Annotated in this window: 32 protein-coding genes and 1 tRNA gene (1 of these 33 running past the window's edge); 24 read left to right on the top strand and 9 right to left on the bottom strand. The window is 73.8% G+C overall.

Annotation, left to right across the window (positions count from 1 at the left end; genetic code table 11):
- Positions 1 to 78: 78 nt before the first annotated feature.
- Positions 79 to 2397 (bottom strand): DEAD/DEAH box helicase, encoded by a 2319-nt coding sequence (locus Q0795_RS15150; RefSeq protein ID WP_298891024.1) that lies wholly within the window; start codon positions 2395 to 2397, stop codon positions 79 to 81.
- Between the two features lie 165 nt (positions 2398 to 2562).
- On the opposite strand from Q0795_RS15150, the gene Q0795_RS15145 reads away from it, so the two are divergent.
- Both Q0795_RS15145 and Q0795_RS15140 read left to right on the top strand, forming a co-directional pair.
- Positions 2563 to 4878, top strand: coding sequence for a sodium-translocating pyrophosphatase (locus Q0795_RS15145; protein WP_298891022.1), 2316 nt, complete (start codon positions 2563 to 2565; stop codon positions 4876 to 4878).
- Between the two features lie 65 nt (positions 4879 to 4943).
- Positions 4944 to 6380 carry a methyltransferase gene (locus tag Q0795_RS15140; protein ID WP_298891020.1) on the top strand — a complete coding sequence of 479 codons (1437 nt, stop codon included), beginning with the start codon at positions 4944 to 4946 and terminating at the stop codon, positions 6378 to 6380.
- Between the two features lie 63 nt (positions 6381 to 6443).
- Here the strand turns inward: Q0795_RS15140 and Q0795_RS15135 are convergent, their stop codons facing one another.
- Positions 6444 to 7244, bottom strand: a complete 801-nt coding sequence (locus Q0795_RS15135) for a hypothetical protein (protein ID WP_298891017.1) — start codon at positions 7242 to 7244, stop codon at positions 6444 to 6446.
- Positions 7245 to 7348: 104 nt separating this feature from the next.
- Between Q0795_RS15135 and topA the strand changes: the two genes are divergently transcribed.
- Entirely contained in the window at positions 7349 to 10075 is a 2727-nt protein-coding gene (topA, locus tag Q0795_RS15130) for a type I DNA topoisomerase (RefSeq protein ID WP_298891015.1), read from the top strand.
- A 13-nt stretch (positions 10076 to 10088) separates the two neighbouring features.
- Here the strand turns inward: topA and Q0795_RS15125 are convergent, their stop codons facing one another.
- On the bottom strand, positions 10089 to 11291 hold the full coding sequence (locus Q0795_RS15125; RefSeq protein ID WP_298891013.1) for a PLP-dependent aspartate aminotransferase family protein: 1203 nt from the start codon (positions 11289 to 11291) through the stop codon (positions 10089 to 10091).
- Between the two features lie 146 nt (positions 11292 to 11437).
- On the opposite strand from Q0795_RS15125, the gene Q0795_RS15120 reads away from it, so the two are divergent.
- The 8 genes from Q0795_RS15120 (at position 11438) to Q0795_RS15085 (ending at position 23078) form a co-directional block, all read left to right on the top strand.
- Positions 11438 to 11983, top strand: a complete 546-nt coding sequence (locus Q0795_RS15120; RefSeq protein WP_298891010.1) for a winged helix-turn-helix domain-containing protein — start codon at positions 11438 to 11440, stop codon at positions 11981 to 11983.
- Between the two features lie 99 nt (positions 11984 to 12082).
- Complete coding sequence (locus tag Q0795_RS15115) at positions 12083 to 17368, top strand: cell wall-binding repeat-containing protein (protein WP_298891009.1); 5286 nt, start codon at positions 12083 to 12085, stop codon at positions 17366 to 17368.
- Between the two features lie 82 nt (positions 17369 to 17450).
- Positions 17451 to 17960 carry an Lrp/AsnC family transcriptional regulator gene (locus tag Q0795_RS15110; RefSeq protein ID WP_298891007.1) on the top strand — a complete coding sequence of 170 codons (510 nt, stop codon included), beginning with the start codon at positions 17451 to 17453 and terminating at the stop codon, positions 17958 to 17960.
- A 43-nt stretch (positions 17961 to 18003) separates the two neighbouring features.
- Complete coding sequence (locus Q0795_RS15105; protein ID WP_298891025.1) at positions 18004 to 18768, top strand: MerR family transcriptional regulator; 765 nt, start codon at positions 18004 to 18006, stop codon at positions 18766 to 18768.
- Between the two features lie 115 nt (positions 18769 to 18883).
- Complete coding sequence (locus Q0795_RS15100) at positions 18884 to 19528, top strand: hypothetical protein (protein WP_298891005.1); 645 nt, start codon at positions 18884 to 18886, stop codon at positions 19526 to 19528.
- A gap of 117 nt (positions 19529 to 19645) precedes the next feature.
- The gene (gene tmk, locus Q0795_RS15095) at positions 19646 to 20311 is read left to right on the top strand and encodes a dTMP kinase (protein ID WP_298891002.1); all 666 of its coding nucleotides are present in this window, start codon (positions 19646 to 19648) and stop codon (positions 20309 to 20311) included.
- Complete coding sequence (locus Q0795_RS15090) at positions 20308 to 21471, top strand: DNA polymerase III subunit delta' (RefSeq protein ID WP_298891000.1); 1164 nt, start codon at positions 20308 to 20310, stop codon at positions 21469 to 21471. The genes tmk and Q0795_RS15090 overlap by 4 nt, the downstream gene beginning before the upstream one ends.
- A gap of 38 nt (positions 21472 to 21509) precedes the next feature.
- Entirely contained in the window at positions 21510 to 23078 is a 1569-nt protein-coding gene (locus tag Q0795_RS15085; RefSeq protein ID WP_298890998.1) for an alpha/beta hydrolase, read from the top strand.
- An 89-nt stretch (positions 23079 to 23167) separates the two neighbouring features.
- On the opposite strand, the gene Q0795_RS15080 is transcribed toward Q0795_RS15085, so the two are convergent.
- The 3 genes from Q0795_RS15080 to Q0795_RS15070 form a co-directional block, all read right to left on the bottom strand.
- Positions 23168 to 23241 (bottom strand) — tRNA-Thr (locus Q0795_RS15080).
- Positions 23242 to 23386: 145 nt separating this feature from the next.
- Entirely contained in the window at positions 23387 to 24910 is a 1524-nt protein-coding gene (locus Q0795_RS15075) for a hypothetical protein (RefSeq protein WP_298890996.1), read from the bottom strand.
- A gap of 223 nt (positions 24911 to 25133) precedes the next feature.
- Positions 25134 to 25652: an inorganic diphosphatase gene (locus Q0795_RS15070; RefSeq protein WP_298890994.1), complete on the bottom strand. Its 519-nt coding sequence runs from the start codon at positions 25650 to 25652 to the stop codon at positions 25134 to 25136.
- Between the two features lie 91 nt (positions 25653 to 25743).
- On the opposite strand from Q0795_RS15070, the gene Q0795_RS15065 reads away from it, so the two are divergent.
- From Q0795_RS15065 to hpt, 4 genes are all read left to right on the top strand, one after another.
- Positions 25744 to 27261 carry a D-alanyl-D-alanine carboxypeptidase gene (locus tag Q0795_RS15065; RefSeq protein ID WP_298890992.1) on the top strand — a complete coding sequence of 506 codons (1518 nt, stop codon included), beginning with the start codon at positions 25744 to 25746 and terminating at the stop codon, positions 27259 to 27261.
- Between the two features lie 46 nt (positions 27262 to 27307).
- Positions 27308 to 28441 carry a zinc-dependent metalloprotease gene (locus tag Q0795_RS15060; protein ID WP_298890990.1) on the top strand — a complete coding sequence of 378 codons (1134 nt, stop codon included), beginning with the start codon at positions 27308 to 27310 and terminating at the stop codon, positions 28439 to 28441.
- Positions 28442 to 28445: 4 nt separating this feature from the next.
- Entirely contained in the window at positions 28446 to 29444 is a 999-nt protein-coding gene (gene tilS / locus Q0795_RS15055) for a tRNA lysidine(34) synthetase TilS (RefSeq protein WP_298890988.1), read from the top strand.
- 70 nt (positions 29445 to 29514) lie between these two features.
- A complete protein-coding gene (gene hpt / locus Q0795_RS15050; RefSeq protein ID WP_298890983.1) occupies positions 29515 to 30066 on the top strand; it encodes a hypoxanthine phosphoribosyltransferase in 552 nt (183 codons plus the stop codon).
- Positions 30067 to 30117: 51 nt separating this feature from the next.
- Here the strand turns inward: hpt and Q0795_RS15045 are convergent, their stop codons facing one another.
- Positions 30118 to 30939 carry an LLM class flavin-dependent oxidoreductase gene (locus Q0795_RS15045; protein WP_298890982.1) on the bottom strand — a complete coding sequence of 274 codons (822 nt, stop codon included), beginning with the start codon at positions 30937 to 30939 and terminating at the stop codon, positions 30118 to 30120.
- A 278-nt stretch (positions 30940 to 31217) separates the two neighbouring features.
- On the opposite strand from Q0795_RS15045, the gene ftsH reads away from it, so the two are divergent.
- The 5 genes from ftsH to Q0795_RS15020 are packed head-to-tail and all read left to right on the top strand — an operon-like array spanning position 31218 to position 36097.
- Complete coding sequence (ftsH, locus tag Q0795_RS15040) at positions 31218 to 33263, top strand: ATP-dependent zinc metalloprotease FtsH (protein WP_298890980.1); 2046 nt, start codon at positions 31218 to 31220, stop codon at positions 33261 to 33263.
- Positions 33241 to 33858, top strand: coding sequence for a GTP cyclohydrolase I FolE (gene folE / locus Q0795_RS15035; protein ID WP_298890978.1), 618 nt, complete (start codon positions 33241 to 33243; stop codon positions 33856 to 33858). Before ftsH ends, folE begins: the two co-directional genes overlap by 23 nt.
- Before the next feature lie 7 nt (positions 33859 to 33865).
- On the top strand, positions 33866 to 34708 hold the full coding sequence (folP, locus tag Q0795_RS15030; protein WP_298890976.1) for a dihydropteroate synthase: 843 nt from the start codon (positions 33866 to 33868) through the stop codon (positions 34706 to 34708).
- The gene (gene folB, locus Q0795_RS15025) at positions 34698 to 35597 is read left to right on the top strand and encodes a dihydroneopterin aldolase (RefSeq protein WP_298890974.1); all 900 of its coding nucleotides are present in this window, start codon (positions 34698 to 34700) and stop codon (positions 35595 to 35597) included. Before folP ends, folB begins: the two co-directional genes overlap by 11 nt.
- Positions 35594 to 36097: a DUF3180 domain-containing protein gene (locus Q0795_RS15020; RefSeq protein WP_298890973.1), complete on the top strand. Its 504-nt coding sequence runs from the start codon at positions 35594 to 35596 to the stop codon at positions 36095 to 36097. Before folB ends, Q0795_RS15020 begins: the two co-directional genes overlap by 4 nt.
- Before the next feature lie 85 nt (positions 36098 to 36182).
- Here the strand turns inward: Q0795_RS15020 and Q0795_RS15015 are convergent, their stop codons facing one another.
- Together Q0795_RS15015 and Q0795_RS15010 are read right to left on the bottom strand one after the other, a co-directional pair.
- Positions 36183 to 37352: an NADH-quinone oxidoreductase subunit D gene (locus Q0795_RS15015; RefSeq protein ID WP_298890972.1), complete on the bottom strand. Its 1170-nt coding sequence runs from the start codon at positions 37350 to 37352 to the stop codon at positions 36183 to 36185.
- A gap of 4 nt (positions 37353 to 37356) precedes the next feature.
- The gene (locus Q0795_RS15010; RefSeq protein ID WP_298890971.1) at positions 37357 to 38415 is read right to left on the bottom strand and encodes an SAM-dependent methyltransferase; all 1059 of its coding nucleotides are present in this window, start codon (positions 38413 to 38415) and stop codon (positions 37357 to 37359) included.
- Positions 38416 to 38434: 19 nt separating this feature from the next.
- Here Q0795_RS15010 and Q0795_RS15005 point away from each other — a divergent pair, with 19 nt between their 5' ends.
- The 4 genes from Q0795_RS15005 to lysS form a co-directional block, all read left to right on the top strand.
- Positions 38435 to 39559, top strand: coding sequence for a calcium/sodium antiporter (locus Q0795_RS15005; protein ID WP_298890969.1), 1125 nt, complete (start codon positions 38435 to 38437; stop codon positions 39557 to 39559).
- A 49-nt stretch (positions 39560 to 39608) separates the two neighbouring features.
- On the top strand, positions 39609 to 41198 hold the full coding sequence (locus Q0795_RS15000; RefSeq protein ID WP_298890967.1) for a DNA-3-methyladenine glycosylase 2 family protein: 1590 nt from the start codon (positions 39609 to 39611) through the stop codon (positions 41196 to 41198).
- Positions 41195 to 41698 (top strand): methylated-DNA--[protein]-cysteine S-methyltransferase, encoded by a 504-nt coding sequence (locus Q0795_RS14995; protein ID WP_298890965.1) that lies wholly within the window; start codon positions 41195 to 41197, stop codon positions 41696 to 41698. The genes Q0795_RS15000 and Q0795_RS14995 overlap by 4 nt, the downstream gene beginning before the upstream one ends.
- A 72-nt stretch (positions 41699 to 41770) precedes the next feature.
- Positions 41771 to 42795 carry the 5' portion of a lysine--tRNA ligase gene (lysS, locus tag Q0795_RS14990; protein ID WP_298890963.1) on the top strand. It continues 478 nt past the right edge of the window, so the window shows 1025 of its 1503 coding nt (coding positions 1–1025); the start codon lies at positions 41771 to 41773; its stop codon lies off the right edge, out of view.

Here is a 42795-nt window from a genome sequence, read left to right as displayed (position 1 = left end):
AGCCCGGCAGTGACCCGGTGGACCCGGGGTGCAGACAAGAGACCTACTCCTGTCTGCCCCCAAAGTCCACCAGTGAGCTCAGCCGGTGGGGAGGACGACGTCCCGCTCGCTGAGCAGGTGGTCCAGCACGGCGACCGCGCCGGCCTTGTCCAGCGGCTCGTTGCCGTTGCCGCACTTGGGCGACTGGACGCAGGCCGGGCAGCCGTCGGCGCACCGGCAGCTCTCCACGAGGTCCCGGGTCGCGGACAGCCACCGGGCGGCCTCCCGGAAGGCCCGGTGGCTGAACCCGGCCCCTCCCGGGTAGCCGTCGTAGACCATGACGGTCGGCAGACCAGTGTCCGGGTGCAGCGCCGTGGACACCCCACCGATGTCCCAACGGTCGCAGGTGGCGAGCAGGGGGAGCATGCCGATCGAGGCGTGCTCGGCGGCGTGCAGCGCCCCTGGCACGTCCTGCTCGGCCAGCCCGGCGAGAGCGAGCTCCTCCGCGGGCAGGGTCCACCACACGGCCTGGGTGACGAGCGTCCGGGCGGGCAGGTCGAGGGGGTGCGTGCCGATGACGCTGCCGTCGGGGAGCACCCGCTGGAAGGCGGTCACCTGCGTGGTCACCTCGACCCGTCCCGAGGCGAGCGCCGCCGCGCCCCACTGCTGCTCGGTGTGCCGGGCGCGGATGCGGAAGCTGCTCTCGCTGCGCGCCCGGGTCGTCCAGCCGGGGTCGCCGTGGACCACCAGCGCCACCGAGGCGTCGAGGTCGAGGGCGGTGACGACGTAGGGCTCGCCCTGGTGGACGTAGACCGCGCCCTCGTGCACCGTCGTCAGGGCACGGGCCTCGTCGACCGTGCCGAGGACGCGTCCGCTGCGGCTGTCGACGATCTGCACGGTCTGCCCGGCACCGCGCAGGGCGACGTGGTCGCTGGGGCGGTCCGGGCGCGCCCAGTACCAGCCCGTCGGGCGGGCGCGCAGCACGCCACCCACGACGAGCTGCTCGGCCAGCGCGCGCAGCCCGGTCCCGAACCACCGCTCGTCCTGCTCGGTGAGCGGGAGCTCGGCGGCGGCCGCGGCGAGGTGCGGCCCGAGGACGTAGGGGTTCTCCGGGTCCAGGACGCAGGACTCGACCGGTGCCTCGAAGATCAGCTCGGGGTGGTCCAGGAGGTAGGCGTCGAGCGGGTCGTCGGCCGCCACCAGCAGGGCCAGGGAGGGCGAGCCGCTGCGCCCGGCGCGCCCCGCCTGCTGCCAGAAGGAGGCGCGCGTGCCCGGCCAGCCCGCCATGACCACGGCGTCCAGCCCGGCGATGTCGATGCCGAGCTCCAGGGCGCTGGTGGCGGCCAGCCCCATCAGCGTGCGCTCGCGCAACGCCGACTCCAGGGCTCGCCGCTCCTCCGGCAGGTAGCCGCCACGGTAGGCCGCCACGGCCTCCGCGGTCCCGGGTCGTGCGGCGCACCCGTCCCGGGCGCGGCTGGCGACCTGCTCGACCCCGGCCCGGGACCGGGCGAAGGCGACGGTCTGCACACCGGCACCGACGAGCTCGGTGAGCAGGTCGGCGGCCTCGCCGACGGTGCTGCGCCGCCGCCCGTCCTCGAGCTCGTCCGGCTGCCAGAGGGCGACCACGGTCTCCCGGCGGGGGGAGGCGTCGCTGGTCACCGCCACGACGTCCTGGCCCAGCAGGGCCCGCCCCAGCGGTTCTGGCTCGGCCACGGTGGCCGAGGCCAGGACCACGGTGGGGGTCGCGCCATACCTCGCCGCGACGCGCAGGAGGCGCCGGAGCACCGCTGAGACATGGGCCCCGAACACCCCGCGGTAGATGTGGCACTCGTCGACGACGACGTAGCGCAGCGACCGCAGGAAGGGTGCCCACCGCTCGTGACCGGGCAGCAGGGTGTGGTGCAGCAGGTCGGGGTTGGTGAGGACGTAGTGCGCGTGCTCGCGGATCCACCGGCGCTCCTCGACCGGCGTGTCCCCGTCGAGGCGGGCCACCCGGACCCCCGGTACGGCGAGGCCCTGCACCCTGGCCTCCTGGTCGGCGCCGAGCGCCTTGGTGGGGGCGAGGTAGAGCGCGGTGGCCCCGCGACCGGTCACGGCGCCGGTGCCCTCGCTCAGCGCGGTGAGCACCGGGACGAGGTAGCCGAGCGACTTGCCCGAGGCCGTCCCCGTCGACACGATGACGTGCTGCCCCGAGCGGGCCAGCTCGGCCACCTGCGCCTGGTGCTCCCACGGCGCCTGGATCCCCTGGCCCAGCAGCGCCGCCTTGACCGGTGCGGCGCACCACGCCGGCCAGGGCGCGCTCCTGCCCTGGCGGGCCGGCACCGTCCGCACGTGCCGCAGCCGCCCGGACCGCGCACCGGCGGCGAGGCGGTCGAGGGTGGTCTGCGGGTCGAAGGCCGGCGGGGTCGGGTCGTCCATCTCGCCACCACGCTACGCCGGTGCACCGACAAGGTGTGCGCACCGCACGGCACGAGGTGTTAGGTGCGCGCACCCCGGATCACTACAGTGGCCACGTCCGATGGATGTCCTGCGGTTCCACCGCGTCGTCGCCCGCAACGGTGCGGGCCCTCTGAGGAGGCACACATGTCCCCAGTCGCTGCCGCGAGCGAGGTCTCGCTCTCGGGTGCCGACACCTCGATCGTCATCGTGGTGCTGTGCATCGCCCTCGTCGCCCTCGTCATGGGCTTCATGTTCCGCCGCGAGGTGCTGGCCGCCTCACCCGGCACCGAGTCCATGCAGGAGATCGGCGGGGCGGTCCAGGAGGGTGCCTCGGCCTACCTCGGTCGGCAGTTCCGGACCCTCGCGGTCTTCGCGGCGGTCGCCTTCGTGCTGCTCCTGGCGCTGCCTGCCGACGACATGATGATCCGGGTCGGGCGCTCGGTGGCCTTCCTCTTCGGCGCCGGCTTCTCGGCCGCCATCGGCTGGCTGGGCATGAACCTCGCCACCGCCGCCAACATGCGGGTCGCGGAGGCCGCGCGGACCACCGGTCGGGACGACGGCATGCGCATCGCCTTCCGCACCGGCGGCACGGTCGGCATGGCCACGGTCGGGCTGGGTCTGCTCGGCGCGGCGGTCGTCGTGCTCATCTACCAGGGTGACGCGGCCAAGGTGCTCGAGGGCTTCGGCTTCGGGGCCGCGCTGCTCGCGATGTTCATGCGGGTGGGCGGCGGCATCTTCACCAAGGCCGCCGACGTGGGCGCCGACCTCGTCGGCAAGGTCGAGGCCGGCATCCCCGAGGACGACCCCCGCAACGCCGCGACGATCGCCGACAACGTGGGCGACAACGTCGGTGACTGCGCCGGCATGGCGGCCGACCTCTTCGAGTCGTATGCCGTGACCCTGGTCGCGGCGCTCATCCTCGGCACCGCGGCGCTCGGCTCGGACGGCGGTCTGGTCTTCCCGCTCGTCATCCCGGCCATCGGCGTGCTCACCGCCATCGTGGGGGTCTTCATCACCAAGGCCCGGGCAGGGGAGAGCGGCCTGGCGTCGATCAACCGCAGCTTCTACATCTCCGCGGGCATCGCGGCGGTCGCCTCGGTCATCGCGGCCTTCGTCTTCCTGCCCCGCGAGCTCTCGGTCACCGGGGGCTTCGACCTCGGTGCCGGCGACGGCGGCGGCCAGCAGGTCGACGCGGCCATGGGTGGCGCCGCCTCGGTGGTGATCGGCATCGTGCTCGCCGCCTTCATCCTCTGGCTCACCGGCTACTTCACCGGCACCGAGACCAAGCCCACCAACGACGTGGCGCGCACCTCGCTCACCGGGCCGGCCACGGTCATCCTCTCCGGCATCGGCGTCGGCCTGGAGTCCGCGGTCTACACCGCGGTGACCATCGCCGCGGCGATCTTCGCCATCTTCACCCTCGGCGGCGGGTCGCTCATCCTGTCGCTGTTCTACGTCGCCCTCGCGGGCTGCGGGCTGCTCACCACGGTCGGCGTCATCGTCGCGATGGACACCTTCGGTCCGGTGAGCGACAACGCCCAGGGCATCGCCGAGATGTCCGGGGACGTGGACGGGGAGGCCGCTCAGATCCTCACCGAGCTGGACGCCGTGGGTAACACCACCAAGGCCATCACCAAGGGCATCGCCATCGCGACGGCCGTGCTCGCCGCCACCGCCCTCTTCGGGTCCTACCTCGACGCGATCCTGCAGGCGCTGGAGACGGCCGGAGACGCCAGCGGCGACGTGCTGCAGTCGTTCCTGGTCTTCGACCCGCGCGCCCTCGTCGGCATCCTCATCGGTGGGTCGGTCGTCTTCCTCTTCTCCGGCCTGGCGATCAACGCGGTGACCCGCGCGGCCGGTGCCATCGTCTTCGAGGTGCGTCGGCAGTTCCGCGAGAAGCCCGGGATCATGGACTACTCCGAGAAGCCGGAGTACGCCCGGGTCGTCGACATCTGCACCCGCGACTCGCTGCGCGAGCTCGCCACCCCCGGCCTGCTGGCTGTCTTCGCCCCGATCGCGGTCGGTTTCGGCCTCGGCGTGGGCTCGCTCGCCGGCTACCTCGCCGGCGCCATCGGCACCGGCGTGCTCATGGCGGTCTTCCTGGCCAACTCCGGCGGTGCGTGGGACAACGCCAAGAAGATCGTGGAGGACGGCAACTTCGGCGGCAAGGGCAGCGCGGCACACGAGGCGACCATCATCGGCGACACCGTCGGGGACCCGTTCAAGGACACGGCCGGCCCGGCGATCAACCCGCTCATCAAGGTGATGAACCTCGTGGCGCTGCTCATCGCCCCGGCGATCATCGGCCTCACCTACGGCGAGGGCGCCAACGGCCTCGCCCGCTACGGCATCGCCCTGGTGGCCCTGGCCGTCATCGTCGTCGCGGTCGTCGTGTCCAAGCGGCGCGACATCGCTATCGGCGAGAGCGACGACGTGCCGGCGACGGCGGTCGAACGCTGAGCCTGCCCCCGCCCTCCGCCGAGGACCCGAGGCTCCTGGACGACCTGCGGGTCGACCTGGGTGAGGTGGGCTACACCGTCGACGCCCTGGCGCAGGTGCTCGGGCCGGTGGCGGTGGCGGCGCTGCACCGCGAGCAGCCGCTCCCGGCGCTGCGTGCCACCGAGGGGTCCTCCGACCCCGTCGCCGTGCTGTGCCGGCTCTTCGCGCTGGGCAGCGCGGTCCGGCGTGAGCTCCTCGACGGAGCCCTGCCCCGGCTCGGCGCCGCCGGCCTGCTGCGGCTGGGCCTGGTCGCCGAACGTGCCGACGGCGCGCTCGTGGCGGCCTGCGACCTGCGGCCCTACGCCACCGAGCAGGAGTCGTGGTGGGTCGTCTCCGACCGCTCGGAGATGGCGACCGGTGGTCCGTTGCCGACCGACCACGTGCTCGGGATCGGTGGGGCCTCGTCGACCCTCGCCAGCTGGGCGCCGCGGCCCCGGGTGCAGCGCGCCCTGGACATCGGCACGGGCAGCGGGGTCCAGGTCCTCCACCTGGCCGGGCACGCGGCACACCTCGTCGCGACCGACCTCTCCGAGCGGGCCCTGGCGTTCGCCCGGTTCACCCTCGCGCTCAACGGGGTGGAGGCCGAGCTGCGGGCCGGCAGCCTGCTGGAGCCGGTGGCCGGGGAGGAGTTCGACCTCGTCGTCAGCAACCCGCCCTTCGTCATCACGCCGCGGCGCACCGGCGTCCCGCTGTACGAGTACCGCGACGGGGGCCGGGCGGGCGACACCCTCGTCGCCGGTCTGGTGCGGGGGCTGCGCGAGCACCTGCGCCCCGGGGGGATCGCCCAGCTGCTCGCCAACTGGGAGCTGCGCGCGGGGGAGGACTGGACCGAGCACGTGGGCGCCTGGTTCGCGGGCACCGGCCTGGACGCCTGGGTCGTGCAGCGCGAGGAGCAGGACGTCGCGGACTACGCCGAGACGTGGACGCGCGACGGCGGGCACCAGCCGGGCAGCGCCGGCTTCGAGGAGCTGTATGCCGCGTGGCTGGACGACTTCGCCGAGCGCGGGATCGAGCGGCTCGGCTTCGGCGTCGTCACGGTGTGCCGACCGCGCACCGGGCGCGAGCCGTGGCTGGACCTCATGGACGTCCGGGGACCGGTGGCCTCGCCCCTGGGACCGGCGGTCCTCGCCGGGCTGGAGGCCCGCACCTGGCTGGCCGAGCACGGCGACGCCGGGCTGCTGGACACGCCGTGGCAGGTCGCCGACGACGTCACGGAGGACCGCATCGGCCGGCCCGGGGACCCCGACCCGCAGGTGATCCAGGTCCGGCAGGGCGGGGGGCTGCGCCGCACGGTGCGCCTCGACACGCTCGCCGCCGGCCTCGTCGGCGCCTGCGACGGCGAGCTCACGGCACGTCAGCTGTGCGCCGGGCTGGCCGTCCTCACCGAGCAGCCTGCGGCTGACGTCGAGCGGGCCGTGCTGCCGACCCTGCACGAGCTGGTCAAGGACGGGCTCCTGCGCTGAGGCGAGAACTCGCGCACGGGCGGCGTATCAACTCGCGCACGGGCGGCGTCCAGCGGGCGTCGGTCAGCTGGCGCCGAAGCGGTAGGCGTTGCGGGAGATGAAGAACTGCCGGCCCAGGTCGCCGCTGCGGCAGGTGACGCCGTCCTCGCTGGACAGGCAGGTCGTGTCCCCGACGCGCAGGGTGAGGCCGTACTCCAGGACGGCCGCGTCGGTGTCCTCGACGCCGGTCGTCGGGGCGCCCGCCGCCTCGGCCCACCAGCCGCCCTCGGTGGCCGCGGCGGTGCTCGTGAGCGTCTCCGGCGGGCACGTCCAGACGCCCCCGGCATCGGTGAGCACCATGGTGTCGGCCGCGTCGACGGCGCACCCGCCGACCCCGTTGTCGACCAGGTGGTCGGGGTTGGGCGAGTAGGCCATGTCGAGCAGCTGGCAGGAGGCGCTCGGGCCGTTGAGCACGCACGCGAGGTTGCCGGTCGGGGTCACGAAGGCCGCCCGGTCCCCCTGGACGGTGATGGTCGAGCCGTCCTCGGACACGCTGCGCTCGCCCCGCTCGGGCTCGATGTCGGCCGGCGCGGTGGGCGGGGGAGCCGCCTCCCCCGCGGGCGCGTCCTCGGTGCCGCCGGCCTCACCGTCGTCACCACCCCCGTCGTCGCCACCCCCGGCGTCACCGCCACCCTCCGTCGGGGTGGCCGTCTGCCCACCGCCGGAGGCGGGGTCGTCCTCGCCCCCGCCGGGGTCGTCGTCGCAGCCCGCGAGCAGCACCGCCCCCAGGGCCAGGAGGACGACGGCCGACCTCGCGCTCCGGGCCGGGGCGGGGCCGGACCGCCGCTGCCTGCCGCTGGTCGAGGTCGCACGCTTCGCCGCCATAGGGAGCCAGCGTAGCCCGCCCCTCATGATGGGCTACGGTGACGCCCGAGGTCCCGTGTCGGAGGTCGCGACGAATCCGCGGCACGCGGGGCGAAGGAGATCCTGTGGCACCTGGCACCAAGCTGGTCATCGTCGAGTCCCCGGCGAAGGCGCAGAAGATCGGCGAGTACCTCGGCAAGGACTTCCGGGTCGACGCGAGCGTCGGGCACATCCGGGACCTGCCGAACCCCTCCGAGCTGCCCGCCGACATGAAGAAGGGGCCCTACGGCAAGTTCGCGATCGCCGTCGACGACGGCTTCGAGCCCTACTACGTGGTCGACGCGGACAAGAAGAAGAAGGTCACCGAGCTCAAGCGGGCGCTCAAGGACGCCGACGAGCTCTACCTCGCGACCGACGAGGACCGCGAGGGGGAGGCGATCGCCTGGCACCTGCTCGAGGTCCTCAAGCCCAAGGTGCCGGTGCGTCGCATGGTCTTCCACGAGATCACCAAGGAGGCCATCCAGCGCGCCGTCAACGACACCCGCGAGCTGGACACCCACCTCGTCGACGCCCAGGAGAGCCGCCGCATCCTCGACCGGCTGTTCGGCTACGAGGTGTCGCCCGTGCTGTGGCGCAAGGTCAAGCAGGGGCTGTCGGCCGGACGCGTGCAGTCGGTCGCGACCCGGCTGGTGGTGGAGCGCGAGCGGGAGCGGATGGCCTTCAGGGTCGCGTCCTACTGGGACGTCGAGGGGGAGTTCGCCCCCGGCGGCAACAGCGGCCAGGGCTTCGAGGCCAAGCTCACCGGGATCGACGGGTCCAAGGTCGCCAGCGGTCGAGACTTCGCCGACGACGGCACGTTGAAGACCACGAACGCCGTGCAGCTGGACGCCGCTGCGGCGGAGGCGATAGCCGCCGGCACCCGCGAGGCCGATGTCGTCGTGCGGGAGGTCTCGGAGAAGCCCTACACCCGCCGTCCCTCGGCCCCCTTCACCACCTCCACCCTGCAGCAGGAGGCCTCGCGCAAGCTGCGGATGAACAGCCAGAGCACCATGCGCACCGCGCAGCGGCTCTACGAGAACGGCTACATCACCTACATGCGCACCGACTCGACCAACCTGTCGAGCGGGGCCGTGAGCGCCGCCCGCAGCCAGGCGCGCGACATGTACGGGGCCGACTTCGTGCCCGAGAGCCCGCGCGTCTACGGCAAGAAGAGCAAGAACGCCCAGGAGGCGCACGAGGCCATCCGCCCCGCCGGCGACACCTTCCGCACCCCGGCGCAGGTGGCCGGCGAGATCCGCGGCGGGGAGTACGCTCTCTACGAGCTCATCTGGAAGCGGACCATCGCCTCCCAGATGGCCGATGCGAAGGGGTCGACCGCCAGCGTCAAGCTCACCGCGACCCTGCCCGAGGGCACCCGGGCCGGGGGCACCGCATACTCCAGCGCGCAGTTCTCCGCCTCCGGCACCGTCATCACCTTCCGCGGCTTCCTCGCCGCCTACGAGGAGGGCCGCGACGAGAGCCGCTACGGCGACGACAGCGCCATGGGTATGCGGTTGCCCAAGCTGAGCGAGGGCGTCGCGCTGGAGACGCTGCGGGCGGACGCGCAGGGCCACCAGACCAGCCCGCCGGCCCGCTACACCGAGGCGACGCTGGTCAAGGCGCTGGAGGAGCGTGGCATCGGCCGGCCCTCGACCTACGCGGCGACCGTCGGCACCATCCAGGACCGCGGCTACGTCCACAGCCGCGGCTCGGCCCTGGTGCCGACCTGGCTGGCCTTCGCGGTGACCCAGCTGCTCGAGCAGCACTTCCCGCGGCTGGTCGACTACGACTTCACGGCGTCGATGGAGAGCGACCTCGACAAGATCGCGAACGGCGAGGAGCAGCGGGTCGCCTGGTTGCAGCGCTTCTACTTCGGCGACCAGGCGACCTCGACCCAGGGGCTGCGCGACCTCGTCGCCGACCTCGGCGACATCGACGCCCGCGCCGTGTCCGCGGTGACGACCGGCGACGGCACGGTGGTGCGGGTCGGTCGCTACGGGCCCTACGTCGAGCTGCCCGGCGAGGAGGGCGAGACCCCGCGTCGCGCGACCGTGCCCGACGAGATCGCCCCGGACGAGATGACCGCGGCCAAGGCCGAGGAGCTGCTCGCGGCCGCCGCCGACGACGGGCGGGTGCTCGGCACCGACCCCGAGACCGGCCGGGAGATCGTCGCCAAGAACGGCCGCTACGGCCCCTACGTCACCGAGGTCGTCGAGGACGAGGACGGCGAGGCCAAGGGCGCGAAGAAGAAGGCCAAGGCCAAGCCGCGCACCGGCTCGCTCTTCGCCGACATGGACCTCGCCACGATCGAGCTGGACACGGCGCTGCGGTTGCTCTCGCTGCCGCGGGTCGTCGGCCAGGACGCCGAGGGCGTGGACATCACCGCGCAGAACGGCCGGTACGGGCCCTACCTCAAGAAGGGCACCGACAGCCGCTCCCTGGAGACCGAGGCGCAGATCTTCGACATCACCCTCGAGGAGGCGCTGGCGATCTACGCCCAGCCCAAGCAGCGGGGGCGCGGGGCGGCCAAGCCGCCGCTGGCCGAGTTCGGCGAGGACCCGGTGTCGGGCCGCAAGGTCGTCGCCAAGGACGGCCGGTTCGGGCCCTACGTCACCGACGGGGAGACCAACGCGACCCTGCGCCGTGGGGACGACCCCGAGACGCTGACCGAGGAGCGGGCCTTCGAGCTCATCGCGGAGAAGCGGTCCAAGGGGCCGACCACCCGCAAGAAGCCGGCGACGAGGGCGAAGACCACGCGCAAGGCCCCGGCGAAGAAGGGCTCCACCGGCCGGGCGTCGACGAAGAAGTCCTGAGCCGTCCCGCGCCTCAGACCGACGTGGTCACGGGGCGCTCGTCGGGGACCAGCGCGGCGAGCGCCTGCTCGAGGTCGTCGATGAGGTCCTCGGGAGCCTCGAGGCCCACGGACAGCCGGAGTATGCCGGCGCCCGGCCGCGCCTCGGCCGCGACAGGGCGGTGGGTGAGGGCGGCGGGGTGCTGGACGAGGGAGTCCACGCCGCCGAGGGAGACGGCGTGCGTGATGAGCCGGCAACCCTGCGCCACGGCCGCGGCGGCCTCGTAGCTGCCGAGGTCCAGCGCCAGGACGGCGCCGGGGCCGGCCATCTGGCGGCCGATGAGGCGGCGCGGGTCGCCGTCCGCCCCGGGGTAGAAGACCTCCCGCACCGCGGGATGGCCGCGCAGCCACTGGGCCACCACCTGGGCACCCTCCTGCTGGGCGCGCACCCGCAGCGGCAACGTCTGCAGGCCGCGGTGCGCGAGGTAGGCCGACAGCGGGTGCAGGACGGCGCCGGTGACGGCGCGTACCGGCCGGATCCGTCGGGCCCACGCCTCCGAGGTCACCACCGCACCGGCGAGGACGTCGCCGTGCCCGGCGAGGAACTTGGTGACCGAGTGCAGGACGATGCTCGCGCCCAGCTCCAGCGGCCGCTGCAGGACCGGGGTGGCGAAGGTGTTGTCCACGAGCACGGGCACGTCGCCGGCGGCGGCGACCACCTCCCGCAGGTCGACCAGGTCCAGGGTGGGGTTGGCCGGGGTCTCGACGACGACGAGCCCGGTGTCCGCCTCGATCGCTGCGGCGACCCCCTCGGGGTCGGTCCAGGTCACCCGGGTGCCGAGCATCCCGGTGGCCAGCAGGTGGTCCGAGCCGCCGTAGAGCGGACGCACCGCGACGACGTGGGGGGTGCCGGCGCCGGTGCACGCCAGGAGCACGGCGCTCAGCGCCGCCATCCCGGAGGCGAAGGCCACCCCGGCCTCGCCGCCCTCGAGCTCGGCCAAGGCCTCCTCGAAGCGCGCGACCCCCGGGCTCCACAACCGCTGGTAGACCGCGGACTGACCGTCCAGACGGGCCCCGCCTCCGGCCATCTGGTCGTAGGCCTCCCCACCGGTCTCGACGTCCGGCAGCGGGTAGGTGCTGGACAGGTCGATCGGGGGCACGTGCACCCCGAGCGCGGTGAGGTCGGCGCGACCGGCGTGGACGGCGCGGGTGTCGAGGTCGGGGCGAGGCAGCGGCATACCCTCATGATGGGGAAACTGCGGGCAACAGTCAAGAATGCCACAGGATCGGCGGTTAAACGGCTATGTGCAGACATAATATGCGTCCAGGTCCTCATCGACCCGCAGGTCGTGACACCGGGCCCGGGTGCCACTAAGGTTCGGCCATGGGGGTGACTCACATCGGGGACGTGCGGCCGGTCCCTGGTCCCGACGCCGGTCGGTCCATGGTGCTCGTCATCGCGGCCACCCGGGCCGAGCGCGAGCGCCTCCTCGCCCGACTTCCCGACGGGGTGTGCGTCGTCCTCGCGACCAGCAGGCAGCACGCCGCCACCCTGCTCGGCTCGGGTGCTGCGGAGCTGGGCTGCCGGCAGGTGGAGGGGGCGCCCCGCCCGGACGTCGTCCTCGACCCCGAGGCGCGGACGGTGGCCGCCGGGGGCCGCGCGGTGCGCCTGACCCCCCTGGAGTACGACGTCCTCGCTCTCCTGGTCTCCGACCAGGGGCACGCGTGGTCGATCCTGGAGCTCTCGCGCGACGTGTGGGGGACGTCCTTCGTGGGGGACGGCGAGCAGGTCCGCTCGGTCATCAAGCGCCTGCGGCGCAAGCTGGGCGGGGCCCGCCTCCCGCTGACGGTCGAGACCGTCCGGGGCTGCGGCTTCCAGGCCCGCACCCTGACCGTCACCGCGCCGACGGGTGCGTCCGCCGGCGGCTGACACTGCCCGACGATTGCCCCACGCCGGTCGTTGTGGCCCGCCCTGGTGCTGCCTACCGTCAGGTCATCCGATCGAGGCAGGACGCGCTGGGAGGCCGACATGGTTCAGGCAGGGGTATGGCGCAGGGCAGTCGCGGGGATCAGCATGCTGGGGGTGGTGCTGGCGGGGGCGACGACGACGGCGCCTGCGCTCGCGGCACCGGCGCCGGACGCCGAGGCCAAGATCGAGCAGGCGGTGCAGGAGGAGCTCGAGACGCAGGGGAGGACCGACTTCTGGGTGCGGCTGGAGGAGCGCCCCGACCTCACGCAGTTCGCGGGGGTGCGGGACTGGGCCGCTCGCGGCCAGGGGGTGTACGACGCGCTCACCAGCACCGCGACCGCCAGCCAGGCGGGGGTGCGCGCCAAGCTGGACGCCGAGGGGGCCACCTACGAGACGCACTGGATCACCAACGCGGTGCACGTGACCGCCGGGTCGGAGGACCTCGCGCTGGCCCTGGCGGGGCGCGCAGAGGTCGAGGGGATCTACCCGACCCGCACCTACGACGTGCCCGAGGTGCGTCCGGTGGAACCCACGGCGGTCGGTCCGGCAGCGGTGGAGTGGGGGATCGCCGACATCAACGCGGACGACGTCTGGAGCGAGTTCGGCGTCACCGGCGAGGGCATCGTCGTCGCGACCATCGACACCGGCGTGCAGTACGACCACCCCGCGCTGGTGGAGCAGTACCGCGGGAACAACGGCGACGGCACCTTCGACCACGACTACCACTGGTTCGACGCGGCCGGGGTCTCTCCCGAGGAGCCGGTCGACGTCGACGCCCACGGCACCCACGTCACCGGCACCATGGTCGGCGACGACGGTGGCGACAACCAGGTCGGCGTCGCCCCGGGCGCCCGGTGGATCGCCGCCAACGGCTGCTGCCCCTCCGACGACGCGCTCATCACCAGCGGGGAGTGGATGCTCGCGCCGACCCGGGTCGACGGCAGCGACCCCGACCCCGCCCAGCGGCCGCACGTCATCAACAACTCCTGGGGCTCCGGCATACCGTCCAACGACCCGTTCATGGAGGACGTGTCGCTCGCCTGGGCGGCAGCCGGCCAGTTCGGGGTCTGGGCCAACGGCAACATCGGTCCGGGGTGTGAGTCCTCGGGGTCGCCGGGGAGCCTGGTCGTCAACTACTCGGTCGGCAACTACGACGCCGCCCATCAGATCAACGACAGCTCCAGCCGCGGCGCGGGCCAGGACGGGGAGACCAAGCCCAACGTGTCGGCACCCGGCACCGCCGTGCGCTCCTCGGTGCCCGGCAACGACTACGCCGCGTTCTCCGGGACCTCGATGGCCTCGCCGCACGTGGCCGGCTCGATCGCGTTGCTGTGGTCGAGCGCGCCGCTGCTCGTCGGCGACCTCGAGGCGACGAAGGACCTGCTGGACGGCACCGCCGTCGACGCCCCGGACGACCAGTGCGGTGGCACCGACGAGGACAACAACGTCTTCGGCGAGGGACGCCTGGACGCGCTCGCGCTGGTGGAGGCCGCCCCCCGCGGCGACACCGGGTTCGTCGAGGGCACCGTGACCGACGCCGCCTCCGGCGACCCGCTGGGCCGTGCGCAGGTGAGCCTGGACGGCCCGCTGGAGCGTGAGCTCACGACCGACGCGGAGGGCAGGTACCGCGCCCTGGTGAGCGCCGGCGACTACGCGCTGACCGCCTCGAGCTTCGGCTGGGTCTCCGAGAGCGCGGAGGTGACCGTGCCCGTGGACGGCACGGTGGTGCAGGACTTCGCTCTCGACCAGGCGCCGACGGGCACCCTGAGCGGGACCGTCAGCGACGGCTCCGGCCAGGGCTACCCGCTCTACGCCAAGGTCTCCGTCGGGGGCACGGCGCTGACGACGTTCACCGACCCGCTCGACGGGAGCTACGCCCTGGACGTCCCGCTGGACACCCCGGTCGTGGTGCGGGTCGAGGCGCAGTACCCCGGCTACACGGTCGTCTCCGAGGAGGTGTCGCTCGAGGGGGACGAGACGCTGGACGTCAGCATGCTGGTCGATGTCCTCACCTGCGTCGCGAACGGGTACGCCGCCAGCTCCACCGGGTTGACCGAGTCCTTCGACACCCTCGAGCTGCCGGACGGGTGGACCGTGGAGGACAACCTCGACAACGGCCAGGTGTGGACCTTCGACGACCCGGGCGGGATGGGGAACCTCACCGGCGGCGAGGGCGGCTTCGCCGACGTCAACAGCGACTTCTACGGCCCGGACGGCAGCCAGGACACCTCCCTGGTCTCCCCGGTCGTGGACCTCACGGGGCAGACCACCCCCGTCGTCGCCTTCAACCACTTCTACGTCGAGCTCGGTGACACCGCCGACCTCGACGTCAGCATCGACGGCGGCGACACCTGGACCACGGTGAAGACCTACACGGGTGAGCAGATCGAGGTCAGGGACACGGTGCCCCTGCCGATGGCGGCCGGGCAGAGTCAGGTGCAGGTGCGCTGGCACTTCTACGACGCCAACTGGACCCTCTGGTGGCAGGTGGACGACGTGCTGCTCGGCAGCATGTCGTGCGACCCGGTCGGTGCGGGCGGGTACGTCGTGGGCGCCGTCTCCTCCGGTGTCGACGGCGACCCGGTCAGCGGCGCGACGGTGGCCAACCTGGACTCCGGCGACTCCGGCATGAGCAAGGACACCCCGGCGGACGAGGGGCAGGACGACGGCTTCTACTGGCTGTTCAGCTCGCTGGCCGGCACGCACCCCTTCGAGGCGACCGCCCGCAGCTACAGCCCGGCGCGGCAGGACGTGGGCGTGCCCGACGAGGGCGCGGTCCGCGCCGACTTCACGCTGGAGGGTGGCGTCCTCACGGTGGACCCGGGGTCGATCAAGACCGACGTCAGTCTCGGTGAGGCGCAGACCCGCGACCTCACGGTGAGCAACGAGGGCACCGGCACCGCACAGGTGGAGCTGCGGGAGGTGGGCGGTGACATGACCATCCTGCGCGCCGACGGCTCCCGTCACTCCGCCGCCGACGCCCGGGCTGCCGAGGGGGCGCCGGTGCGGACCGCCGACGTCGCGGCCTCCTTCGGCGCGGCGCCCGGGGCGGGGCAGGCCTCCCCGTCGCCCCGCGCTCCCCAGGAGGAGCCGTGGACGGAGCTCACGCCCTACCCGACCGGGATCATGGACCACCGGGTCGTGGCCCTCGACGGCCAGTGGTACGTCGTGGGCGGCAGCGACGGCTCCGAGCCGACGGACGCCGTCTACCGCTACGACAACGCCGCGATGGAGTGGGTTGAGGTGGCGCCGCTGCCGATGAGGGTCAACGCGCCGGCGGCCGGCGTCGTCGGTGGGCAGATCGTGGTGTCCGGCGGGTGGGACGACACCGGCACGACGACCGGTGCCACCTTCGTCTACGACGCGGAGGCCGACGCCTGGACCCAGGTGGCGGACAACCCGTCCGTGGTCTCGGCCGCTGGTCAGGGGGTCCTGGACGGACGGTTCTACACGGTCGGCGGGTGCACCACCGGCGACTGTGCGCCCGCCTCCCCCGCCGTCACGGCCTACGACCCGGGGACCGACTCCTGGGAGGAGGTGGCGGACTACCCGGAGGGGACCGCCTTCACCTCGTGCGGTGGTGCGGAGGGCCAGCTCTTCTGCTCCGGTGGCGTCGACCCCGGCACGGGCGCCAGCTCGGCGGCCACCTACGCCTACGACCCGGTGGGCGACACGTGGTCCCCGGTCGCGGACGCGCCGAACGACCACTGGGCGGCGGCCTACGCCGCGGCCGACGGTCAGCTGGTCGTCAGCGGCGGCGTGCAGCAGGGCGACCTGTCCAACGAGACCTTCGGCTACGACCCGGCGGCCGACACGTGGGTCGACCTGCCGAACGCCAACGTGCCCAGCTACCGGGGAGCGGGGGCCTGCGGCTTCGTCAAGGTGGGGGGGTCCGACGGTGGGACCGCCGTCGACGTGGTCGAGCTGCTGCCCGGGTTCGACGAGTGCTCGGACGCCGGGGTGGACGTGCCGTGGCTCTCGCTCTCCCAGACCGAGCTCACCCTCGAGCCGGGCGAGTCGGTGACCGTCCAGGTGACGACCGACGGAGACGTGGCCCAGCCCGGTGCCTACACCGCAGGCGTCCGCGCCACCGGCGGCGTGGCCGGGAGCGACCCCACCGCGGAGGTGACGATGACGGTTCAACCGCCGGCGACCTGGGGCAAGCTGACCGGTCTCGTCCAGGGCGAGGACTGCGAGGGCGCCACGGACCCGCTCGGCGGGGCCGTCGTGGACGCGACCCCCGAGCGGGCCGACCAGCCGCGCTGGCGCATGGTGACCGACGCGGACGGCCTCTACGCCCGGTGGATCGACACCCGGGTCGGTGACCTGGAGCTGCTCGCCTCCGCCGCGGCGCACCTCAGCGACAGCGCCACGGTCAGCCCGAGACGCGGTGAGGTCGTGGAGCAGGACTTCGCCCTGCTCCACGAGGACTGCGGCACGCCGCCCGGGCCGGTCAACCCCGAGGTCGAGCGGATCGCGGGGGAGGACCGCTACGGCACCGCCGTCCTGCTGTCGCGGACCTTCGCCCCGGGGGTGGAGGCGGTCTTCGTCGCCACCGGCGTCGACTACCCGGACGCCCTGGCGGCAGCCGCGCGGGCCGGCAGCATCGGTGCGCCGGTGCTCCTCACCACGTCCGACCGGCTCCCGGCGGCGACCGCCGGCGAGCTGGAACGGCTCGACCCGCAGGAGGTCGTCGTCCTCGGCGGTGACGGCGCGATCGAGGACGCCGTCGTCGAGGCGATCGAGGAGTCCGCCCGGGTGGACGCACGCCGTCTCGCGGGGGAGGACCGGTACGCCACGGCAGCGCTCGTCGCGGCCGAGTTCGGCACGGCGGACACGGCCTACGTCGCCACCGGCCGGGACTACCCCGACGCGTTGGCCGGCGCGGCCCGGGCGGGTCGCTCCGACGCGCCGGTGCTGCTCGTGCGGCCCGACGCGGTGCCGGCCGCCACGGCGGCGGCGCTCACCGACCTCGGTGTGGACGAGATCGTGCTGCTCGGTGGTGAGGGGGTCGTCGACGACGAGGTCGAGACCATGCTGGAGGAGTGGGGCGAGGTCACGCGGGTGGCCGGTCCGGACCGGTATGCCACGGCCGCCCTGCTGGCGGGGGCGGACGAGACCCGCGCCCAGGTGTTCATCGCCTCGGGGCAGAACTGGCCGGACGCGTTGGCCGGGGCGGCGACCGCCGGCGCCGTGGACGCGCCGATGCTCCTGGTCCGCCAGGACTCGGTGCCCCCGTCGACCTGGACGACGCTCGAGCGGCTCCAGCCGGCCCTCGTCAGCGTCCTCGGTGGTGACGGCGCCGTCGCCGACGACGTCCTGGAGCAGCTGCGGACCCTGGAGTAGGGACCACCGGACCGGCAGCCCGACCTGGCCCCCGCCCGGTCGGGCTGCCGCATCTGCGCGGCGGACGGCATACGCTGACCTCGTGCCGAAGAATCCTCGTGACGACAAGCCGCTCGACGACACCGACCAGGCGCTGGTGCGCCTCCTCGAGCTGGACGGGCGGATGTCCAACGCGATGCTGGCCCGGGAGGTCCGCGTCGCCGAGTCCACCTGTCTGGTCCGGGTGCGCTCGCTGCGCGAGCGCGGTGTCGTGCGCGGTATCCATGCCGACATCGACCCGGTGGCGGTGGGGAGACCGGTGGAGGCGATGATCGCCATCCGCTTCGGCGGGCACCGGCGCGCGAACTTCGAGGAGTTCACCCGCGAGGTGCCGCAGCTGCCCGGGGTGCTGGGGGCCTTCCACGTCTCCGGGGCCATCGACTACTACGTGCACGTGGCGGTCCCGAGCGCGGACGCCCTGCGCGACTTCGTCCTCGACCACCTCACCAACCGGCCCGGGGTCCTGCACGCCGAGACCAGCCTCATCTTCGAGTCGCTGCGCGGGCACGGCACCATGACGGCTGCCGACGAGGCCCCGGCAGAAGAGGCTTGACCCTCACGCTCCGTGAGGCTGCACGCTGGGGCACGTGACGCAGATGACGGCGCAGGAGACGTGGACGGTCGGCCAGGTGGCCGCCGAGGTCGGCGTGAGCATCCGCACGCTGCACCACTACGACGGGATCGGGCTGGTGGTGCCGGGTGGGCGGAGCCTCGCCGGGTACCGGCTCTACACCGCGGGCGACCTCACCCGGCTCCAGCACGTCGTCGTCTACCGCCGGCTCGGGTTCGGGCTGGAGGAGATCGCCGAGCTGCTGCAGCAGGACGCCGACGTCACGGCGCACCTGCGGCGGCAGCGGGCGAGCGTCACGGACCGCATCGGGCAGCTGCAGGAGCTGACCCGGTTGATCGACGCAGCACTGGAGGACGAGATGAGTGGCAACCAGGTCAGCCCTGCCGAGCTGAGGCAGATCTTCGGCGACGGATTCGACGACGACTACGCGACCGAGGCGGAGCAGCGCTGGGGCGACACCGACGCGTGGCAGCAGTCGGCGCGGCGCACCCAGGGGTACTCCGTCGAGCAGTGGCAGCAGGTCAAGGACGAGCAGGACGACCTCAACGCGCGCTTCGTCGCGGCGATGCAGGCCGGTCACGAGGCCGGCTCGGAGGTGGGCACGGCGCTCGCCGAGGAGGCCCGCCAGCAGATCTGCCGCTGGTTCTACGACTGCCCGCGGGAGATGCACGCCGCGATCGCGCAGATGTACGTCACCGACCCCCGGTTCACCGCCTCCTACGAGGAGATCGCCCCGGGGCTGGCGCAGTACGTCCACGACGCGGTCGTCGCCAACTCCGCCCGCGGGTGAGGTGGGTCGCCGGCCCCCGACGGGTGGCCGGCGACCTCTTGTGCGGTGCGCGTGCCCGGCGGGACAATGCGTCGCACGCGCCGGACGTGACCGGTGGGTGAGCAAAGGAGCTGCCATGTCCGAGGACACGTCGAAGGTCTCCGTGGTTCCTGGAGAGTGGAGCGGTGACGTGGCCGGGGTGGCCGCCACGGCCGGGGTCATCGCCGCCGTCGTCTCGACCTGGATCTTCACGCGCGCGGCGGCCCGGATCGAGCTGACCGAGGCGGCCGGGGTCGTCAAGGACTCCAGCTGGGTCGACGGCTCCTTCGCCCAGCGGGCTACCGTCCTCATCGTCCTGCTCGCACTGTGGGTGGCCAGCCTGGCCATCATCGCCGCTGGTGTGCTGGCCGTCATCGAGACCCGCGCAGTGCTGAAGAAGCCCACGGAGGACCGATCCGCGGCCGAGGTGGAGATCCACGGCAGCACGATGAGCCGCCGGAGCCTCGGGGCAGAGACGGTCAAGGCCGCCTCGGTGCTCGTGGAGAAGTTGACCAGGGCGCGAGGCACGGTCGTCCTGGGGGTCGCGGGCATGGTCATCGGTGTGGCTGCGCTGGCGTCGATGGTGAGCGTCCTGTCCGGTGACGGCGGGGGCGCCGTCGCGGACGACGCCACGCAGACGTCCACGCCGACGACGCAGGACGGCGGCGGCCAGACCCAGGCGCCGGTTCCACCCGGAGACGGGGCCACGAGCACGGCGGGCACCTCAGGAGGCGACGAGTAGATCCCAGCGGGCGAGGCGGCCGGGCACCTCTGGCCGACGGAGCGCCAGCGCCTAGCGCGGGCGCGGTGCGCTGTGGACGACGGTGGGCACGTCATACCGGTCCCGTAGGCTGCTCACGTGACCGAGCCGACCCCGCCCAGCGCCACCGGACGCGGTCGTGGGCGGGGTCTGTTCATCGCCGTCGAGGGTGGCGACGGGGCTGGGAAGTCGACGCAGTCCGCCCGGCTGGGGCAGTGGCTCGAGGCGCAGGGGTATGCCGTGCTCCACACCCGCGAGCCCGGTGGCACGGCGCTGGGGCGCACCCTGCGCGAGCTGGTGCTGCACGGCGAGGACGGGTCGGTGTCGCCGCGTGCGGAGGCGCTGATCTTCGCGGCCGACCGGGCCCACCACGTCGCGACCGTCGTCCGCCCGGCCCTGGAGCGCGGCGAGGTCGTCATCACCGACCGCTACCTCGACTCCTCGGTCGCCTACCAGGGAGCAGCGAGGGCCCTGGGCCACGAGGAGGTGCGCGAGCTATCGCTGTGGGCGACGCAGGGGTTGCTGCCCGACCTGACCGTGCTCCTCGACGTCAGCGCCGAGCGGGGCCGAGCCCGCCGCGGCCGGGTCCACGACCGGCTGGAGCGCGAGGCCGACGACTTCCACGACCGGGTCCGTCAGGGCTTCCTCGACCTCGCCGCCCGCGCTCCGGAGCGCTATCTCGTCCTCGATGCGCACGAGGACGCCGGCCGGTTGGCCGAGCAGGTGCGCGAGCGCCTCGCCCCGCTGCTGGAGGGGGCGCGGTGAGCGTCTTCAGCCAGCTCGTGGGCCAGCCGCGGGTCGTCCAGACCCTGCGGCGCGCCTCCGGCGACCCGGCGTCCATGACGCACGCCTGGCTGTTCACCGGCCCCCCGGGATCGGGCCGGTCGGTCGCGGCGCGCACCTTCGCGGCCGCCCTCCAGTGCGAGGAGCAGGCCGGGGGTCCCGAGCAGGTGGGGTGCGGGCGGTGCCAGCCGTGCCGGATGGTCATGGCCGGAAGCCACCCGGACGTGCGCATCGTCGACACCGAGCAGACCTTCATCAAGGTCGACGAGGCGCGCGCGCTGGTGCTGGAGGCGCAGGCCCGGCCCAGCCTGGGTCGGTGGCGGGTCATGGTGGTCGAGGACGCCGACCGGCTCAACGACTACTCGGCCAACACGCTGCTCAAGTCGCTGGAGGAGCCGACGGCCCGGACCGTGTGGATGCTGTGCGCCCCCTCCCTGGAGGACGTCCTGGTGACGATCCGCTCGCGCTGCCGGCACGTGCGGCTGGGCACCCCGTCCGCGGGCGCGGTGGCCGACCTGCTCATCGAGCGCGACGGCATCGACCCGGCGATGGCGCACTACGCCGCGCGGGCGGCCCAGAGCCACATCGGCATCGCCCGACGCCTGGCGACCGACGAGCACGCGCGGGCCCGCCGCCGGGAGATCACCGGCATCCCCCTCACGCTGGGCTCCCTGGGGGACGCCCTGCGGGCGGCGCAGGACCTCGTCGACGAGGCCGGGGAGGGGGCCAAGGCCACCTCGGCGGACCATGCCGAGGAACAGCGGCGCGAGCTGCTCGAACAGCTGGGCGCAGACGCCTCGGCGCGCACCCAGCCGCCCTCGGTGCGCGCCCACCTGCGCCGCCTCGACGACCGGCTCAAGGCCGAGGCGAAGCGGCAGCAGCACGACAGCATCGACGCGGCGTTGACCGACCTCGCCTCGGTCTACCGCGACGCGCTGCTCGTGGCGACCGGTGCGTCCGTGGACCGGATCAACGCCAGCGAGCCGGAGCAGATCGAGCGGCTCGCGCGTTCCTTCACACCAGAGGGCCTGCTCGGGGCGCTGGAGACGATCGGCGAGGCGCGCCAGCGGCTCATCGCCAACGGCGCGCCGCTGCTGGTCCTGGAGGCCATGATGATTGGGTTGCTCTTGCCCCGGGGGTGAGACCAGACGGAAAAGGGACACACCACGTGCGAACCTCGATGACGGCCAAAGCGGTCGCCGGACTCAGCGCGCTCGCGCTGCTGGCGGCCTGCAGCGACGACGCGCCGGGGCCGGAGACCCCCGAGGACGGCAGGGCGACCTCCTCGCAGGGCGGGAGCGAGGGCGGTGAGCCGGTCGCCACCTCGACCCCGGCCGCCGGCGAGGCGCCGGAGGGCCTGGAGGACTACTACTCCCAGGAGCTGGTGTGGAGCGCGTGCGAGGGCGACTTCGAGTGCGCCTCCCTCACCATCCCGCTGGACTACGCCGAGCCGCAGGGGCAGACGATCGACCTCGCCCTCCTGCGCAGCCCGGCCGGCGCAGAGGCGCAGGGGTCTCTCGTGGTCAACCCGGGTGGCCCGGGTGGCTCCGGGGTCGACTACGCCATGAGCGCCGGTATGGCGATCTCCGCCCCGGTGCGCGAGGCCTACGACGTCGTCGGCTTCGACCCCCGGGGGGTCGCCCGGTCCGCGCCCATCACCTGCTTCGACGACCAGCAGATGGACGAGTTCCTCTCCGCCGACCCCTCCCCGGACGACGCCGCCGAGGAGCAGGCGTCCCAGGAGCTCGTCGAGGAGTTCGCGCAGGCCTGCGGCGCCAACGCCCCCGACCTCCTCGGGCACGTCTCCACGGTCGAGGCCGCCCGGGACATCGACGTGCTGCGCGCGGCCCTGGGCGATGAGGAGCTGACCTACTTCGGGGCGTCCTACGGCACCTTCCTCGGCACGACCTACGCCGCGCTCTTCCCCGACCGGGTGGGGCGCCTGGTGCTGGACGGCGCCATCGATCCCGAGCTCACCGGCCTGGAGATGGGGCTCGGGCAGGCCGAGGGGTTCGAGCGGGCCACCCGCGCCTACGTCGAGGACTGCGTGGCCGGCGGGGAGTGCCCGTTGGGCTCGGACGTCGAGTCGGCCATGGCGCGGATCCCCGCCTTCCTCGACGAGCTGGACTCCGCCCCGCTCCCGGTCGGGGACGACGCGGCCGGCGAGCTCACCGAGGGCTGGGGGATGTACGGGATCATCGTCGCGATGTACGACCAGAACGCCTGGCCGATCCTGTCCCAGGCCTTCGACCGCGCGTTCCAGGGCGACGGCACGCTGCTCATGTACCTCGCCAACCTCTACGCCTCCCGGGGCAGCGACGGCAGCTACGACGGCAACGGCATGCAGGCGATCTACGCGGTCAACTGCCTCGACCGTCCGGCCGGTTCCGACGGCGAGGACCTCGACTCGGAGGCGGTGGAGCAGCAGTTCGAGGAGGTGTCCCCGACGTGGGGGCGCTACCTGGCCGGTGAGGGTGCGTGCGAGTACTGGCCGGCCCAGGCCAGCGAGACGGTGGAGGACTACTCGGCGCAGGGAGCCGACCCGATCCTCGTCATCGGCACCACCCGCGACCCGGCCACGCCGTACGAGTGGGCCGAGGGGCTCGCGGACACCCTGGACTCCGGCGTGCTGCTGTCCTACGACGGCGACGGCCACACGGCATACGGCCGCTCCAACGACTGCGTCGACGACGCCGTGGACGCCTACCTGCTCGAGGGGACCGTCCCCGCGGACGGCACCACCTGCTGATCGGGACCGGTACCCGGCGCCGGTCGGGTCCACCGGCGACGGGCGACGCCCCCGACCGTGGGTCGAGGGCGTCGTGGGTGGTGCTGGAGAGCCGCCTGGGGGAATCGAACCCCCGACCTATTCATTACGAGTGAATCGCTCTGGCCGACTGAGCTAAGGCGGCGCGTCGCCCGCCGGGCAACTCGACGAGGATACCCGACCGGGTCGGGGCCTCCCAAACCCGCGACCCCCGGGGGACGGGCTCCGTGGAGTCCTCCACCGGGGGTCGGCAGGGTGCGGGTGCGGCGCTGGTCACCGCGCCCCTCGGCTCACTCCTGGTCGGCGACCATCCGCAGGGTGAAGCGGCTGTCGCCGCCCTCCTCGGTGACGTTCGACATGCCGACGGCGGCGAGCTTCTCGAGCGCCGTGCGGGCGTTCTCGTCGGTGACCTCGGGCAGGTAGTACTGCTCGAAGGGCGCCACGTCGACGAAGAAGGTCGACTGCGCCTCGCCCGCGTCGGCGACCGCCCGGGTGAAGAGGTCGGTGTCGCCCAGCGACTCGCCGCCGCCCTCGGCGACCGCGTCGACGTAGGACTGGTCGGTGCCGAGCGAGAGCGTGCCGTCGTCGTCGCGGACCACGAGCACCCCGGCGCCCATGCCGTTGTCGTCGAGCATCTCCCGGGCCCGGTCGGTGTCGGTCGTGGCGCGGTAGACCAGGGGGAGCTCCGGCACCGAGGGGTCGGTCTGGGAGATGCCCATGACGGCGTCCACGATGCCCGGACCGACGGCCAGGGTCATCGACTCGCCGAGCAGGACCTTGAGGTCGTCGGGGAGGGAGAAACCCTGCTCGGCCGCGGCGTCCGAGGCCTGCTGCAGCTCCTCGGCGTAGTCCTCGCTGTAGAGGTCCCACAGCGACTGGACCATCTCGTCACCGTGCTCCAGCGACATCGCTACGGCGGTGTCGGCGGGGAGCTGGGTGACGAGGTTGTCGGCGTTGCCGCCGGCGGGCAGCGACTCCATACCGGTGACGTCCCGGCTGATGCCGTGCATCTCGATCGCGTCCGCGGTGAGCCGCACGGTGGCGGCCATGCGACCGGCCACCTCGGGCCGCTCGGCCCCCATCCCGAGCTGGTCCTGGGTCATCTGCAGGCTCGGGTCGTAGGCCGCGGGGTCGATCTCGTCGGTCTGCGCGAGGTCGGCCCACATCGCCATGACGCCGGGCTCGCCCAGGTCCTCCATGTCGGTGGTGAAGTTCTCGTTGTCGGCCAGGGTGCCGGCCTCGGCGGCGGAGCGGACGGCCTCGATGGTGTCGGCCTCGCTGAAGACCACGTAGTCGCTCTCGAGGTAGTAGCCGACCTCCTCCGAGCTGTCGGCGACGTGCTCGTCGAGGAAGGCCATCGCCGCGTCGCCGTCCTTGACCTGCAGCGCGACGGCGACGACCGGCTCCTCGCCCTCGCCGGCCCCCATGACGACCATGCCGGCGCGGTCCCCGAGCCAGGGCTCGATGTCCTCCTCGAAGGACACGTCACCGGGGACGTCGCCCTCCTCCTCGATCTGCTCCCACACCCACTCGCGCCACTCGCCGTTGGAGAGGCGCTCGTCCATCTCGGAGTCCAGGCCCTGGAAGAAGCGCACGGCGGCGACCTTCTGCCCCGCCGAGGGGTCCAGGTCGACCTGCGCGTAGGCCGCGACCTCGCCGGGCAGGACGCTGTCCGGACGGTCACCCCCGCCACCCATCATGAGCGCGAACGCCGTGCCACCCCCGACGACGGCGGCCGCAGCGACACCCCCGCCGATGAGCAGCCACGGCGTCTTGCGCCCGCCCTCGTCGACCTCGCCGGTCGTGTCGTTCACCGTTGTCATCGAAATCCCCTGTCGTGTGCCGCGGTCACTCCGCGGGCGTCGTCGTCGCCGGCCGGTGGCCCGTGCGGGAGCCATGGTACCGCGCGCGGCACGGGTGTCCGCCCCGTGCACCGCTACGACGACGGGCGGGCGCCGATGGTTCCGCTCGGCGCGACGGGTGGACGGGGTGAGGTGCGCGTGGCGACCCCGCCCGGGGGGCGTCAGGGGCCGGAGGTCAGTGCTGCGGCATGGGCCAGCGCGCGGTCGACATGCCCTCGTCCTTGGCGCGCTTCACGGACTCGAGGTAGCACTGCTCGGCCTCCTCCCGGCCGGCCCAGTGGGCGCCCTCGACGGACTTGCCCGGCTCGAGGTCCTTGTAGACCTCGAAGAAGTGCTGGATCTCCAGCCGGGTGTGGGTGCCGATGTCGTCCAGGTTCTGGATGCCCAGCTTGCGCGGGTCCTCGGCGGGCACGCAGATGATCTTGTCGTCACCACCGGCCTCGTCGCGCATGTGGAACATGCCGATCGGTCGGGCGAGCACCAGGCAGCCGGGCCAGGTCGGCTCGTCGAGGAGCACCAGCGCGTCCAGCGGGTCGCCGTCCTCGCCGAGGGTCTCCTCGATGTAGCCGTAGTCGGCGGGGTAGCGGGTCGCGGTGAAGAGCATGCGGTCCAGCCGGATCCGGCCGGTCGCGTGGTCGACCTCGTACTTGTTGCGGCTGCCCTGCGGGATCTCGATCGTCACGTCGAACTGCATCTGCTGCTCTCTTCGGCTCGGGGACGGCATAGGCTCGGCCCCCAGTGTCCCTCATCCGGGGGGTCCGGGACGACGGAGGTCGAGCACGTCGGTGGAAGGTCTGCGCAGCACCCCCCGCAGCACACGGTATGCCCTCGCCGGGGTCACCGCGCTCGCGGTCGCCCTCGGTTCGCTCGCGCCCGGGACGGCCGGCCCGCGCGCCGCCGCCTCCGAGCAGGTCGGCGCCACGGAGGACGCGCCGGCGCAGGACCGGGCCACCACCACGACGGACGCCGCGCCGTCCCCGGGCGAGGTGCGCCCGCGGATCGCGCCCGCCACGGAGCCCCTGCGGCCGGTCACCACGGCGCCGGTGCCGGACCGCGGCGCCGTGTCCGGGCAGATCAGCGACGAGCTCGACAGCACCTGGCTGGGCGGCACCACCCGCCGCGCCGTCGCCATCCGCGACGCCCTCACCGGTGAGCCGCTGGGCGACCGCTACTCCTCCCGTCTGGTCACCCCGGCCTCGACGACCAAGCTGCTCGCCGCCGCGGCCGTCGTCACCGGGCTGCCGGGGGACCACACCTTCACCACGCGGGTGGTCGCGGGCGCCGACCCGGGTGAGGTGGTGCTCGTCGCCGGGGGGGACATGCTGCTCGCCGACGGCGCCGGCGACCCGGAGGCCGTGGCCGGGCACGCCGGGATCAGCGACCTGGCGGCGCAGACCGCGGCCTCGCTCGGGTCCGCGCAGGAGGCCGGCGAGGCCGCTCCCGACGGACCGGTCCGGGTGAGCCTGGACCTGACCTACGTCGAGGGTCCGCACGCCATGCCCACGTGGATCGACCGCTGGCTCGACGAGGGCTACGCCGGCCGCATCGTGCAGATCGGCCGCTCGGCCGACCGCGCCCGACCCTTCAACCCCTCGCCCCGCGCGCCCGAGCAGCAGGTGGCCCGGGTGTTCCGCGAGGCGCTCGCGGAGGAAGGCGTCGAGGTCGAGGGCGCCGGGGACGACGACGCCCGGGCGGAGGAGGTGCAGGTGGCGCCGGACGCCCGCGAGCTCGCCACGGTGGAGTCCGCGGCGGCCCGCGACGTGCTGGCGCTGGCGCTGGCGACCAGTGACAACGCCATGGTCGAGCAGCTGGCCCGACAGGCCGCGGTGGCCGACGGCGAGGCGGCCGACCAGGAGTCGGTCACCGCCTGGATCCGGCAGACGATGGTCGACGACTACGGGCTGGACATGACGGGGGTCCGCCTCACGGACGCCAGCGGGCTGTCCGAAGGCACCCTCATCCCGGTCGCCGCCGTCGCCGACGTCCTCGTGGCCGGCGCCGACGGCTCCCACCCCCGGTTGCAGGAGGTGCTCGCCGCGGGCGGCCTGCCGATCGCCGGCTACACCGGCACCCTCGCCACCCGGTTCCACCTCGAGGTCCACGACCCGGCCGTCGGCAACGCCCGCGCCAAGACCGGCACCCTGCCCGGGGTCAGCTCGCTCGCCGGCACGGTCGTGACCCGCGACGGGCGGCTGCTCGTCTACGCCCTGACGGCCGACGACATCGACCGGGGCTCCGCCGCGATCGAGGCGGCCTCGGTGCTGGACGAGGTGGTCGCCGACCTCGCCCGGTGCGGCTGCTGAGCATCCCGGGTCGCCGCGGGGGCGAGCGAGCGCATACCGTCACCGCATGAGCGAGCATCCCGCCCCCACCGACGACGTTCCCCTCGACGACGTGCGGGGCAGCGCCCTCGTGGACTGGGACTTCGCCGCCGCGGCCGCCGCGCGGTTGGCGCCCCCCGGGCCGCGGGCGAGCCGGCGCGAGATCACCGAGCTGGTCACCGACCTGCGGTCCGCCGCCGCGCGGGCCGTGGACCCGGTCGCCACGACCGCCCGGCTGTCCACCCCGCCCGGCACCCCCGAGGCGCTGGTGGTCGACCGGGCCGGCTGGATCCGCGCCAACTGCGCCTCGATGGACGCCATGCTCGCCCCCGTCCTCGACGAGGTGGTGCGCAAGAAGCGGGCCGCCGACCGGGCCCGGGCACAGCGGGCCGGCCGGGAGCTGCCGGACCTGGGCGCCACCTCGCAGGCCATCTCGGCCAAGGTCACGGGCACCGAGGTCGCGGGTCTGCTGTCGTGGATCTCGACCAAGGTGCTGGGCCAGTACGACCTCTCCCCGCAGGGCACCCCCTCCCTGATGTTCGTCGCCCCCAACATCCTCGCGGCCGAGCGCGAGCTCGGCGTGGACCCCGGGGACTTCCGCCTGTGGGTCGCCATGCACGAGGAGACCCACCGGGTGCAGTTCACCGCGGTGCCCTGGCTGCGCGAGCACGTCATCGAGCGGGCCCGCAGCATGGGCACCCGGATCATGCCCGAGCCGGAGGACCTCGGGCAGCGGCTCAGGGAGATCGCCGGCGCCCTCCCCGACGTCATCCGCGGCGAGGCGGACATCACGCAGGTCGTCGCCACGCCCGAGCAGCGGGAGAAGCTCGCCGAGGTCACCGCTGTCATGTCCCTGCTCGAGGGTCATGCCGACGTGGTCATGGACGAGGTCGGGCCCAGCGTCATCCCCTCGGTGGCCGAGATCCGCCGCCGGTTCACGCAGCGGCGCAAGGGCGCCGGCAACGTCGACAAGCTGCTGCGCCGGCTGCTCGGCATGGAGGCGAAGATGAGGCAGTACAAGGACGGCGCGATCTTCGTCCGGGCGGTCCAGGACCAGGTCGGCGTGGAGGGGTTCAACCGCGTCTGGACCTCGCCGCAGACCCTGCCCCGGCCGACCGAGATCGCCGACCCGCAGGCGTGGGTCGCCCGCGTCCACGGCTGAGCCGGTGCCCGGACCGCCCCCGGCCCTGGCGGACGCGCGCGTCGCGGTGCGCCGGTGGCTGGACGGCAGCGGCCTGGAGCGGGGGTCGCTGGTGCTGCTCGCGTGCTCCGGCGGGGCCGACTCGCTGGCGCTGACGGCGGCGACCGGCTTCGTCGCCCCCCGCGCCGGGTATGCCGTCGGTGCCGTCGTCGTGGACCACGGGCTGCAGCCCGGGTCGGCGGACGTGGCCCGGGAGGCTGTGGACCGGTGCCGGTCGCTGCTCCCCGACGGGTCGTCCGTCGAGGTGGTACGGGTGGCGGTCGCGTCCTCGGGCGCCGGTCCGGAGGCGGACGCGCGGAGGGCGAGGTACGCCGCGCTGGCCGACGGGGCGCGACGGCTCGGCGCCGCGGCGGTGCTGCTGGGGCACACCCGCGACGACCAGGCCGAGCAGGTCCTGCTCGGCCTGGCCCGCGGGTCCGGCGCCCGCTCGCTGGCCGGCATGGTCGGCCGGCGGCCCCTGGGCGAGGGTGTGCTGCTCGGCCGGCCCCTGCTCGGGCTCTCCCGGCAGCAGACCTCGGACGCCTGCGCGGCGCTGGGCCTGGCGCCCCACCGCGACCCGCACAACGAGGACCGCCGCTTCGCGCGGGTGCGGGCCCGGCAGGCGCTCGCGGGGCTCGAGAGCGACCTCGGCCCGGGCCTGGCCGGCAACCTGGCGCGTTCCGCCGACCTGCTGCGCGACGACGCCGACGCGCTGGACGCGCTGGCGGACACGGCATACCTCGACCTGGGCGAGCAGCCGTGGGGTGCCCCGGCTCTGGCGGCGCTGCCCCGGGCGGTCCGCACCCGGCTGTGGCGGCGGGTGGCGCTCGAGCAGGGCAGCCCGGGCACCGACCTCACCGGGGAGCACCTGCGGGCCGTCGACACCCTCGTCACCGACTGGCGCGGGCAGGGACCGCTGCACCTGCCCGGCGGGGTCCGGGCCTCCCGGACGGGGGAGGGGGTGCGGCTGCAGGGTGAGGCATAGTTGGATGGTCCCGGACGCGGGTGCGTGACCGCCCGGGTCGTCAGCGCCGGACGACGAAGGAGCAGGCTGCGTGGACGCACAGCACATGGGTGAGGACCTGGCCGAGGTGATGTACACCGAGGAGCAGATCCAGGGCCGCCTCGCCGAGCTGGCCGAGGAGGTGTGGGCGGACTACCACGACAAGGACGTGCTCCTCGTGGGCGTGCTCAAGGGCGCGATCATGGTCATGGCCGACTTCATGCGGGCGCTGCCCGGCTCGGCGGAGATGGACTGGATGGCCGTCTCCAGCTACGGCTCCGGCACCAAGAGCAGCGGGGTGGTGCGGATCCTCAAGGACCTGGACACCGACATCACCGATCGGCACGTGCTCATCGTCGAGGACATCATCGACTCCGGCCTGACCCTGTCGTGGATCAGCGCGAACCTGCGCTCCCGCGGCCCGGCGAGCCTGGAGATCTGCACCCTGCTCCGCAAGCCGGAGGCCGCCAAGGTGGAGATCGACACGAGGTACGTCGGCTTCGACATCCCCGACGCGTTCGTCGTGGGCTACGGCCTCGACTACGCCGAGAAGTACCGCAACCTGCGCGTCATCGGCACCCTGGCCCCGCACGTCTACAGCTGAGCAGGACGGTCGGCCCGTCGGCGGGGCGGGACACCCCCTGCGCGCCGGCCGCTAGGACGGGTCGGTCCGCGCCAGGAGCTCCCGGGCGCGGCCCAGCGTCGGGACGGCGTCCAGCAGCGCCGGGCCCGGCTCCGGGGGGCCGCCCGTGGCCGTCACCACGGTGACGGCCACCCGCCGTGCGCCCTCGGCGACCCGGGCGCGCACCTGCTCGGCGACCTCCTCGGGCGGGGTCCCGACGGCCACGGTCTGGAAGACGAGCACATCGGGCTCCCCCTCCCGTCCCGCGCGGGCCCTCGCCTCGCGCACCGCGGCCACGGCTCGCGGCAGGTGCTCCGCCACGTCGACGACCACCCCGTCGCCGAGCTCGCCGGCCAGGGCCAGGGTCCGCGGTCCCTGCGCGCCCACGAGCAGCGGGGGCACCTGCTCCGGCGGCCAGTCCAGCGCCACCTCCTCGAGGGCGACGTAGCGCCCCTGCCGCGACACCTGCTCCCCGTGCAGGAGGCACTGCAGCGCCTCGACCTGCTCACGCAGCAGCGTCATGGGTGAGTCGACCCGGGCGCCGGTCTGTCCCATCCAGCCCTGCACCCCGTGACCGACCGCCGGCAGGAAGCGCCCGGGGAAGAGCCGGGCGAGGGTCGCGATCTCCATGGCGGTGAGCGCCACGTTGCGCAGCGGCACCGGCATGAGGGCGATCCCCACCCGCAGGGTCGAGGTCCACGCGAGGGCGGCCGCCGCGGGCGCGACCCCGCTCTCCTTGAAGCAGTCCTCCCACAGCCACAGCTCGTCCACCCCGGCGGCCTCCGCGGCCCGGGCCACCTCCCGCAGCCGCTCCGGGGGCTGGTCGGGCGGGAAGATCAGGCCGAGGGGCGTCATACGCGTCACCGTAGCCCCGGCGGGAGCGGCGCAGGGTGTCGGGCGCAGCCCCTGGGTGAGGGGGGTCTGGGGCGCAGCCCCAGCGGGGGGTGCCCGGGGGCGGAGCCCCTGGGTGAGGGGGGTCTGGGGCGCAGCCCCAGCGGGGGGTGCCCGGGGGCGGAGCCCCTGGGTGAGGTGGAACACTGTCCATCTGCCGCGCGTTGACGGGCAGAAGAATCACTGCCGGACCACCGACCAGGAGGACCGGGGGCTCCCGTGGGCCCCCGAACGTCATTGATATGAGCACTGCCCCGACCAAGAGGCCCAGCAAGCGGCCCAAGCCCAGCCCGTGGATGTGGGTCTTCCTCTTCCTCGGCCTGGGGATCCTGTGGTACTCGCTGCTGTCGCAGAGCCCCTACAGCAGGATCGACACCGCTGACGCGCTCCAGCTGATCGAGGACGGACAGGTCGCCGAGGCGGTCGTGACGCCGGACCGCATCGACCTCACCCTGCGGGAAGGGGAGACCTTCTCCAGCGACGACGTCCGGGAGACCGACCAGGTGCAGGCGTTCTACGTCGACGCCCGCGGCCCGCAGGTCATCGAGACGCTCGACGCCAACCCGCCGTCGGAGCGGTGGACCGACGACCCGGCCCGTCAGAACGTCTTCGTCTCCATCCTGGTCAACTTCCTGCCGCTGCTGCTCATCCTGGCGCTCTTCCTGTGGCTGATGACCCGGATGCAGGGCGGCGGGCGAGGCGTCATGCAGTTCGGCAAGTCCAAGGCCAAGCTCGCGACGAAGGACATGCCCAAGGTCACCTTCGCCGACGTCGCCGGCTCCGACGAGGCCGTGGAGGAGCTGCACGAGATCAAGGAGTTCCTCTCCGAGCCCCGCAAGTTCCTGGAGGTGGGCGCCAAGATCCCCAAGGGCGTGCTGCTCTACGGCCCGCCCGGCACCGGCAAGACCCTCCTCGCCCGGGCTGTCGCCGGCGAGGCCGGGGTGCCGTTCTACTCCATCTCCGGCTCGGACTTCGTCGAGATGTTCGTCGGCGTGGGTGCCTCCCGCGTCCGCGACCTCTTCGAGCAGGCCAAGGAGAACGCCCCGGCGATCATCTTCGTCGACGAGATCGACGCCGTCGGCCGCCACCGCGGCGCCGGCATGGGTGGCGGGCACGACGAGCGGGAGCAGACGCTCAACCAGCTGCTCGTCGAGATGGACGGCTTCGACGTCAAGACCAACGTCATCCTCATCGCCGCCACCAACCGGCCCGACATCCTCGACCCGGCGCTCCTGCGCCCGGGCCGCTTCGACCGGCAGATCGCGGTCGAGGCCCCCGACATGCTCGGTCGCCTGCACATCCTGCAGGTGCACGGGAAGGGCAAGCCGCTGGCCGACGTCGACCTCATGGCGATCGCGCGGCGCACGCCGGGCTTCTCCGGTGCCGACCTGGCCAACGTGCTCAACGAGGCCGCCCTGCTCACCGCCCGCAAGAACGAGCAGGTCATCACCGACGCCGACCTCGACGAGGCGATCGACCGCGTCATGGCCGGCCCGCAGAAGCGGACCCGGGTCATGAGCGCGAAGGAGAAGAAGATCACCGCCTACCACGAGGGCGGCCACGCCCTCGTCGCCGCGGCGATGAACCACACCGACCCGGTGAGCAAGGTGACCATCCTGCCCCGCGGCCGGGCGCTCGGCTACACCATGGTGCTGCCCACCGACGACAAGTACTCCACCACCCGCAACGAGCTGCTGGACCAGCTCGCCTACGCGCTCGGTGGCCGGGTGGCCGAGGAGCTGGTCTTCCACGACCCCACCACCGGCGCCGCCAACGACATCGAGAAGGCGACCGGCCTCGCGCGCAAGATGGTCACGCAGTTCGGGATGTCCGAGCGGATCGGTGCGGTCAAGTTGGGCTCGGCGGGGGGCGAGGTCTTCCTCGGGCGCGACATGGGCCACGAGCGCGACTACTCCGAGAACCTCGCCGGCGTCGTCGACCAGGAGGTGCGCCGGCTCATCGAGGCCGCGCACGACGAGGCCTGGCACGCGCTCAACGACAACCGCGACATCCTCGACGCCCTCGTGCTCGAGCTGCTGGAGAAGGAGACCCTGAACGCCGACGCGATCGCCGCGGTCTTCACCGACATCCGGAGGCGTCCGGTGCGCCCGGTGTGGCTCTCCTCGGACGCCCGCACGATCCACGAGGCGGGCCCGGTGCTCACCGACGCGGAGCGGCGGGCCATGTCCAACGGCCACCACCCGCTGACCGAGGCCGGGGAGGAGAACCCCCCGGCCGAGGTGGTCCAGGTGCCCGAGGGCGGCCATGTCGACCCCGGTCACGCCTGAGTCGGGGGCGGGCGAGCCGCCCGCGAGCGGGCCCGTCGACCACGCCCGGATCGAGGCCGCGGTCCGGGAGATCCTGCTCGCGGTCGGCGAGGACCCGGACCGCGACGGGCTGCAGGGCACCCCGGCCCGGGTGGCCCGCTCCTACGCCGAGATCTTCGGCGGGTTGCAGCAGGACGCCCGGGAGGTCCTCGGCACCACCTTCGACGTCGACCACGACGAGATGATCCTCGTCAAGGACATCGAGCTCTACAGCGTCTGCGAGCACCACCTCGTGCCCTTCCACGGCTCGGCCCACGTCGCCTACATCCCCGGGCGGGACGGTCGGGTCGTCGGGCTGTCCAAGCTGGCCCGGCTCGTCGACGTCTACGCCCGCCGGCCCCAGGTCCAGGAGCGGCTGACCACCCAGGTCGCCGACGCCCTGGTCGAGCACCTCGCCCCCCGTGGGGTCCTCGTCGTCGTCGAGGCCGAGCACCTGTGCATGTCCATGCGCGGCGTGCGCCGCCCCGGGGCCCGCACCGTGACGTCCACCGTCCGCGGCCAGCTGCGCAACCCGGCCACCCGCGCCGAGGCGATGAGCCTCATCACCGGGCGCTGAGGGCGTCGTGAGCCACCGGCATACCTCGATCATGGGCGTCGTCAACGTCACGCCCGACTCCTTCAGCGACGGCGGCCGCTTCGTCGACCCCGCGGCCGCGGTCGCCCGCGGACGCGACCTCGCGGCGGCGGGCGCCGAGCTCATCGACGTCGGCGGTGAGTCGACACGGCCCGGCAGCAGCCGTCCGTCGGAGGACGAGGAGCGCGGACGCGTGCTGCCGGTCGTCTCCGCACTCGCGCAGGAGGGGTATGCCGTGTCGATCGACACCATGCGCGCGTCCGTCGCGCAGGCGGCCCTGGAGGCCGGAGCGGTCCTCGTCAACGACGTGTCCGGTGGGCTGGGCGACCCCGAGATGGGGCCGATGGTCGCGCAGACCGGTGCCCGCTACGTCGTCATGCACTGGCGGGGGCTGCTGAGCGACCCCACCGCCACCCACCACTACGACGACGTCGTGGGCGAGGTCTGCGCCGAGCTCGCCGACCGGGTGGACGCGCTGGTCGGGCTGGGCGTGCGCGAGGAGCAGCTGGTGCTGGACCCGGGCCTCGGCTTCTCCAAGGACGCGGGCCACAACTGGACGCTGCTGGCCGGGCTGGACCGGGTCGTCGCGCTCGGGCTGCCGGTGCTCGTCGGGGCCTCGCGCAAGCGTTTCCTCGGCCGGCTGCCCGCGCGCCCCGGTGCGCCGGTGCCCGACGAGCCCACCGCACCCCAGGAGCGCGACGTCGCGACGGCTGCCACGAGCCTGCTCGCCGCGCAGGCGGGTGCCTGGGCGGTGCGGGTGCACGAGGTGGGACCGACCCGAGACGCGCTCGCGGTGTGGGAGCTGACGCAGGGGGCTGCCGGTGCGCGGTGACCTGATCCGCCTCACCGGGGTCCGGGCCCGCGGGCACCACGGGGTCTTCGCGCACGAGCGGCGTGACGGGCAGGACTTCGTCGTCGACGTCACCCTGGAGGTCGACCTCGCCGACGCGGGTGCGAGCGACGACCTGTCCCGGACGGTGGACTACGGCGCGGTGGCCGCCGAGGTCGTCGCCGTGGTCGAGGGCGAGCCGCGCGACCTCGTCGAGACCGTCGCCGAGGAGATCGCCGCCCGCGTGCTGGTGCACCCCCTCGTCGAGGCGGTCGAGGTCACCGTGCACAAGCCGCAGGCACCCGTGGGGGTGCCCTTCGACGACGTCGCCGTCGTGGTGCGCCGGCGCACGGACGTGCCCGTGGTCATCGCGCTGGGCGCCAACCTCCCCGGCCCGGACGGGTCGGAGCCGTCGGAGACCGTGGCCCGCGCCGCGCGCCGGTTGCGCCGGATGCGCGGCCTGCACCGCGTCCGGGTCTCCCGCTCCTTCCGGACGGCCCCGGTGGGTGGTGAGGCGGTCGCCGGGCAGCCGGACTACGCCAACGCCGTCGCGGTGGCCCGCACCAGCCTCGCTCCCGCCTCGCTCCTCGCGTCCCTGCACCGGGTGGAGGCCGACCTGGGCCGCACCCGCGACGTGCGCTGGGAGGCCCGGACCGTGGACCTCGACCTCGTGCAGTACGGCGACCCCGCGACCGACGCCGACGTGCGCAGCGCCGACCCGGACCTCACGCTGCCGCACCCGCGCGCCCACGAGCGCGCCTTCGTGCTCGTGCCCTGGGACGAGGTCGACCCCGCCGCGACCCTGCGCGTCGGTGACCGGGCGGCGGCCGTGCGCGACCTCATACCGGACCTGGCCGGGCAGGCCGTAGTGCCGGTCGAGGACCCGCGGTGAGCACGCAGGACGGGGTGCGGGTCGGCACGGGCGCGGTCCTCTCCGTGCTCACCGCGATGGCCAGCTGGCTGCTGCTGCAGGTGGTGCGCTCGCTCGGCGGCGGCTACCCGGCGATCTCCTGGATCGGGCTCGTCCCGCTGGTCGCCGTGGCGCTGCTCGTGCTGGTCATGTGCTGGCAGATCCGGCGCTACCTCCTCGGGCGCGGCAGCGTCCGCCCCTCCCCGCAGCGCGGCCGGGGCACCCTCGTGGGGGCGCAGGCGGCCGCGCTGGGTGGCGCCGCGCTGCTGGGGTGGTATGCCGCGAACGCCCTGGTCCACCTGCCCAACGCCGATGTCCCGAGCGAGCGCGTGCAGCTGGTGTGGGGGCTCGTGCATGCTGCGGTGGCGCTGGGCCTGTCGGCGTCCGGCTACCTCGGTCAGGCGTGGTGCCGGATCCCCCCGACCGAGCACGACGACGATGACGACGACGGCGTGAGCGACGGCGACCTCGCCTACGGCTGAGACCAGGCGAGCGCGGCGGCCCGGCCCATCTTCCCTTCGGGACATCGGATTCTGGGGAGCGGGCCCCAGAGTCCGATGTCCAGAACTACTTGTCGATGTCCCCGACGACGAAGAACATCGAGCCGAGGATCGCCACCATGTCGGCGACGACGGTGCCGGGCAGCATCTCGTGCAGCACCTGCACGTTGTTGAAGGACGCCGAGCGCAGCTTGAGCCGGTGCGGCACGGTGTCGCCGCGGCTGACGAGGTAGTAGCCGTTGAAGCCGAGCGGGTTCTCCGACGCGAACCAGTGCTCCCCGGCCGGCACCTTGAGCTTCTTCGGCAGCTTGCTGCTCACCGGGCCCTCGCCCAGCTCGCGCAACCGGGCCGTGCACGCCTCGACGAGGTCGAGGCTGACCTCGATCTGCTCGGCCAGCACCTCGAGCCGGGCATAGCAGTCGCCGGCCTCGCGGGTCACCACCCGCCCGGGACCGCCCTCGGTGAAGAGCTCGGCGTAGGCGAGGTAGGGCTCGTCGCGGCGCAGGTCCACGTCGAGCCCGGACGCGCGCGCGATCGGGCCGGACACGCCATACCCCAGCACCGTCTCGAGGTCGAGCACGCCGACCCCGCGGGTACGCCCCTGCAGGATCTCGTTGCCCAGCACCAGGCCGGTGAGGGCCGGCATCCGGCCGCGGACCGTCGCGACCGCGGCGTCGACCCGGTCCAGCCACCCCTCGGGCAGGTCGTGCAGCAGCCCGCCGACCCGGGTGGCCATGAAGTGCATCCGGCCGCCGGAGAACTCCTCCATGACCGCCTGGATCTCCTCCCGCTCGCGGAAGGAGTAGAACATCGGGGTGATGGCGCCGAGCTCGTGCGGGTAGGACCCGAGGAACATGAGGTGGTTGAGCACCCGGCCGAGCTCGCTGAGCAGGGTCCGCGTCCAGGTCGCCCGCTCGGGCACCTCCATGCCGAGCAGGTGCTCGACGGTGAGCGCGACCCCCACCTCGTTGTTGAACGCCGAGAGCCAGTCGTGGCGGTTGGCGAGCACCATGATCTGCCGGTAGTCGCGGACCTCGAAGAGCTTCTCCGCGCCCCGGTGCATGTAGCCGATGACCGGCTCGGCGGCCGTGATGCGCTCGCCGTCGGCGGTGATCCGCAGCCGCAGCACGCCGTGGGTCGCCGGGTGCTGCGGGCCGATGTTGAGCACCATCTCGGTGGTGGAGAGCCCACCCACGCCGGCGGCACCCAGGGTCACGTCCACGTCTCGGGTGCTCACGCCCTCACCCTATGCCCGGGGCCGAGGCGTCGCCGGGCGCTGGTCCCACCGGCACGAGCAGCCACCAGAAGTCGCCCAGGGCTGCGCCGGTGAGCGTCGTCAGGGCGGCCCGCCGGGCGAGTCCTGCGAGGTATGCCGGTGGGTCGGTCCGCGACAGCGCGTGCGGCACCTTGGTCCCGGGATCACCGAGGAGGTCGCGCAGCAGGTCGCGCTGGCGGGCCAGCCGGGGCCTGCCTCCCGCGCGTCCGGTGTCCGGTTCGCCTCCCGCGCGTCCGATGCGGAGGTGGGCGAGGAGGGCGTCCACGGCGACGTGCGCCGTCAGGTCGCAGCTGCCGTCCGGCACGGGGGGGACCTCGCGACCGCCGCGGAAGCCGGTGAGGGTGCCGTGCGGCGGCCGGTCCTCCGCCGTGTGGCCGTAGTCGACCATCACCACCAGGCCGCTGCGGACCCGGCCCACGAGGTCGGCGAGCGCAGCCTCCCGGGGCCGGCCCACCTCGCCCCGCCGGTCCGACCCGTCGTCGTCGTCGAGCCAGCGGCGCACCCAGGCGAGGTCGTCGCCGCGCAGCACCGGGCCGAGATGCTCGGTGCCGTCCGGGGCGACGGCGAGGGAGCGCCACACCCCTGTCGCGTCGCGGGCCACCACGGGGCACGGGACGACGTCGAGCCACTCGTGCGCGAGGACCAGGGTCTGCGGGAGGTCGCGCAGCTCGTCGGGCAGCGCCGCGCCGCCGGGGGAGACCAGCCACGCGTCGACGTCGAGCCCCGTGGGTCGCGCGACGACATCGACCCCGGTCAGGTGCAACGACGGGTCCAGCCGCCGGAGCTGCGTGAGCAGCTCGCCGCGGCCGCACCCGAGGTCGACGACGCGCCGGCATCCGTGCCGGCGCGCGAGGGCGACGACCGCGGCGGCCAGCAGCTCCCCACCCCCGGGGATGCCCTGGGCCGAGGTCGCGAAGTGGGCGGACGGAGCGCTCGCGCGGTAGAAGCCGCCGGGGCCGTAGAGCGCCTGCTGCCAGGCCGGCTCCCAGCCCGTGGTCCCGTGCGGAGGTGCCGGGGCGCTCATCCCACTAGGGTGCCCCATCGTGGACCTTCTCGACATCGCCCGGATCCTGGGCGGCCTCGTCCTGCTCGTCGTGGGCGGGGAGTTCTTGGTACGCGGGGCCTCCAACCTCGCCACCCGCCTCGGCCTCAGCCCCCTGGTGGTGGGCCTGACCGTGGTGTCCGTCGCGACCTCGGCGCCGGAGTTCGCGGTCACCGTCGGGGCGGTCCTGGACGGGCAGCCCGAGCTCGCGGTGGGCAATGTCGTGGGCTCCAACATCGCCAACATCCTGCTCATCCTGGGGATCGCGGCACTCGTGCTGCCGCTCGTGGTGCGCGAGCAGCTGGTCAAGATCGACGTGCCGGTGATGGTCGGTCTGTCGGTGGCGCTGCTGCTGGTGGTTCTCGACGGGGTGATCTCGACCGTGGAGGGGCTGCTCCTGCTGGGCGTCATGGTCGCCCACACCGTCCTCACCGTCGTCGTCGGCAGGAGGAAGCAGCGCCGGGAGCTGCGCAAACGTCGGGCCCCCGCGGCCCGCGAGGGGGAGCCGATGGGGGTCCTGCCGGCCCTCGGTCTCGTGGTCGGGGGGGTGGCGCTGCTCGTGCTCGGTGCCAACCTCCTGGTCGCGGGCGCGGTGAACATCGCCGCGGCGCTCGGCGTCAGCGGTCTCGTCGTCGGGCTGACCGTGGTGGCCGTGGGTACCTCGCTGCCGGAGCTGGCGGCCTCCGTCATCGCCGCGGTCCGCGGCGAGCGCGACCTCGCGGTCGGCAATGTCGTCGGCAGCTGCATCGCCAACATCGGTCTGGTGCTCGGGGTGCCTGCGATCATCTCCTCCGGCGGGCTGCCGGTGCCCTTCCCGGCGATCGCCTTCGACATCCCGCTCATGGTCGCCTGCACCGTGGCGCTCGCGCCGGTCGTCTTCACCGGTTTCACGGTCGCCCGCTGGGAGGGCGGTCTCTTCGTGCTGCTGTATGCCGCCTACACCGCCTTCGTGGTCCTCAACGCGACCCGGCACGAGGCGCTCCAGGGCTTCGAGATCGTCATGGTGATCTTTGTGCTGCCCCTCGTCGCGCTCACCCTCATCGTCACCGCCACCTTCGAGGCCGGCGTGCTGGCCGAGCGACGTCGGGTGCGGCAGAAGGTGGCCGACGGGGAGCCCGTGCCGTGATGTCGTTTTCCTGCTAGACCCGGCGCGTCGCGTGTCCCACCATGGAGGGGTGCGCACCACCCACCTCCACCTCGACCACGACCGCTGCGCCGCGGTCGTGCGCAGCAAGGACCCCCGGTTCGACGGCTGGTTCGTCACCGGGGTGCTGAGCACGAGGATCTACTGCCGCCCCAGCTGTCCGGCCATCACGCCGCAGGTGCGCAACATGCGCTTCTACCCGAGCGCGGCGGCCGCCCAGGGCGCCGGCTTCCGGGCCTGCAAACGCTGCCTCCCGGACGCGACGCCGGGGTCCCCGCAGTGGCACGTGCGGGGTGATGTCGTGGCCCGGGCGGTGCGGCTCGTCGCCGACGGGGTGGTGGACCGGGAGGGTGTCTCCGGACTGGCGGCCCGGCTGGGGTACTCGGTGCGTCAGCTCGAGCGGCTCGTGCAGGCCGAGCTCGGCGCGGGGCCGCTCGCCCTCGCCCGGGCGCAGCGGGCCCAGGCCGCACGGCTGCTCATCGAGGGGACCACGCTGGCGATGGTCGACGTCGCCCACGCCGCCGGCTTCTCCAGCACCCGCTCCTTCAACGCCACGGTGCGTGAGGTGTATGCCGCCGCGCCCTCCGAGCTGCGCGCCGCCGCGAGGCGGCGTCGTCCGGCTCCGGGGTCGTCCGCGGGGGACCGGCCGGGCGGTCCCGCCCCGGTCAGCATCACCCTGCGGCTGCCGTTCCGGCCGCCGCTGCACGTGCCCAGCCTCTTCGGCCACCTCGTGGCGACGTCCGTCCGGGGCCCGGAGGCGTGGTCCGACGGGGCCCTGACCCGCGCGGTGCGGCTGCCGGGCGGACCGGCCCTGCTCGTGCTGCGCCCCGGTGCGGAGGGGGAGCGGCACGTCGGCGTCACCCTGCGGCTCACCGACGTCGCCGACCTGGCGGCCGCCATCGGACGCTGCCGACGGCTGCTGGACCTCGACGCCGACCCGGTCGCCGTCGACGAGCACCTCGGGGCCGATCCGAGGCTGGCCCCGCTCGTGCACGCGCACCCCGGCGTCCGGCTCCCCGGGGCCGTGGACGCCGACGAGCTGGCCCTGCGGGTGGTCCTGAGCCAGCAGGTCTCCACCGCCGCGGCCGGCACCCACGCGGCCCGTCTCGTCCAGGCGCTGGGGGAGCCGCTGCCGGAGCCGATGACCGGGCAGGTGACCCACCTCTTCCCCACGCCGGAGGCTGTCGCGGACGCGTCCGCCGAGCAGATGCCCGCCATGCCGGCGTCGCGCCAGCGCACCCTGCGGACGGTCGCCCGGGCGCTCGCCGAGGGCGACCTGCGGCTCGGGCCGGGGGCCGACCGGCAGGAGGCGCGCGAGGGGCTGCTCGCGCTGCCCGGCGTCGGCCCGTGGACGGCGGAGATGGTCCTGCTGCGCGGCCTGGGCGACCCCGACGCCTTCCCGTCCACCGACCTGGGCGTCAAGGTCACGGCGGCCGCGGCCGGGGTGCCGGCCGGCGCGGGTCTGCTGCAGCACGCCGAGGCCTGGCGCCCCTGGCGCAGCTACGCCACCGCCGTCCTGTGGGCGGCCTCCGACCACGCCGCCGCGACACTGCCCGCCACCCCAGCGCCCTCGCCCCGCCGGGGCGACGGCATACCCCCGGCCAGCAAGGAGACCCCATGACCGTCCACCTCACGACCGACTCCCCGGTCGGACCCCTCCGCCTGCGCAGCGACGGCGAGCACCTCACCGGGGTGTTCTTCGTCGAGCACCGGCACGCGCCCGACGACCTGGGCGAGGCGGTCGACGGGGCCCTGGCGCCGCCGGTGCTGCGGGAGACCGCCCGTCAGCTGCAGGAGTACTTCGCGGGTGACCGCACCGGGTTCGACCTGCCGACGGACGCGCCGGGCACCGACTTCCAGCAGCGGGTCTGGGCCCAGCTGCGGGCCATCCCCTACGGCCGGACCTGGTCCTACGGCGAGCTCGCCCGCGCTCTGGGGGCCCCCGGTGCCTCCCGCGCCGTCGGGCTCGCCAACGGCCGCAACCCGCTGTCCATCGTCGTGCCCTGCCACCGGGTGGTGGGGGCGGACGGCTCGATCACCGGCTACGGCGGCGGGGTCGAGCGCAAGCAGGTGCTCCTGGACCTGGAACGGTCACGGACCGCGCCCACGCTGCCCGTCTGACCGCTGGCCGTCACCGCGGTCGCGGCTCGACGCGGTGCGGGGGGCACGCCCGCCGCCGACTACCCTGGAAGGGTGAGCGAGCCGACCCGACCGAGCGTGCCCGAGACCGACCTGCCCGAGCAGATCGCGGTCCGCCAGGGCAAGCGTCAGGCCATGCTCGACGCCGGGGTGGACCCCTACCCCGTCGAGGTGCCGGTCACGCACACCCTCGCCCAGGTCCGCGAGGGCTGGGTGCACCTGGAGACCGGTGAGGAGACCGACGACGTGGTCGGTGTCGCCGGCCGGGTGATGTTCGTCCGCAACACCGGGAAGCTCTGCTTCGCCTCGCTGCAGTCCGGGGACGGCACCCGCCTGCAGGCCATGCTCTCCCTCGCCGAGGTCGGCCAGGAGGCCCTGGACCGGTGGAAGGCGTGGGTGGACCTGGGCGACCACGTCTTCGTCGAGGGCCGCGTCATCAGCTCGCGTCGCGGTGAGCTGTCGGTCATGGCCACCTCCTGGCGCATGGCGTCCAAGGCCCTGCGGCCGCTGCCGGTGCTGCACAAGGAGCTCTCCGAGGAGCAGCGCGTGCGCCAGCGGTACGTCGACCTGCTGGTGCGCGAGGACGCGCGCCAGATGGTGCTGAAGCGGGCGGCCCTGACCCGCGCGGTGCGCCGGGTGCTCGAGGGCGACGGCTACGTCGAGGTCGAGACGCCGGTCCTGCAGGCCCTGCACGGCGGTGCCAACGCCCGCCCCTTCAACACCCACCTCAACGCCTTCGACCTGCCGATGACGTTGCGCATCGCGCTGGAGCTGCACCTCAAGCGGGCCGTGGTCGGCGGGGTGGAGCGGGTCTACGAGATCGGGCGCATCTTCCGCAACGAGGGCATCGACTCCACCCACTCGCCCGAGTTCACCATGCTGGAGTGCTACCAGTCCTACGGCGACCAGTTCACCATGGCCGACCTCATGCGGCGGATGATCCTGGCGGCCGCGGACGAGATCGGGAGCCGGCAGGTGGAGAGCGCGGCCGGGACCATCGACCTGGACGCCGAGTGGGCGTGGCTGTCCTTCTACGACGGTCTGTCCGCGGCGATGGGGGAGCGGGTCGACGTCGAGAC

This window comes from uncultured Serinicoccus sp., assembly GCF_947487915.1.
GTDB lineage: Bacteria > Actinomycetota > Actinomycetes > Actinomycetales > Dermatophilaceae > Ornithinicoccus.
The sequence above is the reverse complement of the archived record's forward strand: the minus strand, read 5'-3'. Positions and strand labels throughout refer to the sequence as shown.

Bases quoted from the DNA above. Each gene is read 5' to 3' on its own strand.
- Q0795_RS15085 (WP_298890998.1), top strand. From the start codon at position 21,510: ATGACGGCCAAAGCGGTCGCCGGACTCAGCGCGCTCGCGCTGCTGGCG.
- Q0795_RS15105 (WP_298891025.1), top strand. From the start codon at position 18,004: ATGACGGCGCAGGAGACGTGGACGGTCGGCCAGGTGGCCGCCGAGGTC.
- Q0795_RS15135 (WP_298891017.1), bottom strand. From the start codon at position 7,244: ATGGCGGCGAAGCGTGCGACCTCGACCAGCGGCAGGCAGCGGCGGTCC.
- Q0795_RS15010 (WP_298890971.1), bottom strand. From the start codon at position 38,415: ATGAGCGCCCCGGCACCTCCGCACGGGACCACGGGCTGGGAGCCGGCC.
- Q0795_RS15145 (WP_298891022.1), top strand. From the start codon at position 2,563: ATGTCCCCAGTCGCTGCCGCGAGCGAGGTCTCGCTCTCGGGTGCCGAC.
- Q0795_RS15120 (WP_298891010.1), top strand. From the start codon at position 11,438: ATGGGGGTGACTCACATCGGGGACGTGCGGCCGGTCCCTGGTCCCGAC.
- folE (WP_298890978.1), top strand. From the start codon at position 33,241: ATGTCGACCCCGGTCACGCCTGAGTCGGGGGCGGGCGAGCCGCCCGCG.
- Q0795_RS14995 (WP_298890965.1), top strand. From the start codon at position 41,195: ATGACCGTCCACCTCACGACCGACTCCCCGGTCGGACCCCTCCGCCTG.
- ftsH (WP_298890980.1), top strand. From the start codon at position 31,218: ATGAGCACTGCCCCGACCAAGAGGCCCAGCAAGCGGCCCAAGCCCAGC.
- Q0795_RS15045 (WP_298890982.1), bottom strand. From the start codon at position 30,939: ATGACGCCCCTCGGCCTGATCTTCCCGCCCGACCAGCCCCCGGAGCGG.
- Q0795_RS15115 (WP_298891009.1), top strand. From the start codon at position 12,083: ATGGTTCAGGCAGGGGTATGGCGCAGGGCAGTCGCGGGGATCAGCATG.
- Q0795_RS15060 (WP_298890990.1), top strand. From the start codon at position 27,308: ATGAGCGAGCATCCCGCCCCCACCGACGACGTTCCCCTCGACGACGTG.
- Q0795_RS15150 (WP_298891024.1), bottom strand. From the start codon at position 2,397: ATGGACGACCCGACCCCGCCGGCCTTCGACCCGCAGACCACCCTCGAC.
- Q0795_RS15100 (WP_298891005.1), top strand. From the start codon at position 18,884: ATGTCCGAGGACACGTCGAAGGTCTCCGTGGTTCCTGGAGAGTGGAGC.
- Q0795_RS15125 (WP_298891013.1), bottom strand. From the start codon at position 11,291: ATGCCGCTGCCTCGCCCCGACCTCGACACCCGCGCCGTCCACGCCGGT.
- Q0795_RS15070 (WP_298890994.1), bottom strand. From the start codon at position 25,652: ATGCAGTTCGACGTGACGATCGAGATCCCGCAGGGCAGCCGCAACAAG.